Source organism: Flavobacteriales bacterium (assembly GCA_016716605.1).
Taxonomy (GTDB): Bacteria; Bacteroidota; Bacteroidia; order Flavobacteriales_F; family PHOS-HE28; genus PHOS-HE28.
The window spans coordinates 2,215,001-2,272,671 of sequence record JADJWA010000001.1 but is presented as its reverse complement, the minus strand read 5'-3'; the positions used below and the strand labels follow the sequence as shown (position 1 = coordinate 2,272,671).

The window sequence follows — 57,671 nt, the reverse complement described above, 5'->3', positions numbered from 1 at the left end:
GCCGGAGCAAAGGGACCGGCATCACCTGGGGCATCAGCTTGATCGAAGCACCGGAATTGATCGGCACCATCGGCTTCTACCGGCTCCGTCCCGAGCACTACACGGCGGAAGTGGGCTACCTGCTCAGCCCTGATCAGTGGCGCAAGGGGTTGATGACGGAAGCCTTGACCGCCGTGACCGCGCATGGATTCGGTATGGGATTCTGGCGGATCGAAGCCATCACGGATCCGGCCAACGGGGCCTCCCGTGGCTTGCTGGAGCGCAGCGGATACCGGTACGAGGGAACCTTGCGCGGCAATCTCCACTGGCAAGGCAAGCAGCTCGACTCCGCTATGTACGCCCGTTTGGCCTCGGACTGATGGGTCCGTCGGCTAGTTGAAGGCTTCCAAGGAAAGCATCGCAGCCCTCGCCGAGTAACCGTGAGCCACTGAGCGCATCGGTTAGCTTGGCGCCCAAACCACTATTTGCGAATGCGCGCTCTTTCCGCTCTTCTCCTCGCTTCCATGCCCACGGTCGCCCTCTTCAGCCAATGCCCCGCCGGGCAGATGGAGATCACCATTGAGGTGCTCACCGACGATTGGGGCAACGAGACCTACTGGCAGCTGGTGCCCTTCGGCAACGCGTGCAATCAGGCTCCGATCTTCATCGGCGGCAATACCACGGCGCTGGGCTGCGCCAGCGGCGGCACCCAGACCTCGCCCGCCGGAGGCTACGCCAGCAACAGCACTTTCACCGAGGGCCCATGGTGCCTCGATGAAGGCGTGCAGTACAACATCATCAGCATCGATAGCTACGGCGATGGCCAGGCCACTTTCCGGGTGCGGGCCAATGGCGCGGTAATCGGTGAGTTCGATGAGGATGGCGGCTTCCACATCTTCACCTTCCTGGTCCAGGAGCCGCTAGCACTCGACATGGGCGTCACCGCGCTCACCACGCCGCTGTACAACCGCATCGGGCTCGAGACGCGCTTCAGCGGCGTGCTGCGCAACTTCGGATCGGCCACCGTCACGGACTTCACGCTGAATGCCGCGCTCGATGGCAATGTGGTCTTCACACAGCCCTACAGCGGCATGAGCATCGGCTCTGGCAACAGCTACGAGTTCCTCACCACGGACGCCTGGATGCCCGCGAGCCCGGGGGGCACCGTGCTCACCGTGTGGGCCAGCGACCTGAATGGCAGCGCCGATGAGGACCCATCGAACGACATGGCCACGGCTGATCTCTGGGTGAATGATGTGATCCCCGACCTGGTTCCGGCGATCATCGCCAATGGCAGCGAGATCACCATCGTGGCCGACGACGACGAGGACCTGCTCACCCCGCGCGACATCGCCTGGCACCCCGATCCCGCGCGCAACGAGATCTGGGCGATCAACAAGGATGTGCCCGGAACCGGTGGCAGCACCGTGCGCTTCTTCAACCCCGGCGAACCGAATCAGGCCCACCTCTGGCAACGAGATCCAAGCGCGGGCCATTTCATGAGCCTGCCCACCGGCATCGCCATGGGCGACAACGGCAACTTCGCCACCAGCCCGGGCATCTTCGACGCCAACCAGAACGGCGGCGATCCTTTCACCGGACCTACGTTGTGGAGCGCAGACCCCAACATCTACGCCTTCCCCGGTGAAGGCCCGCTGGGCAGCCACCTCGATATGCTGCACGTGAATCCGCGCAGCCAGGGCATCGCGCACGACCGCTGGAACCGCTATTGGGTGGTGGACGGCCACAACGGCGATGTGGTGATGAACGACTTCCGCGAGGACCACGGTCCGGGCAACACCTGGCACGGCGATGCCGTGATCCGGCGCTACGGCGGCGTCACCATCGTGCGCGACCCGAATGACCACATCGTGAGCCATTGCGAATTGGACAAGCGAACCGGCTGGCTCTACGTAGTGGACCATGGCAACCAGCGGATCCTGCGCCTCGATACGCGCAGCGGGAGCGTGAATGGCCCCGCATCCTTCGGTCCTTGGGAGAGCTACGTGGAGTACACTCAGATGAGCGGCCACATCTGGGAGACCATCATCACCACCGGTCTGGTCCAGCCAGCGGGCATCGCCATCAGCGGCGACCACCTGCTGGTGAGCGACCATGCCAACGGCGACATCGTGATCTTCGACATCAGTGAAGGCGGCAGCTTCGCAGAGCTGGGACGGATCCAGACAGGCGCAGCTGGCATCATGGGAATCGAGGTGGGCCCCGATGGCCGAATCTGGTTCGTGAACGCCACCACGCATGCGCTCGGCGTCATCGGCGTCGATGAGAACGTGGGCATCGCGGTGGCGCCGGCCGCGCAGCTCCGCGCCTACCCCAACCCGGCCAACGACCGCATCTTCATCACAGAAGCGCAGCGCTTGTCGCCAGCAACACCGATCAGCCTGCGCGATGCCGCCGGCCGCATCGCCATGCAAAGCACCGCTGGGGCTGCCGTGAATGGCATCGATGTATCGGCCTTGGCCCCTGGCGCCTATGCCCTGGAACTGGCCGGTGGCGCCACCCGGATCGTGATCGCCCGCTGACCTTCCTAATTTCGCCCTCGTTCGCCGAAGCAACCATGTGCAGGCGCAAAGCATGAAGACGATACTCCACCTCGCCGTCGCCTTGGCCATCACCGGCACCGTGCGCGCGCAAGATGACGCCAAGCCTGCCCAAGCCGAGCAGCAAACCGCGGTAACACCCGTGCTCCCTCCGAAGTCCACCCCGCAGATGATGGCCAAGGAACTGGGCCTCTCCGATGCGCAAGTGGAGGACCTCAACCGCATCGACCGCGAATACGGCGAGCGCTACAAGGAATTGAACCGGCAGAACCTCGAACAGCAGGCCAAGCGCGCCAGGACCATCGAGCTGCGCGACCAGAAGCAGGCCGAGATCCAGAAGGCGATGACCGCCGAGCAATGGGCGCTTTGGCAGCAGATGAAGCAGGCCCAGCGCGATGCCTCTCTGAAGGCCCGCGAGGAGCGCAAGGCGAAGCCGGTGCATCAGGAGTGATCGGATTCCCTTATCGCCGCCGCCTGCGCCCATCGAAGCGCACAGGCAGGATGTACTGAACGGCGTGCGGCTTGCGCAGCACAGTGCCGGGCTCCCAACGCGGCATTCCACGCACCACGCGAACGGCTTCCTCATCGCAGCCATACCCAAGGCCGCGCTTCACCTCCGGGTCATGCAGGGCGCCCGTGCTGTCAATTAGGAATGTGATATAGACGCTGCCCGAAATGCTGGCCGCCAATGCCGCTTCGGGCATGCGCACGTTGCGGTCGAGGTACTTGTACAGGGCCTGTTCTCCGTTCGGGAAGGACGGTAATCGTTCCATGCGCCTGCCAATGATCAGACTGTCTGCATCAGCTTGAGCCAGTCCGGCATTCGAGCACAGCAGGAAAAGCATCAACGGCAACAGCATCCTCATGGCTCAAACCGGAGTTTCACCTGCATGCGCGTACTCACCTTGTGGTAGCCCAGGCGTCCAGGCTCCCAAGGGGAGGAGGCTTGCGCTGCGCATTCGATGCGGCGATTGAGACCGGTGCAGCCTCCCTTCACCACCTGCGGATCAGCGATGGCGCCGTCGCGCTCAACCGTGTAGCGCAGCACCAGCATTCCGCGAGCGGGGCATTGCCTGAACGTGGTATCCGCAGGGCAGCCTTCCATGCGCACGATCCGCTCCGACCACCGCTCGATGCCTTCGGGGCAGCGCGGCTGGATATCCAGTTCGCGCGGCGAATAAAGTCCCATGCTATCGGGCACCGTGCCCAGCCGCTGCGTGCTGCGTCCCACCGGGATCTGGATGCCGATGCCGAATTGCGCTGTGGCCTCCATGGCGATGAGCAGCAGGAGCAGGACCGTGAAGCGCATGACCAAAGTTAGCCCCGCCGCGAAGGCCGCGGCTACATTCGCCGCAATCGCACTGACCGCGCACCACCGATGAGCAACGTGTACTACCCCGACTACCTGCAGCTCGACAAGATCCTCAACGCGCAGGAGCTGGAGAGCGTGAAGCACGGCGCGCCCGCGCACGACGAGATGCTCTTCATCATCATCCACCAGAACTACGAGCTCTGGTTCAAGCAGGTGCTGCACGAGGTGGGCAGCGTGATGGATCTCTTCGCCGACGGGCATGTGGACGATGATGGCGGCGAGCTGAGCATCGCCGTGCACCGCCTGGGCCGCGTGCACAGCATCCTGCAAGTGCTGGTGAAGCAGATCGACATCCTGGAGACCATGACGCCGCTCGACTTCCTCGACTTCCGCGACATGCTGCGGCCCGCGAGCGGATTCCAGAGCATGCAATTCAAGATCCTCGAGGCGAAGCTCGGCCTGCGCATGGAGCAGCGCTTCGGCAAGCAGTACTACACCAGCCAATTGCGCCCCGAGCACAAGGCGGAGATCGAAGCGCTCGAAGGCCAGCCCACTTTCTTCGACCTGGTGAACGCCTGGCTGGAGCGCATGCCCTTCCTCGATGCGCGCTTCTGGCCAGCAGGCGAAACACCCTTCTGGGAGCAGCACAAGGCCATCTACTCCGCATCGCTCGTGAAAGGCGAAGAGAGCAACCTCGCGCTGTGGGACAGCCTCTTCGTCACCGGCGAGGGGCGGCGCCTCTCCCCGGCCGCCTCGCGCAGCGCGGTCTTCATCATGCTCTACCGCGATGAGCCGATCCTGCAGATGCCCTTCCGCCTGCTGGAGCGCTTGCTCGACATCGACGAGGCGCTGGCCACCTGGCGCTACCGCCACCTCAGCATGGTGCACCGCACCATCGGGCTGCGCGTAGGCACCGGCGGCAGCACCGGCAAGAGCTACCTCGCCGGCGCGCTCAACAGCCACCACATCTTCCAGGAGATCGCCGATCTCAGCAGCTTCCTGTTCGAGCGGAAGCACATCCCGAAGCTGCCTGCTGCACTGCGCGATGCGATGCGCTTTCAAGCGTGATAAGCTCGCCAAGTGGTACCTATGACGCCATTAAGCCGCAGGCGGCAGTATGCAGAGCATGATGCGAAGGCATGTTGCCGCACCCGGAGCGGCGTGCGATGAACGACTGGGGAAACGGACGGACGCAGCCTCTTCGAGTCGTTGTTGAAGGGGTGATAGCCTGAGGCAGTTCGGAGGCTAGATCCTTCGCAACATGTTACGGGAGGCTCACCGCCCCGTGTGGCCACGACTCCATGCGAGGGCGCAGACCATAGCGGCCAGCATGGGTCAGGGGGCGCAACAGCGGAATTAGTAGTAGGCTCCGGGTGGATCGAAATGCTACATTCGATTCACCAAAGCCCGCAGCCTATGAGCGCTTACCGCATCTACCTCGCCCCCTTCTTGACTACCCTAGCGAGCCTAGCCTTTGCGCAACCATTCGTGCCACCGGGCATGAGTCTTTGGGAATATTCGGCATGGTTCCAGAATCAAGAGGCCTACAATGTGGGCATTGATGAGGAAGGCAGCGAACGAGCGCAGTTCGATAAGTTCATGAGTACTTGGGGACCGCGGCTATTCCCTACGGGCAATTTCAATCAAGTCGGCCTTGCTTCGCAGGAACACATCGCATACCTCAGCGCAAGGTTTGGCAATGATGGTATCTATGCGTCAAGTTGGACATCGATTGGCCCAAACGAGTCACCGCTGGGTCCCGCTGGGGAGGTACTAGCACGGTCCACTGGAACGGGACAGATTCATGCCATTGCTTTTCATCCAGAGTTCGCGTCGAATGGTATCATGTACTGCGCGTCGAGCTACGGTGGCCTCTTCCGAAGCGCCGATCACGGGTCTTCATGGAGCGCCATCGCGGACGAGCGTGAGTTCACTCCTGTTTCGGCAATCGTTGTCTCACAAATTGACCCGAACGTTGTGTTCATCAGCACGGGCGGCTCTGATAATGTGCTTGCCTATTGCACAGGGGTTTGGAGAAGCACTGATGGCGGTGATACATGGGAGAGCATTTCCGGCGGTCTGGATATCGACATGACCAACCGCCAGCATATTCTGAACATGGCGGTTGACCCGGCCAATCAGGACCTTGCCATAGCAGCAACCACCGAAGGTTTGTATCGCACCACGAATGCGATGGCCCCTGCGAACCAAGTTCAATGGACAGAGGTTTTTGACTCGCCTACTGGAAATTTCTGGAAAGGGCTGTTCTTCAAGGAGGGAACCACGGTCGTGTATGCAGCGGATGCAAATGTCTATCGTTCGACTGATCAGGGACTGACTTGGACGGCAATTACTGGTCCGACGACCGGGCTCGAGCCAAGCACGCTCTCTCCGGCTGGTACACGAATTAATCTGGCGCCGGAGAAAGGCGCCTCCTCCACCAAGGTCTACGCGATGCTGCAGCAAGGCTATTCGACCCGGAGCCGGGCCTATGTTTACGATGAGACCACCGAGACCTGGAGCGGCGGAACCATCATTGCAAGCGGCGGCACATCAGTAGGATGGATTCCGATCGCCACAACCACAGTGGCTGGTCAGGACCAGTTCATCACGTATGGTGGGTTGCGCCTCTATAAGTCCACCAACGGCGGAACAACCGTGAGCCTTTTCGGTGACGGCCTTTTGCAGAATCCAGATACCTACGAACGTATTCATGATGACCAGCAAGTCGCAGCGTTCACTCCTGATGGAGCTGAACTTTGGATCGGCAATCATGGTGGCATACACCGTTGCACGAATCCCTTTGGTGCCACTCCGCTTTGGGAGAATCGCAATATTGGTCTTGGGGTTGGGTTGGTTACAGCGCTGGCAAGCGATCCAACTCATCCGAGTTCAATTATCTCAGGCGAGTTTGACAACGGAGTACGGCGATTGCTCCCTTCCGCTCCAACAGAAAACAGGTGGAGGCATCTTGTCTTCGGCGACGGCGGTTCAGTTGCAATCGACCCGACTGGAAGGCACCATTACGGCACGGATGAGCGATATCTGCCAGTGGTGAAGCTTTTTGATGGGGCGATTGACCCGAACTGTATTACAGGCGGATGGCTAACCAACACATGCCCGAAATTGTTGCACGCCGAAGGCTGGTACACGGCTGGAGCGAGACGGCCCATGGAGTTTGATGAACACGATGCCAAACTTGTCCTTGGTTACAGTGATATTTGGAAAGAAGTGAATTCGGAAGCTCCTGCCACCGCGCAAATGGACCAGTTCTCAAGGCATTCCCATTGGCAGAATGTGGATTTCTCAACTAACGAATTCGCCTGCGACCAAAGGGCCTGGGTCGATCTCGCGATTGCCCCCGGTAACGAAGAAGGAGTCTATGGCTTGACTGTATCTTATGTCTGTAGTGCAGGGGTTCAAGAATCAAGGCTGCTCCGCAGAGCGGCGCCAATCGTCATCAACTCAACAGGCCAGCCTGCGTTGGAACTCGTTGATCTCCCCTTCCCTAATATGGCCGCAACTCAAGTGACCATTGATCCGCTGAATGCCCATCGCATTTGGGTCACGATCAGCGGCTATTCGGCTGACAAGAAGGTGTTTCACTCTAGTGACCGGGGCGATACGTGGACGAATTGGGATCCGTTGGGCAGCCTACCGAACCTCCCTGTAAACGACATCGTCTACCAAAATGGCACGGAAGACGGGCTCTACATCGCGACGGATGCGGGTGTGTACTACCGGAACGGTTCGGAAGCTGAGGTAGCATGGGAGCCATTCTATGCTGCCCTGCCTAACGTGCGCGTAAACGACCTCGACATCAACTACTGCGCGGGCAAACTCCGCGCGGGAACATGGGGCCGCGGCCTCTGGGAATCCGACCTCGCCGAGCAGCCGACCGTTGCGCGCGTCATTACCGAGAATACCACCTGGAGCATCCACAAGAACCTCACGCAGGATGTGCGCGTGATGCCCGGCGCCACGCTCACCATCACCAACACCGTCAACTTCGCACCCAACACGGCGCTGATAATAGAGCCCGGCGCCAGCGTGATCGTGGATGGCGGACTGCTGCACAACAGCTGCGGTAAGGAATGGAAAGGCGTGCAAGTGCTGGGCAATTCCAACCTGGCGCAGAACCCCACCAACCAGGGCTACTTCGAGTTGCGCAACGGCGGGGTCGTCGACAATGCGGCCATCGGCATCCTGGTGGGCGACCTGAACGACCTGACGAAAGGTGGCGGCGTGGTGAAGATCAAGGGCACCCAGGCCCAGCCCGGCGGTGTTGTGCGCGATTGCCGACCCGCCGTCCAGTTCCGGCCCTACGGGCAGATCAGCAACATGCAATTCGAGACGCGCAACCGCAGCCAGTTCGTGCATGCCGTCTTCGAGTTCACCGAGGGCGCATTGCAAGCTGAACTGGGCACCGAGGAACTGATCAAGCTCGATGGCGTGCGCGGCATCGCCTTCCAGGCCTGCACCTTCCGTAACACCATCGCCAATGTGCCGGAGACCCACTTGCTCGGCCACGGCCTGCACACCTACGGCTCGCGCTTCGTGGTCACCGATGCGTGCCCCACGCCGGGCACGCCCTGCACCGCCGCCGAGCGTGTGCCCACCAGCTTCACCGGCCTCGACCACGGCGTGCATGCCCTGGGCGCGCCCACCAACAGCATGTTCACGTTAGAGAACAGCAGTTTCTCCAACACGATCTGCGGCGTGTATGCCAGTGGCATCACCGGTTTCACCGTGCGCAACAACGACTTCGAGATTACGGACAGAGCCATCGCCTTCACACATCCAACTGAAGAGTTCTGGTTCGGCATGCCACGCGGCATTTACACCTATGAGTCCTTTGGCTTCAAGCTCCACGACAACGTAGTGCATTCCGAGCAAGCGAATCCGGTATTGCCCGCCGAGGCCATCGTAGTAGGCTACAGCCGCGACCACAACGACAAGATCTGGAAGAACACGGCCACCAACCTCAGCACCGGCTTCGTGGGCGAGGGCGTATGCGCCAGCACCGAACCCGGAGGCTACAGCGCCTCGGCCTGCAGAAGTATTGCAACACGAACAGCAACGTGGACAAGAACCTGTACAGTAGGAAGGTCGAGGGGCAGGCCGACGCAGCGTTCCACACTATCCGCACCATCCAAGCCTCTGCCGGTCGTGGAGCGGACAATACTCTCGATGGTTGGAGCGGCGAGACGGAGAAGTGGGATTTCTACGTGGATACGGACCACCCCATCACCTACTACTACCGCACGGGCACGGGCCTCTTCCCCGAGCACGTCTCCGACCTCTTGCTGCCCGCAGGCATCCCCTATGGCATGAGCAGCGAATGCACCCCGCACCTGATCAGCGTGGACCCCGGTGTAGTGGGTGTGGCTGGCATGCTGGTGAACGCGCGTACGGACTACGGTGAGACGCGCTACCTCTATGAGCAGCTGATCGACGGCGGAAACACCGATGCCGTCGTGGAGGAGATCGTGAGCGCGTGGCCGCAGGATGTCTGGGAACTGCGCACCTACCTGCTGAGCAAGAGCCCCTATCTGAGCACCGAGGCCCTGATGGAACTGGTGAATAAGCAAGTGCCCGAGGCCATCAAGGCCGAGATCTGCATCGCCAACCCCGATGCCACCAAGAAAGAGGGCTTCCTCCGCTGGGCCGAATACGATGCGCTCTACCCGCTGCCGCCGCACCGGATCGCCAGCATCGCCGCCAGTTGGGAAACACACACCTACCGCACCACCTTGGAAGCGCAGATGGGTGAGCACCACGCGCGCATGACCGAGGCCGTCAACGAGCTACTCGACCTCTATGCCACACGCGACAGCACTGGCGTGGAGAACGATAGCCTGCGCTGGGTGTGGGCGCAAGTGCCCACAGTGGCGGCGCGCTACGCGGAGGCCTTGTTGCGTGTGCAGGCCGAGGACTTCAGTGGTGCTCAAGCGTTGATGGATGATCTGGAGGACGACCATAAGCTCTCTATCGCCGAGGAGGCCGAGCGCGCCCGCATGACCACACTCGTCGCCGACCTGCTCAACCTGGAACAGCAAGCCCGTGACCTTAGGCAACTAGATCCGGCTGAGGTCGCGGCGTGGGAATCGCTGATCCAGGACCAGTACGATCGGCCCGCAACTTGGATCAGCAATACGCTCTGCTTCCATTACGGCATCTGCCGCCCGCCGCTCACGGGTGGGGAAAGCGAGCCCAAGCGCTTGATTCGAGACACGAAGGATGATGGTGCTAAGGCACAGCGCTCCTTCAAGCTGCAGCCGAATCCGGCGAGCACTTACGTGTCACTGAATTATTCACTCTTGCCCAGTGATACGGAAGGCGGCCTGCGCGTGCTGGATCCGATCGGTCGAGTGATAGCTACCGACAAGCTCCAAAGCGCCCAAGGCCAAGCGCTGCTCGATACACGGCAATGGGCGAGAGGCGCCTACACTGTGCAATGCACAGTAGCCGGGGCACTCGTGCATACGGAGAAGCTCATCATCCAATAAGCAGCGCCATGCGTACCGCACAGGTGCTCGGCGTTGCCGCCATGCTGCTTACGCAGCGCATTGCCGGGCAACAGCCGTTCGCCTTAGATACGGGCTTCCGTGCTGAATTCGATACGTGGTACGTCGCCTCTGCATTGCCATTAGAAGATGGCCGAGTAATCATCTCCGGTCAGGTCAAATTCGATGGCGACATCTACTTCAGAAGCGGTGTGCGGCTGGAATCGGATGGCACCCGCGACGAAACCTACCCCGATGTGGCGTACATGGGAGGGAAGCTCACGCGCTGGAACGATCGAATCTACTCCGGCAATGGACCAGGCGTGCGCAGGCAACTCTTGGATGGCACGCTTGATCCTGATTTCATCCTGATGAATAATGGCCCCTACTTCACCTCCCTCCAGGGCGGCGACTACCATGTATTCCCTGACGGCCGCGTGGTGATGAGCGGCCTGCACATGCTCAACGACCCCGTGCGCGGCTTCGTGGGCGACTACAACTTCATTTGGTTCAGCAACCAAGGCTACCTGGATACCACGCGCACGCACCGCACCGGCAACGGGGCGCTGTATGATTTCATCGAACTGCCTGATGGCAAGTTCATCGCCGACTACAATGGCACCGTGTACGATGGCCGACCCACCAGCGGCATACAGCGCATGCACGCCGATGGCAGCTTGGATACCACCTTCTGGACAGGGATGAACTGGGGCGCAGCCAATGATCTCCTCGCATTACCGGACGGGCGGGTTTACGCTGGGGGCTACTTCCGCTTCGCGGGATTCCCCGATGACACATTGCGTGTAGCGCGTTTCTTAACCGATGGCAGCAGGGATCAGGCCTTCCAAGCCCCTCAATTCAGCTTGGGGGCATTGCCCAATGCAGGTGATTTGGGGCCACTCATCCGGAAATTGTACATGCTGCCCGGTGGCGCGCTGGTCGTCATGGGCCAATTCCAGTTCGTGGATGGGCAACCAAGGCGCGGCATCTGCGCGCTTGATAGCACTGGCGCATTGCTGCCTGTATTCGAGAACGCTGGCATCAGCCCATACGTGTACCAAGGCTTTACTCAGGCAAGCGTAGAGGGTATGGCCCCCAGCGCCGATGGTGATCATTGGTACATCTGGGGCGCTTACCACCAGTACAGCGACGGTACCACCAACGACACCGCGCAGCGCTTCGTTACGCGGCTGCATGGGGGTGATGTGAACATTGGCCCTCAAGAAACTATCGATCCTGCAAGCGCTGCGCGTTTATCCGAACCCAGCGAGCATGCACGCGACCATTGAACTTGATGCACGGTTCGCAGGCGAGCAGTTGTTGTTACGAGACGCACTCGGTAGCGTGCTCATGCGAAGAACCTTCTCCGGCACTTCTGCCTCCTTGGATCTTAACACCCTTGCGAATGGCCTGTACATCTTGGAGGTCCATCTTGATGGCCGCGTTCTTCATCAGCGCTTGGTGGTGCAGCGCTAGCGCCGCGCACTGGAAAGCATGCAAGGCCGTGATCTGCATCGCCAACCCGGAGGCCACCCATCAGGAGGTCTTCATCAGCTGGGCGGAATACGATGCCATGTACCCGCTGCCTTCACATCTGACCTAGAGCATCTTGGCCAATTGGGATACGCGCAAGTACCACAGCACCTTGGAAGCGTAAATGGATGAAGATTACGCCATGCCTTGGTTAAGTAATGCACGCAAGCCGCTGGCACCCGTTCATGCCATGCGCTTCAACGCCTAACGCGCATACCGCTCCATCCTGCCCACCTGCAAGGGCATGCCGTGCGCGCTCTTGCGCCAGATGGCCATGCGCCCGTCGATCACGAACGCCTCATCCATCCATTGCAGCGTGAAGCCGGCCTTGCCGCCATCGCGCAGCTCACCAAAGGGGATGGCGCAGGCGCTCTGATCGAACCACACCACGCGGCCCAGGCTGTCGGCGTAATAGGTGTTCGCATCGTCAACGAAGCTCAGGACGTATTGCAGTCCATCGGGATCGCGCGGTGACTCGGGCGGCAGGCCCTCGCGCAATCGGCGCGCTTCATCCCAGCCGTGGCGGATGGCCTCGAGCCGCGCGTGCTTCGGCGGGTGGCGGCGCGTGCCGTGCGGATCGCCGATCGCGCTCTGGGCGGAGAGTGCTTCAGCAAGCGCGGCGCCCATTCCGAAGAGCACGAAGCCCGAGTAGCGGTCGCAGGCCAGCTCATCGCCGGGACGGAGCGATGCGGGATCGATGGTGTGGCCCAGCAGGTGGTGCGCCACCTCGTGCGCGAGGATGCTGATCGCGCTCCAATCGCTGCGCGCGCTGTCGAGCACGGTGGCCATGAATTGCGGATTGTAGGCGATCACGCGCTGCTTGTCCTTCACGTAGGCGATGGCCGTGCGCGTCTCGCTGCTGGCCCGCACCACGAAGTTGGGCACCAGTCCGCTGTGGCGCACGATGCGGTACACGGCCTCGCGCGCAGCGGCTTCATCGAGCGCTGGCTGCTGCGCCACGCCTGCATGAACGAACAAGGCCAGCAGCAGGGAAGTGCCGATGCGCATCGCGGCGATCATTCGTAGCCCACGGCGGCCAGTTTGCCCAGCACCGCATCAAGCGCGCGCTGGAACTGCTCCTCGGCGGTGATGTCGCTGTTGTCGATCTCGATGGCGTCGGCGGCCTTGCGCAAGGGATCGGCGGCGCGGGTGGTGTCGTCCAGGTCGCGCTGGGCGATGTTGGCCTGCACGGCGGCGAGATCGACTTCCTGCCCTTTCTGCTTCAACTCATGATAACGGCGCAGTGCGCGCACCTCGGGCCGCGCGGTCATGAAGAGCTTCACCTCGGCATCGGGGAACACCACCGTGCCGATGTCGCGGCCGTCCATCACCACGCCCTTCGCGCGGCCCATGTCCTGCTGCAGGCGCACCAGCTTGGCGCGGACCTCGGGCACCGGGCTCACCAGGGTGACGTGCTGGCTCACGGCCATGCTGCGGATCTCACGCTCCACGTTGCGCCCATTGAGCCAGGTGGCGCTGTGGCCGCTCAGGGGATCGTGCTCGAAGCGGATGCGGATGCCATCGAGCGCGGCCAGCAGCGCGGGGCGATCCAGCACGCCGCCCGGTGCAAGGCCCTGCTCCATCACATGCAGCGCCACCGCGCGGTACATGGCGCCGCTATCGATATAGGTATAGCCCAGGTGCGCGGCCAGCTGCTTGGCCAGCGTGCTCTTGCCGCACGACGAGAAGCCGTCTATCGCGATGGTGATGGGGTTCACGGGGGCGAAGATCGCCTTGCGCAACCGTGATCGCAGCGATCACCCTTCCGCCTTCTTGAAATCCGAGAAGCGCACCGCGATGGTGATGGTGTTGCGGATGCCCGCGAGATGCAGCTGGTTGAAGCCGTAGCTGATGTGCACCTTGCTCACGCGCAGCCCGAGGCCGAAGCTGAGGCCCACGGCGCCGGTGCGGCTGGCCAAGGCCATCTCGTACCGCGTGCGGAAATTGTAGCCGAGCCGGATCATGAAGTTCTTGCTCAGCAATATCTCGGCGCTGGGCACCGCATGCAGCAGGGCCTTCTCCGCATTGGTGGTCTTCTTCACCACCACTTCGCCGGTGGTGGGATCGATCTGGCGGTCGCGCGCGGCATCGGGGTAGGTGAGGTCCCAGCGCTGAAGGTTCTCCAGCATCAGTCCCAAGCGGAAAGGGGCGTGCTTGAATTTGTAGGTGATCCCGAGCATCACCTGGGTGGCGAGCTTCTCGCGCTCGCTGGTGAAGCTGCTGGTCTGGTAGCCGATGTTGCGCACCACTGCGGAGAGCGTGACGCCCTTCGAGGGCTTGTGGTAGGTGCCGCCAAGGTCGAGGGCGATGCCGCTGCTGGTGTAGGTATCGAGGCTGCTGGTGATGAACTTCACGTTGGCCCCGATGCTGAAGAGGCTGTCGATGGCCCTACCGGCACCCACTTGGAATGCATACTCGCCGGCGCGGAACTGGCCGAGCTCGTTGCCCGTGGCGTCGGTACGGTTGAAGGTGCCATAGTCCACGTATTGCACCGCGCCGCTGAAGGTGGTGCGCAGGCTGTCGAAATGGTGCGCGTAGCTCGCGTAGCCCACATTGATCCCTTCGAAGTAGGGCAGCCAGCTGAGCGACACCTGCCGCCCCATCTCCGGATTGAGCAGCGCGGGATTGAAGAGGCCGAGGTTGATGTCGTTGTCCTTCACGGCGATGTAGTTGCCGCCGAGCGCCGAGGCCCGTGCCGATGCCGGGATGTCGAGCACGCGGAACACGCTCTGCCCGCCCAATTGGGCGCTGAGCAGGCCAGGAAGGAGAAGGAACGGAAGGAGAAGGTTCTTGCGCATCCGGGTGGGCAACGAAGATAGGCCCACGGTATTGCCTGCGGCAGCCGCAGCGCCCCGTTCAACACCCTCCTGTTGGTACTTGCACCGTGCAGCTTCCCGAGCGCGGGAAGGGGGCCGGGTACTTTTGGTGGCGAGCCAGCGCGATGCTCGCGCGGCGCACTTGAGCGCATGCTGAACCAACTTGCCCTGCTGATCAATGTGATCGGCATCCTGATCATCGAGGTCCTCACCGGAGGCCCGCTCACCATCAACCAGAACATACCCGCCACGCTGGCGCCGGGCGCCGAGGCGAAGGTCACCGTGACCATCGAGAAGGGCGAGATCTCAGGCTTCGCGAAGCTGCAGATTGACCTGCCCGAGGGCCTCACCGCCACGGCCATCGAGACCAAGGGCGCCTCCTTCACCTTCGCCGATGGCAAGGCCAAGTTCATCTGGATGTCGCTGCCCGCGAGCCCCAGCTTCAAGGTGACCTATACCCTCGCCGCAGTGGCCGGCGCGTCCGGCGTTCAGCGCATCGGTGGCCGCTTCAGCTATATCGAGGGCAATGAACGCAAGGTGCAGGAGCTCTCTCCTTCAACGGTCGATCTCGGCGCGCCCGGAGCCGTTGCCATCTCGGAGCCGGTGATCGAGCAGGCCCTTCCGGAGGATGCCTCCGCCAACGACATCGTGAGCGCCGCGGGCGCAGCCCCGATTGGCAAGGTGCCCGTTGCGGTGATCGACAACGCCAGCGGGATCGCACCCATGCAAGGGGCCGGCGGCGTGAGCGGCGCGCGCACCATCACCCCGGTCACCGAGAAGGAGATGATTGTGGAAGTGGTAGTGAACAAAGGCAGCATCCGCGGCTTCGGCAAACTGCAGGAGGTCGTCCCGGACGGCTTCACGGCCATTGAGAAGAACAGCGCCGAAGCCATCTTCACCACGCAGGGCCGCATCGCCAAGTTCGTATGGCTCAACCTGCCCGCCAGCAGCGAATTGAAGGTGGTGTACAAGCTGCGCGCGAACGAGCGTCCCGATGGCGAGTACACCATCGACGGCGACTTCGGCTACCTGCTGAACGATGAGACCCAGAAGGCCGTGCTGGGAAGCAGCAAATTCTTCGTGGGTGCGCGCGCCTTCGAGACCTTGGCGCAGGACCCCAGCACCATGGGCCAGCAGCCCGTTGAAGACCCAGCCCTGGCGCTGAAGCTGAAGCAAGAGGCCGAACTAAAGGCGAAGGCTGAAGCCGAGGCCTCCGCCAAGGCCAGCGCCGCCGAAGCCGAGCGCGCGCGCAAGCAAGCGGCGCAAGAGGCCGAAGCCCAGCGCGTGACCCCGCGCGTGCCCGCACCGGAGAAGGGCGTCACCTACAAGGTGCAGATCACCGCTGCGCACCGCGAAGTGGGCAAATCGTACTTCAAGGCCCGCCACCAATACAGCGGCGACTTCAGCATCGAGCGCCACCAAGGGTGGATCAAGTACGTGACCGGCAGCTATGCCGAATACAAGGACGCCCGCGACCAGCGCGTGAGCTATGTGCAGGCCGGCCACAACTTCCCCGGCCCCTTCGTCACCGCGTACAACAACGGCGACCGCATCACCGTGCAGGAAGCGCTCGCCATCAGCAACCAGCGCTGGGTGCAATAACCCTTGGCCATGCGCCGCGAACTGCAGGTCCTCTCCCCTCGTTCCCGCTTCGTCGCGCTGGTCCTGCTGCTCCCGGCAACCGCATTCAGCCAGTTCGATTCCACTGCGGTGCCTGCTGGGGCCGATAGCACCACGGCACCCGTCGCCACCGACCCTTTGCCACCAGCCGTCGCTGCCACGCCAGCGCCCGCTGCTCCGGCTGCTGTTCCCGAACCCTGGCTACGGCCCACCATCGGCTTCGGCGCCGGCATGCTCAGCTTCTATGGCGATGTGGGCAATCAGCACCAGGGCGGCGATCCGATGGTGACCCGCCTCGGCTACGAAGTGCGCGCCTCGGCACCGCTCACCCGCTGGCTCGAGGCCGACCTCTACGCCATACACGGCCGCTTGGGCGTGAACGAGCGCGACTACACGCGCAACCACAACTTCGATTCGCGCATCACCGTGGGCGGCCTCCGCCTACGCTACAACTTCCAGCCGCTGGTGAACCGCGCGCGCGTGGTGGAGCCCTTCCTCACCGTGGGCTTCGAGAGCGTGGAGTTCCTCACCAAGACCGACCTCTACGACGCGCAGGGCCGCCGCTACAACTACTGGAGCGATGGCACCATCCGCGACATCGCCGAGGATGCGCCCAACGCCGCGAGCGCCGTGGAGATCCAGCGCGACTACACCTACGAGAGCGATGTGCGCGAACTGGACCGCGACGGCTTCGGCAAGTACCGCGAGCAGGCCTTCGCCATCCCCGTGGGCGTGGGCGCGCGCATGGACATCGGCCACGGCATCGACCTGCGCATCGGCGCCACCATGCACTTCACCACCACCGACCTCATCGACGGCATCACCGCCAAGAGCCTCGACGAGCGCGCGGGCAGCTCCGGCAACGACCGCTTCCTCTACAGCGGCTTCAGCATCGGCTACACCATCCCGATGTCGCGCAAACCCAAGAAGACGCGCTTCCAGACCCCGCTCAACAGCGATCAGCTCGATGCCATCGTGCTCACCGACGATGAGGACGGCGACGGCGTGAAGGACTTCGCCGACGCATGCCCCGGCACCCCGCCCGGGGTGAAGGTGGACGCCAAGGGCTGCGCGCTCGATGGCGATGGCGATGGCGTGCCCGACGACCGCGACGATGAGCTCAACTCAGCGCCCGGCGCCCTGGTCGATGGCCGCGGCGTGACCATCACCGACGAGGCCCTGCTCAAATCGTGGCTCGCGTGGAAGGATAGCGGCAATGTGAACATGGTGGCCTCGCGCGTGGAGAGCGTGGGCGGCAGCAAGCCCGCCAAGCCGCCCGTGAAGCGCGTCTATGTGGTGAAGGTGGGCACCCACACCGAGGGCATCAGCGAAGAGCTGATCCAGAAGATCCTCAGCATCCCCGACGTGCGCACCATCGAGCGCGGCGATACCACCTTCTATGTGGTGGGCAGCTTCGATGCGATCCCCGAAGCGCTGCGCCGCGAACTGGAACTCAAGGGCATGGGCATCACCAGCGAAGTGATGGCCGAAGAGGGCGGCCAGCTCATCGACGTGAGCGCCGAGAGCGCTGCTGAGCGCGCCAAGATGACCGGCATGGGCGCCGGCGACGACAGCCGCGACGTGATCATCCGCGTGCAGCTCGGTGCCTTCCGCAACAAGCTCTCGAAGAACATCTTCTCCAAGATCAAGGACCTGGTGGTGATCCAGGGCGACGATGGACTCACCCGCTACTACACCGGCTCATTCAAGCAGGTGAACCCCGCCGCCAACCACCGCGTGCAGATGCTCCTCGACGGCTTCGAGGGCGCCTTCCTCGTGGCCTTCCGCGAAGGCAGGCGCGTGAGCATGAAGGAAGCCGGCGCGCGCGTCACCGGTACGGAGGACCTGCGCACCACCGCGACTACCGGCAGTGTGGCACGGGATAAGATCCGCTACCGCATCCAAGTGGCCACCTTCGCCGGCAACGTGCCCATGGACGCCATGGATAAGCTGCTCGGCCTCGGCGACGTGGAGCCCGTGAGCGGCGAGAACACAGTGCGCTATTACTACGGCAGCTTCGTGGAGCGCCAGGAGGCCGCTGATGCGCTCGAGGCCATCAAGCTGAAAGGATTCACCGATGCCTTCGTCGTGGGCTCCGTGAACGGCAACATCGTGCCGGCGGAGGATGCCGATAGCTTGATCGGGAAGTAGCGGCGACCCGGGAGTTGATCGCGCAGCTCGTATGCCGCCTTGGAGCCGCTTCCCCTGGAAGGCATGCTCAGTGACAAGCACGCACCGTCGTGCTCAACTGCATGCCTGAACTTGGCGCCGCAGGGTCCGCCCACCAAGCTGGATAATCGACCATTAAGCCGAAGAACCATTTGGCTTCGCTTCCTGCGCTTCTCGATCGCTTCTCCCGTCAGCACCGCTTCTTGGTTCCTCGCATCTGATCCTGGGGGAGCTTGCAGAACGACGAGTGCGGATTTGCAGCGGAAAGCCGGACCCCGGCTGCATTTGAGGCGGGGCACGCCCAAACCTTTCAGCAGCTGATCGTGACCGGTCATAGGCTCTGATCGATCTTCTTCACCATCGTCAAGATCGTCGCGATCGCCACCGTCTCCCCCGTCTCATCGAACACATCCACTAGGAACTTCACCCCGGGGCGTGGCCCGGGGCAGGCTTTCCCCTTCGCCACATCCTCCTGCGTCCGCTTCTCCTGGTCCACCTTCTCCTTCACCGTGAAGCGCACCTGGATGGTCGAGCCAAGGTAGACCGGCTTGAGGAAGCGGCATTCCTCGATGCCGTAATTGAGCACCGGTGTCAAGTTGCTTTTCTCTTGACCACGAAGACCCAGACCGGTGTCAACTTGTTCTGAGCTAGTGTGGCAGTTTCCTGCCTCATCAATTGGAGGCTCGGATTCTTGGCGTCGGTGTAGATGACATCTCCACCAAAGCGTTCCGACTCAACAAGGTCGAGTTGCTTAAACTCCTTCGCAAGTTTTCTGGCGTACCTCCTATCTCCGGTCACAATAGCATAGCCATAGGATGTACTTCCATCTTCCTTCACCTTCCTGACGAACATCAGTCCGTCTTCTTGCGCAATGCGCAGAGAATCACCCTTCGCGATCGCATCGCATGAGGTCCAGAACGCCTCGACTTCGTCCTTTCGCTTCAAACACCAATCGAAGCGGCGTGCGTAGCTGCTCATGCATGCGGTATCCAAGCAGCTGGTCTGTGCAATAAGCGACTTGAGGGTCGGACCTTGGGCCGAGACCAACGAGCTGAACAAGAGAAATGCTAGGGCAAGGTGGAGGCGCATGCTTAGTTCTGATTCAGTTTCTTCACCATCGTCAAGATCGTCGCGATCGCCACCGTCTCCCCGGTCTCATCGAACACATCCACCAGGAACTTCACGATCCCCTTCGCCACATCCTCCGGCGTGCGTTTCTCCTGATCCACCTTCTTCCCGAAAGATCGGGACGAAAACGCCTTCACCGTGAAGCGCACTTGCCAACTAAATTGGTGCCGATGACCCTCACCTTCATTTTCCTCGCACTAACAGCCTTTTACTTGTTCCGGAACTATGCGCAAGATAAAGGCCGCCACACCGCCGCCAAAGTCGTGCATGCAGTTGTGCTGGTCCTGATCATCGTCATGCATACCTATTCCGTTAAGCAGGCAGGATACTTGATCCAGCACTTCTCCGAGTTCAAGGCAAGTCATTCGGCTCCCGTGGGCATTGTTCCCGGCGATCTCAATTTTATCACCTTGATGCTCCACGAGATACTGTCAGTCATCGTCCTCTTTGTCGCTTTCAGCACCGCTCGCCGTATTAAACGTGCTGTGATACTGTTCCGAGCACTACTGGTGATCAGTGTCCCGGTCAAGGTGATCAGCTACTACCGAGGGTTCATGGAGGCATCACCCGACTTGCCGAACTGGATCGCGCTGGGAACCGGGGTAATCGTTATTACACTGATCTACGGCGGTATCGCGGTGCTCTATGGCACGCGTTTCATGCGTGCATTCTTCAACTCGCCAGAAGGGATCACTGCTCCAGATGATTCATGGAAGGAACTAGCGTAGCAGGCCCATACTGAAGCGCTTCGTTAGCTCTGATCCAACTTCTTGACCATTGTGAGAATGGTTGCGATTGCAACAGTCTCGCCCGTCTCATCAAAGACATCAACCAGGAATTTCACAATGCCTTTGGCAACGTCTTCAGGTGTTCTCTTTTCCTGATCGACTTTCTCTTTGACCGTAAAGCGCACCTGGATCGTCATGCCCGGATACACCGGCTTCACGAACCTGCACTCGTCCAATCCATAGTTCAGCAGCACCGGTCCTTTGGGCGGATCAACGTCCCTTCGCTTCGCTCGGGATGTGCCCGCCGCACGGCTGAGCACCATAGCCGGATGCGGAACGTAAAGACCCTGCCCCGAGTCCCGACCCGGGGCTGAGCGGGTCGCTGTGGTATTCATCGTACTGTAATGCCGTTGCGGTCCAGTTCCACCAGCCCTCCATCCTTCAGTGCCTCGCAGATGAGGTCGAGATAGTTCATGAAGATGAAGATCAGCTCGGAGTTGCGGATGTTGCCGGTGGTCACATAGAGGAGCCGCATGGGCTCGCCCTTCACCTCATAGGCGGCGATAAAGTCGGCATCCTTTGTAACGACTACAGCGCCCTCGCGGTCTGCTTGTTCGATGATCGCGTCGTCCGAACTCAGGTGGCCCGCTCGAAGTTCGGACGCATGCACCGCATGATGGCCTCGCTGCTTGAGCGCCGTGGCCAATTGGTGCGGTAGCTGGCTATCGACCAGCCAGTTCACTGCGCCGCGCGATGGATGGATTTCACTTCGGTGACCTTCGCTGCGAAAGCGAGGCATGCCAGGAAGTCATCGGGCTCCAGTTCGGGATGGTCGCGAATGATCTCCTCGGTACTCATACCACTGGCCATCAGTTCCAGCACGTTCTGCACCGGCCAGCGCATGCCGCGCACCACCGCCTTGCCATGGCAGATGTGCGGATCGGTGGTGATGCGTGAAAGGATATCCGGCGAAGTGCTCATGAGTTCAAAGGTAAGCGGGTGTCGTGGTGATGTACATGGCCCCCGTTACCCGACGCGCTTGGGCTGGCACGGTGGACCACCGATCACGATATCGGCCTGCGGAAAGTCGAAGCCGACCTCCCGGCTGGAAATGTCACTTTCCTCTGCGGCAAGCCTGCTTCACGGCATAGCACTCGCTGCCCAAGTTGTGGCGGTAGCTGGCGGCCGCCGAGCCTGCCCCGGCCCCAGAGCCGGGGTTCATCTCGAAGCCGATGGTCTTGTAGCCAGCGGCCTCGAAGCCCAAGGCCAAGCCACCGCAGCCCGCGAACAGGTCCAGCACCACGGCCTCCTCGGTGTGGCGCGGCACCAACAACGTATTGATCTCCTCGATGTATCCCATCACACGCTGCCGATCTTCTTGGCGATCGGCGAGGTGACAAAGTAAGCTCCGTTGCGATCCATCAACGTTGATCACCTTCCTTTGAGAAGATGAAATTCTGGGCCGGCGTCACCGACAACGAATGGTTCCCCTTCCTCGCTGCGCGCGGCTTGGATGAAGTGAACTTCTGGCGGCCATCGCCGGGGCCTTACTTCACGGGCCTGCCAGCGGGCACGCCGTTCCTGTTCAAACTGAAGGCTCCGAACAACCACATCGCGGGTGGCGGCTTCTTCGTGCAGTACTCATCGCTTCCGTTGGAAATGGCGTGGGATGCGTTCGGGGAGAAGAACGGTATGCCCACGTTCCGCGACTTCGACCGGAAGATCCGCGAATACCGGAAGCTGCCCAAGGGACCACTGGAGATGGGTTGCAATGTGCTGGTGCAGCCGTTCTTCTTTCCGAGGGAACGGTGGATAGAATTGCCGACGTGGCCCAAGTCGGTGGTGCAGGGCAAGACCTTCGATACCGAGACCACCGAAGGCGCGTGGCTCTGGAATGAAGTGCAATTGCGCTTGCAGGACACAGCCGTCCAAGACCTCGTGGCCGAACCGGCAGCGGAATACGGCGGACCGCGCTACGGCGAACTCTTCCTCACGCGCAGCCGCTTGGGGCAGGGCGCCTTCCGGGTGCTGGTGAGTGAGGCCTACTCCAAGCGTTGCGCCATCACGGGCGAATCGACCTTCCCGGTGCTGGAGGCGGCACACATACGGCCGTACGAGTTGGAAGGGCCGCACCGCATCTCCAGACGCCATCCCAAGGTCGCTTTTGGAAGCGAGCGAGAGGGATTTCGCGGCCAGGCAAGGCGCGAAGTCCTGAGCGTAGCCGCTGGCTACGTGATGGACGAGCAACGCAGCATGGTCGTGAAAGGCCCTCGCGCAGCCCGAAGGGTGACCTTGGGTTGGCGTCCGCGGCATGTTGCTGCGCTCCGACTTCCACAAGCTCTTCGATGCCGGGCTGGTGACCGTGACGCCCGAACTGCGGGTGCGGGTGAGCGACCGCATCCAGGAGCAGTACTTCAACGGCAAGGCCAGAGGGCATCTCAGCACTGCTTTTGGAAGCGAACGAGCGGGATTTCGCGACCAGACGAGGCGCGAGATCCGAGCATAGCCGGTGGCTATGTGAGGTTCGAGCAACGAAGTATGGGCGTGAAAGACCCTCGTGCAGCCCAAAGGGTAGTGCTGAGTTGCCCTCGCGCTACCGCTTGCACGACCAGCCGCTGGCCGTGATCCCCAAACTGGACAGCCAGCGGCCCGACCCCGAGTTCCTGCGCTGGCACCTTACGGAACGCTTTGTTGGATAACAGAACTTACCACCCATGATCAGCGACCAATTGCGCGATGAACTGCTGGCCTTCCGTAAGGAGCGCGACTGGGAGCAGTTCCACAACCTGCGGACCCTCTCCACGAGCATTGCCCTGGAAGCCCCCGAGTTGATTGAGCACATCTGCCGTACGGCGGACCAAGGATGCCGACCTGCCCACACTGGTCGTCGAGCACCGCCAATGCAGCGTGGGCATAAGGATCATTTATAAAAAGCGACTACATTCACTACGGCAAGTGAACAATAACAGCACCAACAGAATGCAAATACGACACATCCTCCTCGTGCCCCTCGTCGCGGTCGAAGCGCTGACAATGGCACAAACACCGATGCTGATCAAGGACATTGCTCCGGGACCGGTGAGTTCTGGCCCTTCGGCCTTTTTAACACCGGGCACGACACAGCTAATCTTCAGCGCGAACAACGGCATTACCGGTAACGATGCGTGGATGAGCGATGGCACGGAGGTTGGCACGACGTTGTATGCGGACATCCCCGGAAGCGGCCCAGGACCCGACCATTTCGTTACCGCAACTGGCAGCCCCAATGGCCTGTTCTATGCGGCTACCAGCGACCTTCAGGGCCGGGAACTGTGGATGGCGACAGGATTGTTGAAGGATATCATCCCTGGCGCCGTGAGTTCCAACCCGGACAAATTGATGCGGTTAGGAAGTGGGCCATTGATCTTCCGTGTCGATGATGGTGTGAATGGCGAGGAACTCTGGAAAAGCGACGGCACACCTCCGGGCACCCAGCTGCTAATGGATATCAATCCAGGCCCGGGAGGGAGCAGCTTGTCCAATGATGACCGGGACTATGCGGTGAACACCTCTACCGAAAGGCTCTATTTCAGGGCATCGGAACCAGTGAATGGTGACGAGCTCTGGGTCACCGATGGCACGGAAGCCGGTACCATATTGGTGAAGGACATCCGGCCTGGACCGGATGGGTCCGGACCCCATGGCCTGACCATGGTCAATGGTTTGCTCTTCTTTCTGGCCGACGATGGCGCGGGAGGGAACGGATTGTGGAAAACCGATGGTACAGAATCCGGGACCGTATTCGTTTCACCAGTGGACAACGGCGATGAACTCGTGAATATGAACGGCACGCTCTTCTTCGTTGCCGAGGAGATCGGTGGCGCAGGGGTCGAACTATGGTCCAGCGACGGGACCGGACCGGGTACTATGATGGTGAAGGATATCTGGCCTGGAAGCGCAAGTTCGACACCTCATTTGCTCACCACTTCAATGATGGATGGGATCCTCTATTTCATCGCCGATGACGGGACCTCGGGACCGGAGTTGTGGAAGAGCGATGGCACGGAAGCAGGCACCACTCTTGTGAAGGATATCAATCCTGGTCCCATTGGAAGTTCCACCACTGCCATGGAGGCTACAGACTTTGTCTTGTTCTTCGACGCGGACGACGGGACCCATGGGCTTGAACTCTGGCGTAGCGAGGGCACCTCAGCTACCACCGTGCTGACGTTGGATATTTATCCGGGAATGCAGGGGTCAGCGCCCCATGAGCTTTGTCGAGGAGCTTATTCGCTCTTCTTCGCAGCAGATGATGGCATCCACGGTGTTGAACCCTGGGTCGTATACGAGATCCAATTGCTACCAGTTGGCCTTGCAACTACTGAATTGGCCCAAGGGACACAGGTGTACCCAAACCCAGCGGACGATGTTTTGTACCTCAACGCACCGACGAATGGGTCACTTCGGATTACGCTGCATGATAGCCGAGGAGAGCGAGTGAAGTCCTTTGACATTCGAGGGCTGAGGTGCGAAGTGAGCGTTCAAGACCTGGCTCCGGGCATATACACTGTTCGTTGCGAACCGCCCTATCAAGCGGAACCGGTTCGCTTCATCGTTCAGCACTGAACGTGCAGCATAATTGAGATGGAACGCGAGCGCGTTGGGTTCTGGTATGATCAAGGTGGCGCCGTGGCGGTTGCCGTGGCTGTAAGCCGGATCACCGACCAACTGCGCGATGAACTGCTGGCCTTCCGCAAGGAGCGCGATTGGGAGCAGTTCCACAACCTGCGGACCTTGAGCACCAGCATTGCCCTCGAAGCTGCCGAGCGCGGGGTGCCACAGCCAACCTCGTTCCGGCGGCATCGTCCCGACGCGTCGGGACGACCCTGCGGGCGAGCGTCCTCGTTCGGCCATCCGGCTCCCGCTATGGCGGGATGAAACAGTTGCTCCTCGATCGGAGACTTCGCTCCAGTATCCTCACTCGTCGCGCCTTGGCTGGCCGAACGATCACCGCTCGTGCCATCCGTTCGAGGTTGGCCGAGGCACCCTTGGAGCACACCCAATGGGCGAAGGATGCCGACCTGCCCACACTGGCCAGCGAGCACCGCGATGCACTGGCCGAAGAGATGGCCGACATTGCCACCCTGCGACTTTACCCTGAGCCTGTCGAAGGGTACCTCGCACACGACCTGCGCGTGGACCTCGAAACCGCCGTGCGCCAGAAGCTGGTGAAGAACGCCGCCAAGTACCCCGTGGAGAAGGCGAAGGGCGTGGCGACGAAGTATGATCGGTTGTGAAGCAGCGTTGGTCGGTGGCCTTGGGAGCAATGCACACTCGTGAATCACGCAAGCACGGGTGATGGTGGTCACCTTTTGCCCGGTTTAGAGAGTGGTGCACCCTTCAATATGTTAGCGGCACCAGATTGCCTAGTAGTGTGTGCAGGTCATTCAGCTGGATTCCACCTTTCGCATCGAACAGGTGAATGAACCGGATGGAGCAGCCGTGCGGCACCTGCACTCTTGCTCCATGCGTGTAGTCTTTCATGGGCAGGCTCCGAAACGGATCACCCGGGTAAAGGAGTACGCTTGTGTCTGAACCGAATTGGAGGTTGTAGGCATACATCTGTTTCAGGTCAGAATCGGCTGGCTTGTCGTCCTTGGGCAGTTTCCACTTCGTATCGATGATGCACTTGATCTGTTCGCCTTCCGCAATGATGATGTCCGGCCGGATGTGTTGGCCGTTCCAGAACTCCCGGCTGTTCTGGCCTTTGATGGAAAGTTCCGGGCGGTTGCTGGCAGCCCGTTTTAGCAGCTTCAGCACCACCACCTCAAACAGCTTGTTCATGTCGAACAGCAGGCTCAGGATGTGCTCACGGCCACCCTTGATGTCCGGGGCATAGTTCAACAGGAGCAGCTTTGCCAGCTGGAGGGCATCGGTGTAACCTCTCGTCTTGCGGTCCACGAACAGTCGCTCAAAAGTCTGCCCATTGATGGGGCGGTCGGCCACATCCTCGAAGGCCCATAGCATATCCTGCGCAAGACCCATGGTGATGGGATCGTGGGTCACATTCTCCACTACGTCCAAGCCCTTTTTCAGGATGGCGTGCAGCAGGTGGTCCGTGTCGTAGGCCTGGTGGATCACGTGGAAGCGCTCCTTGTGCACTACCGTGTTGCGCAGATGGCGTGGCAGGTCCAGTCGGCCTTTGAGCGCGTTGCTCACACCAGCCTTCTGGCGGTAGCGTTTAACCAGGCCCTGGTGCACCAACCGCCGGACCTCCTCCACATAAAGCCGAAGGAAATACTCCAATACCGAGGTATGCCGCAGTGCCAGCTGGGCGTGGCCCGCCTCATGCAACGGTAGGCCATGCGCAACCTTGAGCATGGCAATGAGGGCCTGCTGCCATTTCGCTTTGTCGTCGTCCCCATCGGGCTTGGGTAGCACCTCGATGGTAAGGCCGGGCACGGCGATCACGCCGACATGCTGGCTGAACTTGACCTTTCGATGCTCCACTGTAAAGAAGCGGTTGCCATGTGCCTCGTTGTATCGCACCAAGGCAATGAAATGCTTCTCCGTGAAGCATACCTCTTCGGTGCCGTAGGTCTCGTCGACCTTCAACCGGCTGTGCTCGAAAACGGTGATGACCTTATTTCCCATCACAGATATCGAGGAACGCCTTTAGGGGCACCAGCGTTGCATCGGTGGGGTCGGTGAAGGCATAGCGTGGCTTGGGCTCGATATCCTCCCCAGCCTTGAAGCCTTTGGCGAACCATACTTGGTTCTCCTTGCCGTTGAGTTCTTGCACAAAGGCTGGTCCGAGCACCATTCCAACCTTCACCGGGTCGCCATAGAAATACTCCTTCAACAGGGGGATGATGTTGTTCTTGAACACCTGTCGCAGTTTCTGCTCCTTGTCCGCATCTGCCCAGTTCATGAAATAGCTGTGCCCGATGTGGTGGTCGCGGTCCAGTAACATCTCGATGCGGGCGTTGATGACCTGCAGGAGAACGTCGAGCGCTACTTCACCAACGTTCAGCCCCGTGAGCTTGGTGTGATCAGCTGGACATTCCTCGAAGCTGAAGCGGCGCCGTAATGCAGTATCGAGTGCCTCCACGCTGCGATCAGCGGTATTCATGGTACCGATGATGTGCAGGTTGGGCGGCACACTGAAGGGCCTCTTCGAATAAGGCAGCAGGACAGAAAGCGCGTGCGGCATGCCCGCGCGTTTGTCCTCTTCGATCAATGAGATGAGCTCGCCGAAGATGGCCGAGACATTGCCACGGTTTATCTCGTCAATGAAGATGGCGTAGTCGTTAGCAGGGTCCTTCTCCGCGCGACTACAGAGTTGCTTGAACACGCCAGGTACTATGTCATAGGCGAACTCCTCACCCTTGAGTCCTGGTTTGATCCCCTCGATGAAATCCTCATAGCTGAAGCTTTGGTGGAAGGTGATGAACTCGTAACGTTTGATCTGATGGGCTCCCGGCGCGTCGCTTTGCTTGGTATGCTTTAGTTGTACTCGTAATTCCGGAACGAGCGCATCCGCTTCCGCGGGCAGTACTTCCCAAATGGAATCCTCCTTCTTATTGAAGACCAGCGGCTCTTGGCGGTTGGTGTACTTCACCAATTCACACTCAGTCACCGTGTGCATCTGCAGGGTACCCCACACCGTTGCGCGTACGTTCGCGCTATTGCTCAGTGCGGCCTTGGTCCTGAGCAGCTCATGGTCCATGATCGCACTGGTCTTCGATGGACCGAGATCCAAGAGCACCATCGCGACCACCTCCCACCAAGTAAGAGGTTGCACCATTTCGGTGAGACGCTGTTCCCGGGTCAGCGCTTCAACATGGGTCGTATAACGCCCGAAGTACTCCGCCTTCAGTTTGTATGTCTTGCCCGTGCCCGGAGGGCCATAGAGGATCTTGTTCAGCGGATCTCTCATTGTCCTGTTGTTGGGTATCGCTATCTGAAGAATGGCATCATATTGCTCCTTGGTGGCTGTGAACGTCGTGCCTTGATTGCCACCTTTGAAGTCCGCCATTGACGTCAGATCCTTAATGGCAGTCCAACCCACTGGGCGTTGGCTCAATTCATGTTCAACCCGGATCCTCGCACGTTTCTGTTTCAAGACCTGAGCTTGGTCTAGGACGAATACACGGTCCGCCTCATCCATGGCCATTTCGACTACGTCCGAAGTGATCGTAGCAAGCGCGTAGCACCCCGCCTGTGGACCAGTTACCCAGATGATCGCTTTGTCACCAGGTCGGATTTTACCTTGATGCGCCGTTACAGTCCAACTTTTTGCCGCTCCTGCCCGGAGCGCGCCAGCGGCATCGTAATACTTCGGATTACCCTGGAAAACCCAGTAGTTCGGCTCGCGAACCACTGGTGATCCGGTCGCTCCATCAATACCGATCAGTTCCGTCAGACGGGCCACGTAGTCCGGATATTTCGTGATATCCGTCAGCGTCTTCATCACGATAGGTCCCTCCACTTCAGGCCATGAACCGGTATGTTTCCAGTTCACTGGCCGACAGTTCTTGTAAGCGGCTCGGCCCTCGTCGTAATAGTGTTCACTATCAACGATACCGTACCCGAGATACTCCTCACGACCGCGCTTTGCAATGATGACATCGCCCACTGCAATCGTGTTCACGAGGTCAAAGACGGCGTTCGCATCATTCTTCTTTGAGCCAGTGGTTCCATCGAGTTTACGGAGCTCATCCGCCACTTCCGCGACCGATGCAAACTGCGCAAAGTCGCCCAACTCGTCCCATCCCAGTGCCATGATGCCCTTCTCTTGGAACTCATTCCAATAGGTCGCATTCGGGCCGGGAGCAAAGAGCCAGTAATGCACTGGGCGCTCGCCTTCGATAGGTTCGGGTCGTTCGGCTACGAAGTAGATGAAGTCCTGCACCAGCAGGTGATGCTCCGTATCGGCGTGACAGCTATCATCGCGGATGGAACGATGCGTCTCGACGATGTCCGGTCGTGCGAGGAGCAAGGCGCGCACTTCTTCACACAGCTCGTAGTAGGCATCGATGCTTGTGTACTTGTCGCCCGGCTTGGCCAATGGCGCATGACCTGTTCGCTGGATGAACCCGGACACCGTGCTCGCCTTGTACAGGTAGAATTTCTCAGGCAGCACCATGCCGAGCCAAAGCGACATGGCGCGGACATCCTGATAGGTGCTGAGCTCTTTGTCGGGACGGGCTGCCATCAAGCTCCTTTTCGCATGTTCTGCGAATCCGCGCATTCGGTCCGCCAATGGAGCTTCTCCATGAATGAGCTGCCGCAGAGCCAACCGGCAGTCCGCAGAGTCCCTTTTGGCCCATTCCAGCAGCATCCGCTTGGGCAGGAAATTCTGGCCGCTCCATAAGTTCTGATGCCGGTGACTGAAGCTGCGGTCGATCATCGTCGCCAGATCCGGCGCGTCCAGGTCCCAGTTGTCCTGTACCGTCTTGGCGATCTGCCATTTGTAGATCTCATCATATTCACTTCCCTTGACAAAAGCGCCATATTGATCAAAGAGCTTTGACAGTCGATCGGATGACCCGTTGGAAGGTTCTGACCGATAGTCTTGGACTATTTGATCGACATTCTGCTCATAAGGCACTGTATCTCCAAAAAGCGTAGCGAACTCCGCACGTATTGGGCGCAACTTGAATGCGCCCATGCATTCGGCAATAGACTTGGAAGGATCACTCATGCGCAACTCTTCCGCCTTGCGGATCTCTGTCAAATTGCGCTCGTTACCTGAAGGTGGTCCATTACCAAGAGCGGAGGCCGCATTACGAAGCTTCATACCCCACCAGTTCTCATTGCGGAACGTCAGCTTGGCCAGCAGAATACGGAGCTCCGACAAGCTTGCAGTGATAGCCCCGCTTTCCTTCCGGTTATAGACCCAAACCGCCAAACATTCTTCTTGAAATAGCCGGGGTGCTGTACTTCGGTTCAGCTTCATGGTCTTCCTGTGCTACTCAGCTTCTGTACTGGTTTGCAAATTGTCTTGATCACTTCTTCTAACTAAGCTCGGCATGCCCAAAACTTCAAGAAGCAAGTGACCTAACTCTGATGGAACTTCTTCACCATCGTCAAAATCATCATGCCCGCAGCCTCGGGACACAGCCATCAGGAACTTTACCTCCAGCGCTCCTCTTAGACGATTGCCTTGATCAGCGATTCAGGCCAGGCTATGAAATCGCCGTACTGGCCCTTGCGCATTTGACCGCCTTTGTCCTTTCCGAGCGAGGTGAGTTCCCAACTGTCATTCGAACGGACAATCCAGCGCAGTGCTTCCAACTTTGAGGTCAGTTCTTTGCTGGAGATCCCCATTTCCTTCGAGAGCGCCGTTACAGAGTGGTACTTGCCATTCGCACTCGGAGCAGATGGCGGTGGTGCTTGTCGCACTTGGGCTTCAACCTTCTTGGGTTCAACCTTCTGCACGGAAATGGTGCGATGCTCGCTTCCGCGTTTGATCCTATCAACCTCTGCGGCGACCTGCTTGTACAGTTCCTCGTCCTTCTCCCTCGAGATGTAGATGCCCATCTCAACGTTGTTCTGCTGTGAGAACATGTACAAGTTCATCGAGGTAAGGATGGCTTCCTTCTCATTGAAGTAGCATTTGGCGTGTAGGTCCTTGTGGAAGAGGAGCTTGATCCCGGGCATGGATTGGAGCCAGCCACTGTCATCTGGGTTGATGTCACTCACCTTGCCGTAGATGATGATGATGTCGATGGAGAACTTGTGTCGGTCTTCCAGCGACAACTTCAGCTGGTTGTTCAACTGCAAGTACGGGCTGATCAAGTACAACTTGTCGGTTGCGTTGTTGATCAACTTCTTCAGGTAGTAGGAAACACCTTGCGTGTCGAGAAACTCTGCCATGGTTCCGTTTGGTTGTCGTGTTTAGCAAACCTAGTGCTCAGTCGCGTGAGGGATTGTACCGGAAAGCCCGGAGGCCGGTAATCCGGCCGAGGACTTGGAGGGGAAAGCCCGACGGCGCTGCATTTGAGCGCCGGCACGCCCACACCTCCTAACTCTGATCGATCTTCTTCACCATCGTCAAGATCGTCGCGATCGCCACCGTCTCCCCGGTCTCATCAAACACATCCACCAAGAACTTCACGATCCCCTTGGCCACATCCTCCGGCGTACGCTTCTCCTGGTCCACCTTCTCCTTCACCGTGAAGCGCACCTGGATCGTCATGCCCGGGTACACCGGCTTCACGAAGCGGCACTCATCCAGCCCATAGTTCAGCAGCACCGGTCCTTTGGGCGGATCAACGAAGAGGCCGGCGGCGCGGCTGAGGATGAAGTAGCCGTGCGCCACGCGCCCCGTGAAGATGGTGCCTTCGAGGCTGTTGGCGTCCATGTGCGCGTAGAACTTGTCGCCGCTGAGGTGGGCGAAGTCCTCGATGTCCTGCAAGGTGACGGGGTGGATGTCGGTGATCACGGTATCGCCCACCTGCAGTTCCTCGAAGTGCATGCGGAAGGTGTGCTTCTTCGTGATGTTCATCCGCGCGCCCTGCTGGTATTGCTGGGTGATGGCGGTGATCATGCTGGGGTGGCCCTGGATGGCGGTGCGCTGCAGGTAGTGCATCACGCCGCGCTTGCCGCCCATCTCCTCGCCGCCGCCCGCGCGACCCGGGCCGCCGTGTACCAGCGTGGCCAGCGGGCTGCCGTGGCCGGTGTTCTCCTTCGCCATCTCGCGGTTCAGGATGAGCATGCGGCCGTGGTGGCTGGCGGCGCCCCACACGAATTGCTGCGCCACCTTCTCATCGCACGTAGCGATGCTGGCGCAGAGGCTGCCCTTGCCGAGCTTGGTGAGGGCCACGGCATCGTCGATGTCGGTGTAGGGCATCAATGTGCTCACCGGACCGAAGGCTTCCACGTTGTGGCTCTGCTGGTTCTTCCAAGGGTCGGCGTTGAGCAGCAGGATGGGGCTCATGAAGGCGCCCTTGGCGGCGTCGGCGCCCTTCACGTCCACGCTGTCGGCGCTGCCGTAGACGATCTGCGAGCCTTTGAGCAGTTCGTCCAGCGCGCGCTTCACCTCGTTGCGTTGTCCTATGCTTGCAAGGGCGCCCATTGTTATGCGCACTTGGCTGCCGCCAGGCACGCCACCGTCCACCTGCCTGTTCGGCAGGCTGGCACGCGGATCACCGATCACGGTGCCGCCCAGGCGCTTGCCGATGGCGATCTGCACATCCTCCAGCACGTTGGCGGGCACCAGGATGCGCCGCGCGCCGGTGCAGCGCTGGCCGCACTTCAGCGTCATTTCCTTGCCCACTTCCTTGATGAAGAGGTCGAACTCCTCGGTGCCCGGTGTGGCGTCGGGCCCGAGCACGATGGCGTTGAGGCTGTCGGCCTCCAGGTTGAAGGGCACGCTCTCGTCCACGATGCGCGGGTGCTTCTTCAGCATGCGGCCCGTGGTGGCGCTGCCGGTGAAGGTCACTACGTCCTGGCTCATCACATGGTCGAGCAAGCCTTCGCCGCTACCGACGATGAGTTGGATCGCGCCTTCGGGTACGATGCCGCTGGCGACGATGTCCTTCACCATCGCCTCGGTGAGGTAGCTGGTGACGGTGGCGGGTTTCACCACGGCGGGCACGCCGGCCATCCAGTTCGTGGCCACCTTTTCCAGCATGCCCCAGATGGGGAAGTTGAACGCGTTGATGTGTACGGCCACGCCCTCCTTGGGCACCATGATGTGGTGACCGATGAAGGTGCCGCCCTTGCTGGTCTTCACGGTGTCGCCGTCCACGTAGAAGGGCATGTTGCCCAGCACGCGGCGCAAACTCGCATTGGCGAAGAGGTTGCCGATGCCGCCCTCGATGTCCACCCAGCTATCGGCCTTGGTGGCGCCGGTGCGGTAGGAGATCTCGTAGTACTTGTCCTTGCGGTCGAAGAGGTATTGGGCGAGGGCCTTCAGCATGCGGCCGCGCTCGGGGAAGCTCATCTTGCGCAGGGGAGGTCCGCCGACGGTGCGGGCGTAGTGGAGCATGTGGCCGAAGTCGAGGCCGCCGGAGGAGGTGGTGGCGATGAGCTCGCCGGTGGAGGCGTCGAGGAGTTCCGCTTGCTTGCCGGAGCCGGCGATCCATTGGCCGCTGGCGTAGTTCTCTAATTGCATGTGGCCAAAGTAACTGCCTGCACGCTCACCGTATGGCCAACAATGGCCGCGGATGGACCACGCCCAAGTGGACGGAGAAGAGAATGGCCTATCAGCCTGTAGTGCGGTAGCTTCGCTCACCTATGAAGCGCTCCCTCTTCGCCGCCCTTGCCACCAGCTTCGTGTGCGCCGTGTCCCAAGCCGCCATCTTCCACATCTCCCCCATCATCGGCTCCATGCAGAACGATGGCTCGTTCGCATCGCCGTGGTCAACGCTGGCGGAGGTGCTCGATGCCAACCTGATCGAGACGCGCAGCTACCTGCCACTGCCCTACATGGAGGGTGTGAGCCAGTTGAACCCCAAGAACGTAGGCGCACCGGTACAGCCAGGTGATACGCTCCTGCTCTACGATGGCTTGCACGGCGTGGCGTTCTTCCGAGGTGGCTTCAACGCGGAGCCCATCACCATCATGGCGGCACCTGGTCAGGTGCCGATACTTTCTCGCTTCCAGCTGCAGGCCGGTGCGCGGTGGCGACTGATCGGCTTGCACATCAGCCCGGAGCCTTATGGTACTTACCACGCTACGCACCTCATCCACTTCGAAACGCACAACTGGCACGGCCCGGTGCGCGAGATCGAGGTGCGCGATTGCAACGTGTACACCTCTGCCAATACATCCGCGTGGAGCGCCGAGGATTGGGTGACCCGCGCCAGCAGCGGCATCCGGTACTTCGGCCACCACGGCCTGATCCAGAACAACACCTTCACCAACGTCGACTTCGGCGTCATGGTCACCGGCGACAGCACGGAGGCCATCGGCAACAGCATCATCAACTTCAGCGGCGATGGCATGCGGGCCATCGGCAACGATCTGCTCTTCGAGGGCAACTTGATCAAGAACTGCTACGCCGTCGATGCCAACCACGACGACGGCATTCAGTCCTTCGCTACGCCAGACGCGCCGCTCACCCGTGTGGTGCTGCGCGGCAATACCATCATCAACTACGATGATCCGAACCAGCCGCTGCTGGGGCCGCTGCAAGGCATCGGCTGCTTCGACGGGCCGTTCAGCGATTGGGTGGTGGAGAACAACGTGGTGATCGTGAACCACTGGCACGGCATCTCGCTTTATGGTGCCATCAACTGCACTGTGGCCAACAACACCGTGATCGACCCCACGCCCAGCGCAACGCCAGGCCCCTCGTGGATTCGCATCAACGACGATACCGACATCGGCCAGGCCAGCAGTGGTTGCGTGGTGGCCAACAACATCGCCAACACCTATGCCGTGACCGGCACCACACTGGTGAGCAACCTCACGTTGTCCGGTGCGAATTACGACCTGCACTTCGTGGATGCTGCGGGCTACGACCTGCACCTGGTCCCGAGCAGCACCGCCATCGACGCAGCGGACGATAACTACGCGCCGCTTGTGGATCACGATGGACTGCCACGTCCGTTCGGGGCGCAGAGCGACATAGGGGCATATGAGTTCAGCGGGACCACGTCTATTGCTTCAGCGAACAGCACCTCTTTCAGCGTGTACCCGAACCCTGTTGCGGATCGGCTCTATGTGTCGCTTCCGAATGGCGCCTCAGCAACAACGCTTGAAGTGCTCGATCAACTCGGTCGTACGGTGATGATCCGGCGGATAGTTGATCGCGACTGGCTCGATGTGTACGCACTGCCAAGCGGCATGTACATCGTGCGGGTAAACGACTTGATCGCCCTGTTCACCAGGGAGTGACCGACCGCTGGTGTAGTTGTTTTCGACAACCCCAAGCGAATGGCCAACTTGGCCGCAGTGATCGCGCAGGCGCCCTCCCCTTTCGTACTGCTTCGGTTGCGCTGGATGCAATTGCGCCGGGCCATGCCAACGTACGGTGTGGTGCTGCTCGCGCTTTCGGTCTGTGCTGCCGTATGGTTGCTGCGCAAAGCGGCGCTGCATGACCCTACCCTCGCACCCTACATCGCCGGTGGCGCCGTGCTGATGGCCTGGGGCATGCACCAGCGTCGCGCCGATCTGCACTTCCTGCACCGGCATGTGCCAAAAGCGCGGCTTGCGTTGACACTGGAGTACGGCGCCTTGGTGCTGCCCGTGTTGCTGGCTTTGTTGTTGGCCGGTGCATGGAACTTCGCAGCGCTTGTGCTTGTCGCATGCGTTCTGCCATGGCTGCCCGTGGTGCCTGCATCTGGCGTTCGCGGCGGCTGGCTGCGGAAGTGGATAGCCCCGCGCTTGTTCGAATGGCGCAGCCTGGTGCAAAGCACCTATCCATGGAGCCCGTTGCTGTGGATCGCCGCGTTGGCCTTCTGCTGGTTGCCGGTGCTACCGATGTTCTTGCTGGGAGCTCTTGCAATGTTGGCTTGCGGCGCACAGGAGCAATGCGAACCGCGCAGCATGTTGTTGGTGACGGCCGCCGATGCGCGCGAGATGTTGCGCATCAAAGTGCTCGGGGCGATGCGGATCATGCTCTTGCTGGAGCTTCCGGTGCTCACCGGCGCCATGTTCTTCCAACCGGAGTGGTGGTGGATCCACTTGCTCTTCGGACTGGGCATGCTGGTGCTCGTGGCCTATGCCGTGGTGCTCAAGTACGCGAACTACCGCCCGAACGAGCGGCTGGATGCCAACGGTGCCAACGTGGGCATCGCGGCCGTCTTCGCCATCCTGCCCGGGCTATCGCTCGTGCCGCTCATCATGCTGCTGGGCGAAGTGCGCAAGGCCCGCGAGAACCTGAACACCTATTTCCATGATCACCATCGCTGACCTGCATTGCGCCTACGGCGACAAGCCGGTGCTGAACATCCCGGCGTACGAGATGGCGCCCGGTGTACACGGCATCGTGGGCCTGAACGGTGCGGGCAAGACCACCTTGTTGAACGCGCTCTATGGCTTCGGTCGCAATGCGACCGCCAAGGTGCAATGGAAGGGCGCGGACATGGGCCATTGGAACACGGCCTTCCAGGAAGCGGAGAGCTACTTCCATCCGGGCATCACCGGTGGTGAATACTTACAGCTCTTCATGCGCGGTGGCAGCACGAAGGACCTACCGGGGCTCAACGAATTGCTGGAACTGCCTTTGGATGAACTCATCACCACCTACTCCACCGGCATGCGGCGCAAGCTGGCCATCCTCGGTGTGCTGCACCTGGACCGCGAGGTGCTGCTATTGGACGAGCCGATGAACGGCCTGGACCTGGCCTCGGTGCGTGTGGTGGAGGCCATTGTGCGCAAGCTGGCGGAAAGCGGGCGCACCATCCTCATCACCTCGCATGTGCTCGGGCCTTTGATCACCCTGTGCGATCGCATCCACCTGTTGCAGCACGGCCGCTTCACGCGCGTGTTCGAGCGCGATGCCACGGATGGCTTGGAAGAAGCACTCTTCGCTGAGCTCGACAAACGAACGAGCGCTGCGATGGAACGTTGGCAGTGAGCCGAGTCAGAGTGGCTTCAGTCCACCAAGACCTTCCCGCTCCACGTCCCTCCTCGGCCATCGTCGATGCGCCAGAGGTGCAGGCCAGCACCGCAGGCGATGCGATTAATGTTGCCGCTCAAACGCTCTTGCATCACTGCACTGCCTTGCGCATCGCACAGTGTGAGCGTCTCCCCTCCTCGCGCACCCTGAATCTCAATCACCCCGGGCAAGCCGGAGAACACCTTGGTCTGGGTGGCTGCTGCGAGCTCATCAACGCCGAGGACAATGTTGAAGGTGAGCGTCACGGTATCGCTGTTCCCGCAGGGATCATTGTAGGTGTGCGTGATGATGTAGGTGTCGCTCTCGCTGAAGACGAAAGTGGGAGATGCCTCGGTGGAGCTCTGCCCATCGCTGCACACCCAGAGGTGCTCGCCCTCGCCGTTGTGGATCAAGGTGATCCAGTTCCAGCCGCTGCTGAATCCATCGAGCAACGCGCTGGTGCTCCCTTCGAAATCCAGGTTCCACGTGGGCAGTTCGCCCAGCACCACCGTGCTGGCGATGTCGCGCAGGATGGCCGCCGTAGCGGCATCGATTGACCCATTGAAAGCGGACCCGACGCAGCTCTCCTCGAAGAGCGTGCAGTAGAATACGCAGGCAGCGAGGTAGGTGCCGGCCGGTGACGGGTGGCTGCCATCGGCATCGTAGAGGTTGATGCCCGGCTGCGTGTCGCGCACCACTTTCCATGCAGCGCCCACCGGCGCGGCGTATGAATCATTCCATTCCGCCAGCGCAACATAGTTGGTGCGCAATCCCTGCTGCATGCCATCGTAAGTGCACATGAAGGGGAAGCTGGCGCAGTTCTGCGCGTCGCCGTTCTGCCGCCCCCACGTCATGTAGAACACCGGCCAGGTGCACTCGTAATTGTCCTTGATGCGATCGATCAACGCCGTGGCGCCGAGTTCCGTGGTGGTGGCATCGAAGGGCAGCGCGCCGAGCTGGCTCTGCTCCTGCAGCACCACGAAATCCCAGTCCTGCGATTCAATGGCCTCGAGCGTGGGCGCGTAGGTGCTGTGCTGGAACAGGGTGTATCCGCCCGGCGCGGAGCTGGCCACCGTCATCGTATCATCCAACGAGAGCGCCAATTGCCGCAAGGTGTTCGGCAGGTCGTTCACATAGGTGTAGCTGTTGCCGATGAAGAGCACGGAGGTCTGCTGGGCATGCATCGGACCAACGAGAAGGACGGAAAGAAGGAGTTTGTATCGCACGGGGTGAAGCTAGTGGGACCTGGGAAGCGGCGAGGCGCGTTGAGCACCGGAACCCACGGCCCATCCCACGGACGTCAGAACTTCACGAAACGACGCTCGACCTCAACACCGTTCGGCCCCCTCGCCTTGACGAGGTACACGCCGCTCGGCACGTCACCCACGTCCATGACCAGTTGACTCGTTGCGTTCAACGGCATTTCACGGAGCACGCGCCCCAGCGCATCGCAAAGCTGAATGTGATGCACGGTGCCCGGAAAGGTCAACATGATGCACTCCGTCGCGGGGTTCGGGAAGAGCGACCATCCCTCCTCTCCTATCTCGTCCAATGCGGTCGTGCAAGTCTCGAAGGCGCCTGCATCAAGCGTGGCGTGCTGGCAGCGCAAGGTGCCATTCACCGGATGCACGTACTCGTACCACGCCACGAGCGGGTAGCCACTCGCGGCCACCCCAGCAGGGTATGCGATGGCATGCGCGGGTGAAGAGGCCGTGATGTGATAGTCGTAGTTCGCCGCATCGGCGAAACCCAACGAGGCGATGCTCGTGGTGCGCAGGTTGGAAAGCGTATCGATGCTCGTGGGCCATGCGCTCACGAAGCTGCCGCCACCCGCCAGGATGTTGCCGTACACTTTGAAGTAGACCGCAGCCGGCATCTGGAAGAAGCTGCCGTTGGCCTTCTCGTTCACGAGCGTATTGTTCACCGCGTAGAATTCGTGCGGACCGGGGTTGCTCAGCCCTTCCATGCCGAAGCCGACCATGTTGCTGTTCTGGCTCTGTAGCCCTTGCTGGATCACGTTGCCGATGAGGTAAGCCTGCCCGCCGTTGGGAAGGTCAATCTCGCGACTGGCGGTGCCATCGGCCTCGTTGCTGAAGCGGTTGTACTCGATCACGTTCACCCACGCGCGGCTCTTCAGCTCATGCCCCACATCGGCGTGGTGGCTGTAGTTGTATCGGAAGATGAGCGAATCCACATGACCGATGTAGAGGTTGTGGCTGTATCCATCGCCGAAGCCATGATGACCGAACTCGCTGTATTCGATGCGCACCGAACTGGGGTGATATTCACCGCAGAGGATGCCGTTCTCGTTGTGGTGGAACCAGCAATGGCGTACGGTGAGGTTCAATCCTTCCAGCCGAATGCCCGCGCCGTTGTGGTCGGGCACCTGGCACTCGCTGAACTCGATCCACTCCACCGTGCAGTTGTCGCCTTGTATCACCCAGATCGCTTTGCCGCCCCAACTCAGGCCATTGCTCTCCAGATGCGCGAAGCCACCGACACCGCGCAGCACCAGATCATCGGCTTGCCAGCGCGCCACATCACTTGGGTAAATGCCCGCTTCGATGTTCACCGTGTCGCCGTCGCTCACCAGCGCGCTCACCTGGCTCGGCATGGTGTAAGACTGGCCGGGACCGATGGTCCAGGTTGCAGCTAGAGCCTGCGCTGCGATACCACAACTGGCCATCAAGCACAAGAAGTCTCTCATGATGCCGAAGATAGACGTGCCATCAGACTCTCCGCCTCTGCGTCTCTGCGGCTATCCCTAACGTCTCCGCACCGCATAGATCCACTCATCCTCCACCCGGCCGTTCTTGATCAAGGTGCCTTCAAGCTTCGCTTCCAGCTTGAAGCCTGCCTTCTCCAAGGTGCGCTGCGATGCGATGTTGGTCCCGAAGGTGGTGCCGAAGATCCGCGTTACCTCCGGGAACTCCGCGAAGCCGAGCACCACCATCTGCTTGATGGCCTCGGCCATGATGCCATGGCCACGGTGCTCGCGCCCGAGCCAGAAGCCAATCTCCATGTTGCGCTGCCACAGATCCTGACGAGGGTGCAGGCCAATGGCTCCGCACACCTCGCCGTTGATGTCGATCGCTCGTCGGAAAGGAAGGCGTTGCTCGCACTCCGTAATGAATGCGCGGCCATGCTCCTCGGTGTACGGGTGCGGGAAGGCATCGCTCAGGAAAGCCGCGATGGAAGCATCGTTGGCCTGCTTGACGAGCGCCACCAGGTCAACGCTCCGGAATGGCCTCAGCACGAAAGCGGGCATGGCGCCAAACTAGCGCCATGCCCGCATTTCCCGGTCTGCGCCTTGCTAGCGCAGGTGCAGGTACATCGCGGGATCCTTGGGACAGTGCATTGGGCAGGGTGCAGACCCGACCAGGATGTCCTCCACGCCGCCCACCATGCTGGCCGCGTCGTCAGAGATCCTGACCGGCGCCAGCTCAAAGCTCCGGCCAGCATCGGTGGTTCGCCGGTCAACCAAGCCGATTCCACCGGCATCCGTTACGGCGAGCAGGCCGCGCAGCACATCCGACATCACATCCAAGGACCACGGCTCACGCCCGGCGGTGGCGCACTCCTTCACGGCCCGCTCGGAGTCGGTCTCGTCGAGCAGGTACATATCCGCATCGGAACCACTGAGGCCTTTGAACATCCGGAACTGCAAAGTGCCGCTCGCATCGGGCAGGTGCTCGCCGGTTTCCTTGATCGGAGCGGCCAGCGCGGAGAATCCGCCGCCCTCCCTGGCAGAAAGGTAGAAGCGCGCGCCCCAGGCATCGGTGGCGCCGAGCATCGCTTCCATGTCATCGGTATCGAAGCAAGCCACCCACTTCACCGCGATGGGCTCTGGGCACTCCGGGCATTCCGGACAGGGGTACTTCGGCGCGAAGAAATAGAAGAGCGCTGCACCGCATGCTGCAGCGAGGAGAGCACAACCGTAGAGCCAGGCGGCACTGTACATTTTCGTTTTGGAGGTCATGGCAAGTCGGGTTTGGTACCGGAAAGCTAGGAGCGCGGGCCAGAACAGCAAGAAAACCGCTGCCTATCTTGCCTCCATGCCGCTACCACGGGCATGGAGGAGCGCCGTTATCACCGGCATTTCACTGGCGTTCCTGGCAACAACCCAGGCCCGGGCGCAGGACCGCACCCACCTGCGGGCATGCGTGGACAGCTGCACCGAGGCCCTCTCAGCCGGTGCGTATGCGCAAGCAGGTGAGCAGGCCGATGAAGCGCTGCGCATCGCCGAGGCGCTGAATGACAGCTCGGCCATCGCGGAGGTGCTGGTGAAGCGCAGCCATGTCTTCATGATGCAAGGCGATTTCAACCGTTCGCTCAAGGAGCTTCAGCGGGCCATGCGCGCCTATGACGCCGTGAACGACCAGGCCGGCCTCGCCGTGGCCTACAACTCGATCGGCTCCATCCACTTCTATGACAAGAGCTACGATCGCGCGAAGCAGTATTACCTGCGCAGCCTGGCCATCCACCAACGGCTGGGCAACCGGTCCGAAGAAGCCACGGTGACCGGGAACCTCGGATCGGCGATGGAGGAGACCCAGCGATTCGACAGCGCGCTGTATTACCACAGGCGCCATCTGGCCATGCGCATGCTCGCCGGCCAGCGCGCCTGGATCCCGGTCTGCTATTCGAACCTCGGGGCGTGCCACGACAAGGCGGGCAATGCCGACAGTGCGCAGCATTACCTGGAAGCCAGCCTGGCGCTGTTCCCGAGCGATGACGGGCAGAACCATGCTCGGAACTACGCCATGACCATGCTCGGCGTTGCGCGCCTCCATGCCGGGAAGACCCGGGCGGCCATCAACGACTGCCTCAAGGCCTTGGACCTGGCACTTGAACTGGTTGACCTTCCCATGCAGGAGCAGTGCTACAGCTGCCTGCACCAGGCCTATGAAACGCTGGGCGACGCGCCCAGGGCCCTGCAGATGCACAAGCGCTACATCGCCATCCGCGACAGCATCAGCGGCGTCGATCGGGCCAAGGAGCTCATGCGCCTGGAACTCACCTATCAGTTCGACCAGGCCATGCTCGCCGATAGCCTGAAGCGCCTTGAAGAGAAGCGCCTGGCCGACATCGCCGCAGAGCAACGCTTGAGCCATGAGCGCGACCAGAAGCGGATCTTCCTCTTCGGGTCCATCGGCGTGCTGCTGCTTGCGGGCGGGCTATGGAGCCGGTTGCGCTACATGCGGCGTTCGCGCAGCATCATCCAGAAGGAGCGCGACCGCAGCGAGGGCCTGCTGCTCAACATCCTGCCCAAGCCGATCGCCGATGAGCTGAAGGCCAATGGCCGCGCAGCTGCGCGCGATGTGGAGGACGTCACGATCCTGTTCACCGATTTCCACGACTTCACGCGCATGAGCGAGCGCCTCAGCGCGCACGAGCTCGTAGCCGAGATCGATGCCTGCTTCCGCGCCTTCGATGGCATAGCGGCAAAGCGCGGCCTCGAGAAGATCAAGACCATCGGCGATGCCTACATGTGCGCCGGCGGCCTTCCCGAGCCACGCCGTTACAGTGCGCGCGATACGGTGCTGGCCGCGCTTGATATGCAGGACTGGCTGAAGGCGCGCGCCCAAGAGCAAACGAGCAAGGGACTTCCCTGCTTCACCATGCGCGCGGGCATCCACACCGGCCCCGTGGTGGCCGGCATCGTGGGCGACAGCAAGTTCCAGTACGACATCTGGGGCGATACGGTGAACACCGCGGCGCACATGGAATCGGCCGGCGCCGTGGGCGAAGTGAACATCAGCGAGGCCACCTTCAAGCACCTCAAGGATGAACCGGGCCTCTCATTCTCGCCGCGAGGCCGCGTGGCGGTCAAGAGCAAGGGCGAAATGGCGATGTTCTTCGCGCGCCGAAGGGACGGAAGTGACCGCACTGGAGAATTGCCCGGATCGCCTGCGCCTCTTTGACGCATTCAATGCTTGATCACCCGTTCGCAACGGCCGTCGCCAAGCCGAATCGCGTAAGCACCGGAAGAGAGCGCTCCCACATCGAAGACGAAGCGGTCGCCCATGCGCGAGGGCACCAAGCCGGCATTCCGCCCCAATGCATCAAGCAATTCCACCTGCGCATCCGCTGCTGCGTCAAGGACCGAGACCGTCAAGCGGTCGGTCATGGGATTGGGCCATGCGCGCAGGCCATCATTACCCGGCGCGGCTTCAGCAGCGTTGGTCGCATCGTCAGGGCGCACCCATCGGATCCGCGCATCCTGCCGGTCGTTGGTGATCAGGTAGAAACTGCCATCGGGCCTGATCGCGATGTCACGGATCCGCCACAGCGCATCGAATGCGCCGCCTTGCAGGTACTCCTGCGTGAGCACGGTGTCCAGCTCGGGGTTGAAACCGAAGAGCATGAGGCCCCGGTGCCAGAGGATGCAGGTGATCAGCTTGTCCTGCATCTCGGGAATGGCGTCGCTGGTGTAGAACTCACAGCCCGATGGCGGATGGGTGTAGGTGGCGATGGGCCGCGTGTAGGTGTACGTTGGCGAGTTACAGGTGTCGGGCACCAGCATGCAAACGGTGCCATCGTAGAAAGGATAGCCGTGGTCCTGGTTGATCTGAAGAAGATTGATCTCGTTGCCCTCCCACGTCTGGCCATGCTCCGTATTCACTACCGCGCCATTGGGCAGCATGGCGAGCCCTTGCGGATTGCGATGCCCCCAGGTCCAGGTGTGATCCGCGCGCGGGTTATCGGGCGGCACACTGCCATCCGTTGCGAAGCGCAGGGTCTTGCCAACGGGTGAGAACAGCGTGTCGGGACCATTGAGCCAATAGTCCGCGGTGGTCACCAGCACATTGCCGGTGGTGTCGAAGAGCACTCGCCCACCAGCATGCTCGCCTGCATGGTAGTACGTGAAGAGCACCTCTTCCTCCACGATGGTGTCGTTGAAGGCATCGTAGGTGAAGCGCGAGACCTCGCACTGAAGGTTCCCGCCATAGTACTGTGCCGTATCGAACACGGCCATGATGATCGGCGTGTTCGGGAAATCGGGATGAAGGGCCATGCCCAAGCCGTTGCCGTACCCGCGATCGTGCAGCGTATCCAATACATCCGTCACCGGATCCCAGCGAGTGATCAAGGGGCCATCGGTCATCCACAAACGGTCATCCGGCCCCCAGAGGATCTCCCAGGGGATGTTCACGCGGCTGCTGTCCACCACTTCGTCGATGAGGAGCGTAGTGCTGCCAAGGGTGTAGGTGAGCTGAGCGCTGGAGGACGTCCCAGGTAAGAGCGTGATGACGATGAGCAGGTGCTTCCGAATGTCCATTTTCATGTACCGATCAGCATGGTGACGTGCACAGAATCGGAGCCGGTGTCTCGGAATCACGCCGGGGCAGCGTTCCCACTGACCGAGTGCTTGCAGAGCGCTATCGTTTGGTCACCGAGATCAGCGGACCCAGCTGCCCATCCAATTGCCGTAGGGCTTGCGCGGGCATGTAGGCCTTGCTCACGAAGCCATCGAGGTAGAGCGCGTCCACGCAGCCCTGTGCCAGGAAGAAGGCCGCGAAGTCATGGAAGTTCACCGCTTCCTTCGAGATCGCGAAGACCAGATGGCCGTCCTTGCGGATACCCACGCCATTGCGCAGATGCACGTTGGTGGACCCCTTGGTGAATTGCTTGTTCATCGCGCCATCGATCACGAGCATGGGCCCCGATTGCGTGGCGCAACGCACCTCGGCCAGCACCGGGAACTTCTCCGTGGTGCTGATGAAAGCCGTATGGTCAGGCCGCACAGCAAATACCCCGTTCGGCTGCATGTAGAAATTCCCGGTAGTCTCCGTGCGCCGGTTCAGCGGCTTCAGCTTCTTACCGCCCTCCACATACAATCCCATGGGCGAGCGATCGCCCAGGAACATGCCGGCGTTCATCGCAACGAGCACTTCGCGACCCTCGCCTTCCAATTCCTTCACGAGCGGTGCCAATTTGCGGTAGAGGCTATCGCGGCCGTCCTTCAAGTGCATGTTGATCTCGGCCTTCGCTGGATCCACCACGGTGAACGCGAAACGCGTGTCCTGAGCCAACGCGGGCAATCGGAACAGGACGCACAGGCACAGGGCGATGATCGAGTGAACGTGCATGATGGTCAAGGAATCAGAACCAAGCGATCAGCTTCAGGTTGTAGCGCCGCGGCGTGAGGAAATCGGGGATGGAGTACTGCCGGCCGGTGACATCGGTGATCCAGGTATGGTTGGCCACGTTATCGATGTTGAGCAGGTTGAAGACCTCGGCGGTGAGCCAGAGGTCCTTGATATGCCTGCGCCAGCCGCTGCGGTTCTGCCCTTCGGCACCAAGGAATTGCTTGCTGAAGCCGATATCAACGCGTCGGTAAAGGCTCGTGCGCAGCGTATCGGCGTAGCGGTTGTTGTTCGGCGGACCGAAGGGCAGGCCCGTGCCGAAGGCGAGGTTCACGTGCACTTTGGCCGTGGGCCAGCGCGGGAATTCATCCTGGAAGAAGAAGGCCACGTTCACCCGCTGATCGGTGGGGCGCGGGATGAAGCCGGGCTCCACGCGCGAGCTGTCCACCGCCACGTTGTCGCGCGTGTAGCCGGGGAAGATGGTGTCGCCCGCGGCGTTGAAGCGCCAATAGAAGAAGTCGTCCTTCAGGTCCTCGCTCGCGCTGAGCACGCCGATGCTCATCCAACTGTCGATCCCGTCGATGAACTGTCCAGCGAGCTTCACATCCAATCCGGTGGCGTAGCCCTTGGCGTTGTTGGTGCCGTAGTAGCGGATGCGGATGTTGTCCACCTCGTAGGGGATGAGGTCGTCCATCGCCTTGTAGTAGGCTTCGGCGGTGAAGCGGAAGGGGCGCTCCCAGATCTCGAACCAGCGATCCATGCCCAGCAATGCGTGGATGCTGCGCTGCGCGCGGATGTCGGGATTCAGCGTGCCATCGAGCATGCGCATCTCGCGGTAGAAGGGCGGCTGGTAGTAGAGGCCGCCGGCCAACCAGAAGCTGTAGTCGCGGTCCACGATCGAGTCGGGGCGGATCACCTTCTTCCAGCCGGGATGCCAGACCAGCCGCACGCGCGGACTGGCCACCACTTGCCCGTTGAAGCTCCAATGCTGCGCCCGCGCTCCGGCCACCAGGCTCAACCAGCGGTCGGTGCTGTCCTTGCTCTCCCAGCGCCAGGTGCTCTGCAGATAGGCGCTGCTGCGCACGCTCTGCACGTCGAGGTCGGCGCGCAAGGTGTTCTGAAGGTAGAGGTCCTCGCCCGTGTTCAGCGGCACGCTGAAGTCGGCGCTATCAAGCAGGTACCATTCGTTAAGCCGGTCGCTGATGGTCTCCACGCGCGAGTCGAGGCCCCATTGCAGGTAGCTCTTCGGACGTTGCAGGTAGCCTTTGTGCGCTATCGTATAGACTGAGGCATCGAGCTGGTTGCGCGCATGATCGAGGTAGGTGCCGATGCCGAGGTCGCGCACCACTTCACCGAACTGCTCGCTGCCGAGGTCGCGCTCCAATTCACCCAAGCGGTACTGGCCTTGAATGGTGAAGCGCTCGCTCTCTGAGGTGGAATAGGCGCTGGTGATGAACTTCAGCAAGAGGTCCTTGTTCGCCTGCACATTCAGGTTGAGCGCACCGAAGTAGGTCTCGAACTGCGTGCGCTCCTGCCCATCGAAATACACGGTGAAGCGCAAGGCCTGATTGAAGGGGCCGAACTCCGTCTCCCGGTCGTCGGGCACCACATTGTACTGGTTGCGCGAGTATAGGCCGAGGAAGCCGAGCTCCACATTGGGCGTGAGGTCGTAGGTCCAGTAGGTCTGCGCATCGGTGTACACCGGACGGTAATCGCCCTTCACATCGCCGCCGCCGAGCAACAGCTGGTTGGTGCGATACCGGATGCCGGTGACATGGCGCAGGCGCATCTTCAGCATGGCATCCTCCACGTGCACTGCGCCACCGAGCAAGCTGGCCATGGCACTGCCGCCAAAGGCACGCGGACGGCGGTACTTGATGTCGAGCACGCTGCTCATCTTGTCACCGTAGCGCGCCTCGAAGCCGCCCGCGCTGAAGGTGATGCGCTCGATCATGTCGGGATTCGGGAAGCTGAGGCCCTCCTGCTGCCCGGCGCGCACCAGGAAAGGGCGGTACACCTCGATGTCGTTCACATACACCAGGTTCTCATCGAAGTTGCCGCCGCGCACGCTGTAGCCGCTGCTCAGCTCATTGCGCATCACCACGCCGAGTTGTCCGCCCAGCAAGGCCTCCACGCCGCCCAAGGGCGAAGGGTTGAAGCGCGCCAGCTTCGGGTCGATGCGATCAACGCCTGTCTCGCGGATGATGCGCACGGCCTCCACATCAATCGGCTTCAACGTGATGAAGCGCAGTTTGGCATTCAGCACGCGCACTTCGCCGGGCTCCAGGATCACCTCTTCCGTGTAGGACTGCGCGCCGGAGTAGCTGAACTGCACCTTCAGCGCGCGACCAGCGGGCAGATCAAGACGATAATCTCCGAGTTCGTTGCACGAGGTCCCGAGGCTGGTACCGATCACGCTCACGTTCGCCAGCGGAAGCGTCACCCCGTTCGCGTCGCTCACGGTGCCGCGCAACGTGGCCGTTGCTTGCGCGAATAGCCATTGAACCGAGATCAGCAGGAATAACGAGAGGAATACGCGCATCGATGGATTGCCTGCCGTTGGCAGGGCGGCAAAGTAACGGGGATGCGCCGGGTGTGGTATGCGGGGGCGAACCAATGCGGCTCACCGTTGTTCCAGCAGCATGCTGAACCTGTTCAAGCAGAAGACACCGCGCGAGAAACTCGAAACCGAGTACCGACGATTACTGGCCGAAGCGCATCGGCTCAGCACCATCAACCGCGCGGCCAGCGACCAGAAGCGCGCCGAGGCCGAGTCGATAATTGAGCAGATAGAGCGTTTGGCGATGGAGGCGGGAGCCTGAAGCGGCGGCTACCTTCGCCGCCCCATGTCCACGACCACTGCCAACCCCGACACCGCCCCCGCTGGCGTCGATACTGCGAAGAAGCTCGGCCTCCTGCCCGAGGAGTTCGACAAGATCATGGCGATCCTGGGCCGTGTGCCCAACTTCACGGAGCTGAGCATCTACAGCGCCATGTGGAGCGAGCATTGCTCGTACAAGAACTCCATCAAGCAGCTGAAGACCCTTCCGCGCAGCGGCCCGAAACTGCTGGCCGAGGCCGGGCAGGAGAACGCCGGCCTCGTGGACATCGGCGACGGCTGGGCCTGCGCCTTCAAGATCGAGAGCCACAACCACCCGAGCGCCATTGAGCCCTACCAAGGCGCCGCAACAGGCGTGGGCGGGATCAACAGGGACATCTTCACCATGGGCGCGCGTCCCATCGCGCAGCTCAACAGCTTGCGCTTCGGTGATATCAGCAAGGAGAAGAGCAGCCGCTGGCACATGCGCGGCGTGGTGAAGGGCATCGGCGACTACGGCAATGCGTTCGGCGTGCCGGTGCTCGGCGGCGAGGTGTACTTCGATCCATGCTACACCACCAATCCGTTGGTGAATGCCATGAGCGTGGGCATCGTTCGCACCGATAAGGTGATCAGCGCCACCAGCCACGGCAAGGGCAATCCGGTCTTCATCGTGGGCAGCAGCACCGGCAAGGATGGGATCCACGGCGCCAGCTTCGCCAGCAAGGACATCACCGACACCAGCATGGATGACCTGCCGGCCGTACAGGTGGGCGACCCCTTCATGGAGAAGCTGTTGCTCGAAGCCTCGCTCGAGCTCGCGCAGACCGATGCGATCATCGGCATGCAGGACATGGGCGCGGCAGGCATCACGTGCAGCACCAGCGAGATGAGCGCGAAGGGCGAGAGCGGCATGGACATCAACCTGGACAAGGTGCCGACGCGCCAACAAGGCATGCACGCATGGGAGATCCTCCTCAGCGAGAGCCAGGAGCGCATGCTTGTTGTGGTGAAGAAGGGAAGAGAGAAGGAGGTGAAGGCGATCTTCGACAAGTGGGACCTGAATTGCGTGGAGATCGGCACCGTGACCGAAGGCAACACTTTGCGCTACTTCATGCACGGAGAGCTCATTGCCGAAGTGCCTGCGGAGAGCCTCGTGCTCGGCGGCGGAGCACCGGTGTATGAGCGTGAGCAGAAGGAGCCGGCTTACATCGCCGAGAACAAGAAGTTCAAACTCGACGATGCGGATGAGCCGATGGACCTTAAGGCCGTGGCCTACGAGCTGCTGGCCAGCCCAAACATCGCGAGCAAGCGCTGGATCAGCGAGCAATACGACACGATGGTGCGCACGAATAACATGAGCACCAATGCGCCGAGCGATGCCGGCCTCGTGCTGGTGAAGGAGACCGGCAAAGGCCTGGCGGTCACTGTGGATTGCAACGGCCGCTACGTGCATGCCGATCCGCACAAAGGCGCCATGATCGCCGTGAGCGAGGCGGCGCGCAACATCGCCTGCACGGGCGGCGAGCCCTGCGGCGTAACCAACTGCTTGAATTTCGGCAACCCGTACGACCCCGAGGTGTATTGGCAGTTCGCTCAGGCCATCAAAGGCATGGGCGATGCTTGCCGCGCCTTCGAGGCACCGGTGACCGGCGGCAACGTGAGCTTCTACAACCACACGGTCACGGAGAAGAAGAACATCCCGGTGTTCCCCACGCCCACGATCGGCATGGTGGGCATCGTGCCCGATGTGAGCAAGCGCATGACGCTCGACTTCAAGCAGAAGGGCGACTTGATCTTCCTGCTCGGCAAAGTGGTGGACGATATCGCGAGCAGCGAGTACCTCACGCGCATCCATGGAATCGAGCGCTCACCGGCGCCCTACTTCGACATCGAGGAGGAGAAGCGCCTGCACACCATGCTGCTCATGCTCATCCGCAAGGGCCTCATCAACGCCGCGCACGATGTGAGCGATGGCGGCATCTGGACCGCCTTGGTGGAGATGGCCATGCCGCGCAACTTCGGCTTCGATGTGGTCACCGACAGCGAAGTGCGCGAGGACAGCTTCCTCTTCGGCGAAGCGCAGGGCCGTGCCATCGTGGCCGTGGATCAGGACAACGAGGACGAATTCCTCGACCTCATGCTCCAGAGCCGCGTGCCCAACATCCTGCTCGGCCATGTGACGCAGGGCAAGCTCGTGGTGGACGATGCGCCCTTCGGCACCATCGCTGACGCGAAGAAGGCCTACGAAGAGGCCATTCCGCGCATCATGCGTGAACCTTGATCGGGCTTCGTTGTTGTCCACGGTCACTGCGAGCGGAGCGAAGCAGTCCCAGAAATCACTGTCCGAGATTCACAGGTTCACACCATGCCTCAACCCTCTTTCTCAGGCTCACTCCCCGCTATCGGCACCCATGCCCCGCAGCTCCGGTATGTCAAGGTCGATAAGACCGAAGGCTCGCTTGCGGATCACAAGGGCCATGTGGTTGTGCTCTTGATGTTCCCCAGCGTGGATACCACCACTTGTGCTTTGGAGACGCGCACCTTCAACAAGCTGGCTGCCGGCCTGGGTGCGCGCGTCCTTGCGATTACCGCCGACTTGCATTACGCGATGAAGCGCTTCTGCGCCGCCGAAGGAATCGAGAACGTGGAAGCGGGCAGCGACTTCCGGTACCGCGACGCCGATGCCTGGGGCACGCGCATCGCCGAAGGCGGCATGGGGGGCTTGCTCGGGCGCGTCACCTTCGTCATTGACAAGGAAGGCGTGGTGCGATACTGCGAAGTGGCCCCAGAGCTGGGCGCTGAACCGGACTATGAAGCTGCGTTGAACGCTGCGAAGGCACTGCTCTAGGCGGACCTGCTCATGCGCCGCTCGGTGTAATTCCCCAGCAGTGCGAAGAATAAGGCAAGCACGGAAAGGCCGATCGTCCATTGCGGCCACGCGCCGTCCGGCATCTTAAAGCGGGCTACGCTGTCCAGCAAGCGATCCATCCACGGCAGCGAATTGCTCGTTCCACCGAGACCTGATAAGCTCACGGCGCACAGGACGAACAGACCGGCGGCGATCGTGATGGTGACCCATGCGCGCTTGCTGATGAGGGGCGGAACGACGACCGGCTCCGCGATGCGCGTAACAGCTACGCGCGCCATAATCCGATCCGTGAGGTCGCGCTCGGGCTTTGCGTACCCGGCTGCTTGGAACAGCCTCCGCAAATCGTTGTCGTTCATCTCAGGCATCGTTCAAAAGTAGCGCGCGCGCTTCAGGTCCAAGCTGTCGCTCCATAACCTCCGCCAATTTCTTGCGGGCGCGATGGAGCTTCACTTTCACATTCGACGCCCCAAATCCCGTCACGGTTACGATCTCCTCCACGCTCAGGTCCTCCAGATAGAAGTAGCTCAGGATCGAGGCATCATCAGCGGGCAGGAGATTCAACGCGAGGTCCAGTTGGCGCCGCAATTCACCTTGGCTTGAACCGGGATTGCCTTCAGCCGCAGGGTGCTGGGTGAGCTCGTCCACGGTCTCGCCGTCGGTCCTGCGGCGCCTGCCGTGGCTGATCGCCGTCCTGTGAGCGATGCTGAAGAGCCATGTGCTGAACTTCGATGCCCCAGAGAAGCCGCGGAGATGCTGATACGCCTTCACGAAACTGTCCTGCGTTGCCTCTTCGGCATCTTCAGCATTGCGCAGCACACGGTGGCACACGGTGTACACCATATGCTGGTAATGGCGCACCAGCTCCGCATAGGCACGGCTGTCGCCTTCCAGGATGCGTGCGATGAGGGGGGCGTGATCCACGGGCGGTGATGTGACGAGCCGTGGGCCCGGCACGGTTACAAAAGCACGAGCGATACCCGGTTCCCACAAGCGCAGAAGGATGAACGGAGGCCCGCAAGGGACCGCTGGTGGATGCAGCGCACGCGGGTTGCGTGTAACCTGTCCTCTTCGTGCCGCGTCCGATGAGCAACAACACGAACAATCATGGACAGCCCTGCATCTGAGATCCTGGTTCCCTTCTTCGGACTCATCATCCCGTTCGGAACCGCCTTCGGCATCCTTTACATCCACTACACCACGCGCCACCGCGAGCGCATGAGCATGATCGACAAGGGCATGGACCCGCTCATCGCCAAACCCGCACCCGACGGCCGACGGGCCATGCGCAATGGGCTGCTCATGGTGGGCATCGGTTTGGGGCTTCTGGCGGGGTGGATCATCCAGCACACCATGCTTGGCCCTGAGAGCGACAATCCGCTGCCGTTCTTCATCGGCATTGCCGTTTGCGGAGGGGCGGCCCTCATAGCCTACTACCAGTTCTACGGCCGCAAGCACGAGGGGTAAGCAAGCCTGCGGTAACGGAGGGGGGCTGGTCCAGACGGGCCGGCCCTTCTACTTTGGCGGCCATTTCAGCGCCAAGGTGAAGAAGCTTCGATCTGCCGTCCGGGTATCCGGTGCCCTCGGGTTCTGGTCCCTGATGATCACCGTGTCATGGGTCGCGCTCTTGGGCCTGCTCGATCCGCCGGTCACCTATGTGATGATTGAACAGAGCATCGAGCTGGATACCTTCCATCGGGCCAATCGTTCGCTCGAGGAGATGGCACGCGCGATGCCATTGGCCGTGATCAGCAGCGAGGACCAGCGTTTCATGACGCACAGCGGCTTCTCCACGGAGCAGATCAAACGCTCGCTCGGCATGAAGGAGCCGGGGTTCTCCTGGCGGGAATTCGCACTGCGGCTTTGGGAGAAGGAACCCGGGAGAAAAGTGAAAGGCGCCAGCACCATCAGCCAGCAAACGGCCAAGAATGTGTTCCTCTGGCCGGGCCGCAGCAAATTGCGCAAGGTCCTGGAGGCTTGGTTCACGGTGCTAATCGAAGCATTATGGACCAAGGAGCGCATCCTCGAGGTGTACCTCAACGTGGCCGAGATGGGCCAGGGCGTATTCGGCGCAGAGGCAGCTGCGCAGAATTGCTTCCGCACCACCTCAAAGAAGCTCACCTCCGCGCAAGCCGCGCTGATAACCACTACCCTCCCGGCCCCGAGGCGATTCAACTGCAAAGCGCCATCCAGCCACCTGACCAGCCGGCAGCAATGGGTGCTCCGCCAGATGAGGAACGTGGGCGACGTGCTCGACCCAAAAGTGCTCGCGCGACGCAAAGCGAAACTTGAAGCTGAAGAAGCGCGGGAGACCGCACGCAAGGCAAAGCGAAGGAAGTGAGGGGCAAGGCTTGAATTGGTCCTGCAATTCCACCGCCGTCGTGTAGGCGAACGGAAGCCCTTCCTCTGTGAAGCGCCGGAGGATCGCCAGGTTCACCCGCGAATGCGCCTCAAAGATGTGGGCGTCCTCCGGGATGAAATAGATGAAGAGGATGTTCAGCGCGTATTCCTTGAAGGCATTGAAGGAGATGAAGCGCCTTTCCTCGAGGATGTCCTGATGCGCCATCACGATCTCCTTCAGCACTTCCATGGCGCGCTCCATCATGGCAGGCGCTGTTTCGTAGATCAGGCCCAGTTCAACCAGAGCACGTCGCGAGGATTCATCCGAGACATTCTCAATCGTGCTCTCGGTGAACTTCTTGTTGGGGATCACCACGATTGGCCCAACGAGCGCCTGTATGTGCGTGCTCCAAATCCCGATCTCCTGCACGAGGCCATCGCGCCCATCCACGCGCACACAATCGCCCAACTTGATGGGCATGTCCGCATAGTTCGTGATGCCGCCGAACACGTTGGCAACGGTCTCTTGCGCAGCAAGGGCCATGGACAATCCGCCGATCCCGATGCCAGCGAGCAGGGCCGCCACATCATAGCCCGCATTGTTCAAGGCCACAACGGAACCCAGGCCCCAGATCAGCACGCGCACCACTGCCCTTATGCCAGGCAGGAGCCGAGAGGACCGATCCTGTCCTTCGTACCGCCCTGTCATCAACACATCAAGCACCGAGAGCATGATGCGCACGATGACCCAAGTCGCTGCCATGGCAACCGTAACGTGTGAAACGCGCGCACCCCAGAGCATTGACTTTGGACCGATCACCAACTGCTGGAATCCTGCGATGAAGCCCTGCACCGTGATGAATGCAACAACTGGTGCCCGTAACTGCTCCACGAGCAGGTCATCAAGCGGCGTGCTGGTCCGCTTGGCCAAGGGCTTCGGGAAGGCTCCAGCCGATCGGTAAATGAGCTGTCAAAGGATCCAGCCGCCGCCGGCGAACGCCGCCGCGCGGGTCCAATCCTGCAACGACCCGCCTATCCAAGCGGTTTGAATCGATTCCAGCAGCATTGCGCTTCCTTTGGCGGTCGGCCAAAACTACCGCCACCCAGATGGAGAAGCACGCAAGCATCATGGTCACCGGTGCCGGATCGGGGATCGGGCTGGAAACGGTCCGGGCATTGTTGGCGCTCGCTTCGTTCGATGTTGTAGCCGTTGCACGCCACGGCAAGCGCCGATTGGAACAGGAGCTCCAAGCCCATCCAGGGCGCCTTCATGTACTTGAACTGGACCTGCTCTCCGAGGATGCGGCCGAACGGATTGCGGCCAGTATGGGTGACAAGCGACTCATCGGTCTTGTGCACAACGCGGCTACGCTGATCCAAGCCGGGAAAGGGGGATACGACCGTGGCTCCCTCATGGACCTGCTGGCGCTGAATGTGTCGCTGCCCCTGCTGCTTACCCAAGCGCTGAAAGGAAACCTCGCTGGCGATCCCCCGGCTCATGTGGTCTGCATCGGAAGCATGGGAGGCTTTCAGGACAGCGTGAAATTCCCGGGACTGGCCGCCTACAGCTCCAGCAAGGCTGCCTTGGCCTGCTTCGCGCAATGCGCCGCCGTTGAATTCGCGCCACTCGGCATACGCAGCAACTGCTTGGCGCTTGGTTCCGTGGACACCGCCATGCTCCGGGCCGCGTTCCCGGACCATCGCGCAAGCACGTCGGCCGCGGAAATGGGCAGGTACGTAGCCGAATTCACCTTGCAGGGCCACAAGCTGTACAACGGCAAGGTGCTGCCCGTGGCCGTGAGCACCCCTTGAGGTCCTCGCAAGAATATTTTCACATGGATGTTGCACGTGAGAAGTATCCCCCTACATTTGCGGCCGCTTTCGGGGGGCGTTCTTTTCGAGCAGATGGATTGAGGTGAGGCGAGGAAAGAAATTTTCCACATCGCTTGCAGGTTGAACGGCTCCGTTTACATTTGCAGCCCCTCTCGCGGAACGTCGCGAAGGAGCCGAGGAATCGGCGGATTGGATTGACTGGCAATGGGCTGAGGCCCAGGACCATAGAGTTCTTTGACAGATTGTCTATTCTGAGAACAGCAGGTGTCCTTGTGTCCGCTGCAAAGCGGACCACATGAGAGACCTCGTCAACGAACCAGATCAAACACACATTTACAATGGAGAGTTTGATCCTGGCTCAGGATGAACGCTAGCGGCAGGCTTAACACATGCAAGTCGAGGGGCAGCGGGGTGTAGCAATACATCGCCGGCGACCGGCGCACGGGTGCGTAACACGTATGGAATCTGCCCTTTACTGGGGAATAGCCCGGAGAAATCCGGATTAATGCCCCATAACAAGCGAGGTGGCATCACCTTGCTTTGAAAGCTCCGGCGGTAAAGGATGACCATGCGCCCGATTAGCTAGTTGGTGAGGTAACGGCTCACCAAGGCTACGATCGGTAGGGGGCCTGAGAGGGTTATCCCCCACACTGGTACTGAGACACGGACCAGACTCCTACGGGAGGCAGCAGTGAGGAATATTGCGCAATGGAGGCAACTCTGACGCAGCCATGCCGCGTGCAGGAAGAAGGCGCTACGCGTTGTAAACTGCTTTTATCCGGGAAGAAACCCCTCTACGTGTCCTGGGTTGACGGTACCGGAGGAATAAGCACCGGCTAACTTCGTGCCAGCAGCCGCGGTAATACGAAGGGTGCAAGCGTTATCCGGATTCATTGGGTTTAAAGGGTGCGTAGGCGGAGCGCTAAGTCAGTGGTGAAATCCTGCAGCTCAACTGTAGACTTGCCATTGATACTGGCGTTCTTGAGTGCGCTTGAAGTGGGCGGAATGTGCCGTGTAGCGGTGAAATGCTTAGATATGGCACAGAACACCAATTGCGAAGGCAGCTCACTAAGGCGATACTGACGCTGAGGCACGAAAGCGTGGGGATCGAACAGGATTAGATACCCTGGTAGTCCACGCCGTAAACGATGATCACTCGAGATTGGCGATACACGGTCAGTCTCCTAGCGAAAGCGTTAAGTGATCCACCTGGGGAGTACGATCGCAAGATTGAAACTCAAAGGAATTGACGGGGGCCCGCACAAGCGGTGGAGCATGTGGTTTAATTCGATGATACGCGAGGAACCTTACCAGGGCTCGAACGCACGACGACAGGGGTGGAAACATCCTCTTCTTCGGACGGCGTGCGAGGTGCTGCATGGCTGTCGTCAGCTCGTGCCGTGAGGTGTCGGGTTAAGTCCCATAACGAGCGCAACCCCTATCTTTAGTTGCCAGCGGATAATGCCGGGGACTCTAGAGAAACTGCCCGCGTAAGCGGTGAGGAAGGTGGGGACGACGTCAAGTCATCACGGCCCTTACGTCCTGGGCTACACACGTGCTACAATGGCGAGTACAGAGGGAAGCTACCGGGCGACCGGATGCGGATCCTCAAAACTCGTCTCAGTTCGGATCGGAGTCTGCAACCCGACTCCGTGAAGCTGGAATCGCTAGTAATCGCATATCAGCCATGATGCGGTGAATACGTTCCCGGGCCTTGTACACACCGCCCGTCAAGCCATGGAAGCCGGGGGTGCCTGAAGTCGGTGACCGCAAGGAGCTGCCTAGGGCAAAACCGGTGACTGGGGCTAAGTCGTAACAAGGTAGCCGTACCGGAAGGTGCGGCTGGAACATCTCCTTTTTAGAGTAAGTGACAGGTCTCTGCTGAGCGTGCGCAAGCATGTTCTTCGATGCCTGCTGTCTCTCAGATAGACGATTTTTTTGAACGGTACACCGTTACCTTCTCTCTAGTCCTGTAGCTCAGTTGGTTAGAGCGCTACACTGATAATGTAGAGGTCCGCAGTTCAAATCTGCGCAGGACTACCATGGGACAGGGAACGGGGAATTAGCTCAGCTGGCTAGAGCGCCTGCTTTGCAAGCAGGAGGTCATCGGTTCGACTCCGATATTCTCCACCAGGCTCCGGCTTCCACCGGGGCGGCCCTCCCAAGGGCACCGTTCTTTGACATGTTGTTGGACAGACCAAAACAGACCGAGAAATCGGTCCACCGAGCAATTTGATCTAGTACGATCGAGAAGTTACTAAGGGCGTACGGCGGATGCCTTGGCTCTCAGAGGCGATGAAGGACGCGATAGGCTGCGATAAGCCACGGGGAGGGGCATAATACCCTGTGATCCGTGGATTTCCGAATGGGGCAACCCATCCCGGTGAAGCCGGGATACCCTGCGAAGGGTGCCAACCCAGGGAACTGAAACATCTAAGTACCTGGAGGAAAAGAAAACAAGTAGTGATCCCCCCAGTAGTGGCGAGCGAAAAGGGGACAGCCCAAACCGGAAGCGTTTCGGCGCGGCCGGGGTTGTAGGACCACGATGTGGACTCAGCATGTGTAGTGGAACCCTTTGGAAAGTGGGACCATAGAGGGTGATAGTCCCGTACACGAAATGCATGCTGTACCTAGTGGTATCCTGAGTAAGGCGGGACACGTGAGATCCTGTCTGAATCCGCCAGAACCATCTGGCAAGGCTAAATACTACTGAGAGACCGATAGCGAACCAGTACTGCGAAGGAAAGGTGAAAAGCACCGCGAACAGCGGAGTGAAATAGTCCCTGAAACCGTACGCCTACAAGCGGTCGGAGTCCCTTCGGGGATGACGGCGTG

The 57,671-nt window shown here is 60.8% G+C and carries 49 protein-coding genes, 2 tRNA genes, 2 rRNA genes and 3 pseudogenes (2 of these 56 running past the window's edge); 31 read left to right on the top strand and 25 right to left on the bottom strand.

Going from position 1 to position 57,671, the window contains the following annotated elements:
- From IPM12_09100 to IPM12_09090, 3 genes are all read left to right on the top strand, one after another.
- Positions 1-359: the 3' portion of a GNAT family N-acetyltransferase gene (locus tag IPM12_09100; GenBank protein ID MBK9147954.1), read on the top strand. 190 nt of this gene lie to the left of the window's left edge; only the last 359 of its 549 coding nucleotides appear in the window; its start codon lies off the left edge, out of view; the stop codon is at positions 357-359.
- A gap of 144 nt (positions 360-503) precedes the next feature.
- Positions 504-2,522, top strand: coding sequence for a T9SS type A sorting domain-containing protein (locus IPM12_09095; protein MBK9147953.1), 2,019 nt, complete (start codon positions 504-506; stop codon positions 2,520-2,522).
- Positions 2,523-2,574: 52 nt separating this feature from the next.
- Positions 2,575-2,991: a hypothetical protein gene (locus tag IPM12_09090; GenBank protein MBK9147952.1), complete on the top strand. Its 417-nt coding sequence runs from the start codon at positions 2,575-2,577 to the stop codon at positions 2,989-2,991.
- 10 nt (positions 2,992-3,001) lie between these two features.
- Here IPM12_09090 and IPM12_09085 read toward each other — a convergent pair whose 3' ends face one another.
- Together IPM12_09085 and IPM12_09080 are read right to left on the bottom strand one after the other, a co-directional pair.
- Positions 3,002-3,406, bottom strand: a complete 405-nt coding sequence (locus IPM12_09085) for an energy transducer TonB (protein ID MBK9147951.1) — start codon at positions 3,404-3,406, stop codon at positions 3,002-3,004.
- Entirely contained in the window at positions 3,403-3,849 is a 447-nt protein-coding gene (locus tag IPM12_09080; protein ID MBK9147950.1) for a hypothetical protein, read from the bottom strand. Before IPM12_09080 ends, IPM12_09085 begins: the two co-directional genes overlap by 4 nt.
- Positions 3,850-3,918: 69 nt before the next feature.
- Here IPM12_09080 and IPM12_09075 point away from each other — a divergent pair, with 69 nt between their 5' ends.
- The 6 genes from IPM12_09075 to IPM12_09050 all read left to right on the top strand — a co-directional run bounded on the left by IPM12_09075 (position 3,919) and on the right by IPM12_09050 (position 11,961).
- Entirely contained in the window at positions 3,919-4,920 is a 1,002-nt protein-coding gene (locus IPM12_09075; GenBank protein MBK9147949.1) for a tryptophan 2,3-dioxygenase, read from the top strand.
- A gap of 432 nt (positions 4,921-5,352) precedes the next feature.
- Positions 5,353-9,186 (top strand): right-handed parallel beta-helix repeat-containing protein, encoded by a 3,834-nt coding sequence (locus IPM12_09070; protein MBK9147948.1) that lies wholly within the window; start codon positions 5,353-5,355, stop codon positions 9,184-9,186.
- Entirely contained in the window at positions 9,081-10,361 is a 1,281-nt protein-coding gene (locus IPM12_09065) for a hypothetical protein (protein ID MBK9147947.1), read from the top strand. Before IPM12_09070 ends, IPM12_09065 begins: the two co-directional genes overlap by 106 nt.
- An 8-nt stretch (positions 10,362-10,369) precedes the next feature.
- Positions 10,370-11,647 carry a delta-60 repeat domain-containing protein gene (locus IPM12_09060; GenBank protein MBK9147946.1) on the top strand — a complete coding sequence of 426 codons (1,278 nt, stop codon included), beginning with the start codon at positions 10,370-10,372 and terminating at the stop codon, positions 11,645-11,647.
- Positions 11,631-11,834, top strand: a complete 204-nt coding sequence (locus IPM12_09055; GenBank protein ID MBK9147945.1) for a T9SS type A sorting domain-containing protein — start codon at positions 11,631-11,633, stop codon at positions 11,832-11,834. Before IPM12_09060 ends, IPM12_09055 begins: the two co-directional genes overlap by 17 nt.
- Positions 11,794-11,961 carry a hypothetical protein gene (locus IPM12_09050; protein MBK9147944.1) on the top strand — a complete coding sequence of 56 codons (168 nt, stop codon included), beginning with the start codon at positions 11,794-11,796 and terminating at the stop codon, positions 11,959-11,961. The genes IPM12_09055 and IPM12_09050 overlap by 41 nt, the downstream gene beginning before the upstream one ends.
- 134 nt (positions 11,962-12,095) lie before the next feature.
- On the opposite strand, the gene IPM12_09045 is transcribed toward IPM12_09050, so the two are convergent.
- From IPM12_09045 to porQ, 3 genes are read right to left on the bottom strand one after another with little or no spacing between them, the layout of a single operon-like run.
- A complete protein-coding gene (locus IPM12_09045) occupies positions 12,096-12,899 on the bottom strand; it encodes a hypothetical protein (GenBank protein MBK9147943.1) in 804 nt (267 codons plus the stop codon).
- Positions 12,900-12,907: 8 nt separating this feature from the next.
- Positions 12,908-13,609, bottom strand: coding sequence for a (d)CMP kinase (locus tag IPM12_09040; GenBank protein ID MBK9147942.1), 702 nt, complete (start codon positions 13,607-13,609; stop codon positions 12,908-12,910).
- A 39-nt stretch (positions 13,610-13,648) separates the two neighbouring features.
- The gene (gene porQ / locus IPM12_09035) at positions 13,649-14,689 is read right to left on the bottom strand and encodes a type IX secretion system protein PorQ (GenBank protein ID MBK9147941.1); all 1,041 of its coding nucleotides are present in this window, start codon (positions 14,687-14,689) and stop codon (positions 13,649-13,651) included.
- 168 nt (positions 14,690-14,857) lie between these two features.
- On the opposite strand from porQ, the gene IPM12_09030 reads away from it, so the two are divergent.
- Both IPM12_09030 and IPM12_09025 read left to right on the top strand, forming a co-directional pair.
- The gene (locus tag IPM12_09030) at positions 14,858-16,309 is read left to right on the top strand and encodes a hypothetical protein (protein ID MBK9147940.1); all 1,452 of its coding nucleotides are present in this window, start codon (positions 14,858-14,860) and stop codon (positions 16,307-16,309) included.
- 1,005 nt (positions 16,310-17,314) lie between these two features.
- A pseudogene (locus IPM12_09025) lies at positions 17,315-17,431 on the top strand (OmpA family protein).
- Positions 17,432-18,827: 1,396 nt separating this feature from the next.
- Here the strand turns inward: IPM12_09025 and IPM12_09020 are convergent.
- From IPM12_09020 to IPM12_09010, 3 genes are all read right to left on the bottom strand, one after another.
- Positions 18,828-19,172 (bottom strand): hypothetical protein, encoded by a 345-nt coding sequence (locus tag IPM12_09020; GenBank protein ID MBK9147939.1) that lies wholly within the window; start codon positions 19,170-19,172, stop codon positions 18,828-18,830.
- Positions 19,088-19,474, bottom strand: coding sequence for a hypothetical protein (locus IPM12_09015; GenBank protein MBK9147938.1), 387 nt, complete (start codon positions 19,472-19,474; stop codon positions 19,088-19,090). The genes IPM12_09020 and IPM12_09015 overlap by 85 nt, the downstream gene beginning before the upstream one ends.
- A gap of 113 nt (positions 19,475-19,587) precedes the next feature.
- Entirely contained in the window at positions 19,588-19,725 is a 138-nt protein-coding gene (locus tag IPM12_09010; GenBank protein ID MBK9147937.1) for a hypothetical protein, read from the bottom strand.
- 69 nt (positions 19,726-19,794) lie between these two features.
- Here IPM12_09010 and IPM12_09005 point away from each other — a divergent pair, with 69 nt between their 5' ends.
- Complete coding sequence (locus IPM12_09005) at positions 19,795-20,352, top strand: hypothetical protein (GenBank protein MBK9147936.1); 558 nt, start codon at positions 19,795-19,797, stop codon at positions 20,350-20,352.
- A 23-nt stretch (positions 20,353-20,375) separates the two neighbouring features.
- Here the strand turns inward: IPM12_09005 and IPM12_09000 are convergent.
- The 4 genes and pseudogenes from IPM12_09000 to IPM12_08985 all read right to left on the bottom strand — a co-directional run bounded on the left by IPM12_09000 (position 20,376) and on the right by IPM12_08985 (position 21,712).
- Positions 20,376-20,627: pseudogene (locus IPM12_09000) on the bottom strand (phenylacetic acid degradation bifunctional protein PaaZ).
- 116 nt (positions 20,628-20,743) lie between these two features.
- Positions 20,744-21,094 (bottom strand): DUF5615 family PIN-like protein, encoded by a 351-nt coding sequence (locus tag IPM12_08995; protein MBK9147935.1) that lies wholly within the window; start codon positions 21,092-21,094, stop codon positions 20,744-20,746.
- Positions 21,091-21,333, bottom strand: coding sequence for a DUF433 domain-containing protein (locus tag IPM12_08990; GenBank protein MBK9147934.1), 243 nt, complete (start codon positions 21,331-21,333; stop codon positions 21,091-21,093). Before IPM12_08990 ends, IPM12_08995 begins: the two co-directional genes overlap by 4 nt.
- A 238-nt stretch (positions 21,334-21,571) precedes the next feature.
- Positions 21,572-21,712, bottom strand: a pseudogene (locus IPM12_08985) (DNA cytosine methyltransferase).
- Between the two features lie 89 nt (positions 21,713-21,801).
- Between IPM12_08985 and IPM12_08980 the strand changes: the two are divergent.
- From IPM12_08980 to IPM12_08960, 5 genes are all read left to right on the top strand, one after another.
- Entirely contained in the window at positions 21,802-22,977 is a 1,176-nt protein-coding gene (locus IPM12_08980) for a hypothetical protein (protein MBK9147933.1), read from the top strand.
- An 89-nt stretch (positions 22,978-23,066) separates the two neighbouring features.
- Positions 23,067-23,282 (top strand): hypothetical protein, encoded by a 216-nt coding sequence (locus IPM12_08975; protein MBK9147932.1) that lies wholly within the window; start codon positions 23,067-23,069, stop codon positions 23,280-23,282.
- 25 nt (positions 23,283-23,307) lie between these two features.
- Positions 23,308-24,957 (top strand): T9SS type A sorting domain-containing protein, encoded by a 1,650-nt coding sequence (locus IPM12_08970; GenBank protein MBK9147931.1) that lies wholly within the window; start codon positions 23,308-23,310, stop codon positions 24,955-24,957.
- A gap of 18 nt (positions 24,958-24,975) precedes the next feature.
- A complete protein-coding gene (locus IPM12_08965) occupies positions 24,976-25,269 on the top strand; it encodes a hypothetical protein (GenBank protein MBK9147930.1) in 294 nt (97 codons plus the stop codon).
- Positions 25,266-25,628, top strand: coding sequence for a nucleotide pyrophosphohydrolase (locus tag IPM12_08960; protein MBK9147929.1), 363 nt, complete (start codon positions 25,266-25,268; stop codon positions 25,626-25,628). Before IPM12_08965 ends, IPM12_08960 begins: the two co-directional genes overlap by 4 nt.
- 103 nt (positions 25,629-25,731) lie before the next feature.
- Here the strand turns inward: IPM12_08960 and IPM12_08955 are convergent, their stop codons facing one another.
- From IPM12_08955 to paaZ, 4 genes are all read right to left on the bottom strand, one after another.
- Complete coding sequence (locus tag IPM12_08955; GenBank protein MBK9147928.1) at positions 25,732-26,985, bottom strand: restriction endonuclease; 1,254 nt, start codon at positions 26,983-26,985, stop codon at positions 25,732-25,734.
- Complete coding sequence (locus tag IPM12_08950; protein MBK9147927.1) at positions 26,975-30,292, bottom strand: EVE domain-containing protein; 3,318 nt, start codon at positions 30,290-30,292, stop codon at positions 26,975-26,977. Before IPM12_08950 ends, IPM12_08955 begins: the two co-directional genes overlap by 11 nt.
- Before the next feature lie 194 nt (positions 30,293-30,486).
- Positions 30,487-31,212 (bottom strand): phospholipase D family protein, encoded by a 726-nt coding sequence (locus IPM12_08945; GenBank protein ID MBK9147926.1) that lies wholly within the window; start codon positions 31,210-31,212, stop codon positions 30,487-30,489.
- Between the two features lie 148 nt (positions 31,213-31,360).
- Positions 31,361-33,454, bottom strand: coding sequence for a phenylacetic acid degradation bifunctional protein PaaZ (paaZ, locus tag IPM12_08940; GenBank protein MBK9147925.1), 2,094 nt, complete (start codon positions 33,452-33,454; stop codon positions 31,361-31,363).
- Between the two features lie 122 nt (positions 33,455-33,576).
- On the opposite strand from paaZ, the gene IPM12_08935 reads away from it, so the two are divergent.
- The 3 genes from IPM12_08935 to IPM12_08925 are packed head-to-tail and all read left to right on the top strand — an operon-like array spanning position 33,577 to position 36,865.
- Positions 33,577-35,181, top strand: coding sequence for a T9SS type A sorting domain-containing protein (locus IPM12_08935; protein ID MBK9147924.1), 1,605 nt, complete (start codon positions 33,577-33,579; stop codon positions 35,179-35,181).
- Positions 35,182-35,220: 39 nt separating this feature from the next.
- A complete protein-coding gene (locus IPM12_08930; protein ID MBK9147923.1) occupies positions 35,221-36,198 on the top strand; it encodes a hypothetical protein in 978 nt (325 codons plus the stop codon).
- The gene (locus tag IPM12_08925; GenBank protein ID MBK9147922.1) at positions 36,182-36,865 is read left to right on the top strand and encodes an ATP-binding cassette domain-containing protein; all 684 of its coding nucleotides are present in this window, start codon (positions 36,182-36,184) and stop codon (positions 36,863-36,865) included. Before IPM12_08930 ends, IPM12_08925 begins: the two co-directional genes overlap by 17 nt.
- Positions 36,866-36,882: 17 nt before the next feature.
- Here IPM12_08925 and IPM12_08920 read toward each other — a convergent pair whose 3' ends face one another.
- The 4 genes from IPM12_08920 to IPM12_08905 form a co-directional block, all read right to left on the bottom strand.
- Entirely contained in the window at positions 36,883-38,112 is a 1,230-nt protein-coding gene (locus IPM12_08920) for a hypothetical protein (GenBank protein ID MBK9147921.1), read from the bottom strand.
- 74 nt (positions 38,113-38,186) lie between these two features.
- Positions 38,187-39,593 carry a right-handed parallel beta-helix repeat-containing protein gene (locus IPM12_08915; protein MBK9147920.1) on the bottom strand — a complete coding sequence of 469 codons (1,407 nt, stop codon included), beginning with the start codon at positions 39,591-39,593 and terminating at the stop codon, positions 38,187-38,189.
- A gap of 57 nt (positions 39,594-39,650) precedes the next feature.
- Positions 39,651-40,154 (bottom strand): GNAT family N-acetyltransferase, encoded by a 504-nt coding sequence (locus IPM12_08910; protein ID MBK9147919.1) that lies wholly within the window; start codon positions 40,152-40,154, stop codon positions 39,651-39,653.
- 45 nt (positions 40,155-40,199) lie between these two features.
- A complete protein-coding gene (locus tag IPM12_08905; GenBank protein MBK9147918.1) occupies positions 40,200-40,865 on the bottom strand; it encodes a hypothetical protein in 666 nt (221 codons plus the stop codon).
- Positions 40,866-40,941: 76 nt separating this feature from the next.
- On the opposite strand from IPM12_08905, the gene IPM12_08900 reads away from it, so the two are divergent.
- Positions 40,942-42,810 (top strand): tetratricopeptide repeat protein, encoded by a 1,869-nt coding sequence (locus IPM12_08900; GenBank protein ID MBK9147917.1) that lies wholly within the window; start codon positions 40,942-40,944, stop codon positions 42,808-42,810.
- Positions 42,811-42,815: 5 nt separating this feature from the next.
- Here IPM12_08900 and IPM12_08895 read toward each other — a convergent pair whose 3' ends face one another.
- The 3 genes from IPM12_08895 to IPM12_08885 all read right to left on the bottom strand — a co-directional run bounded on the left by IPM12_08895 (position 42,816) and on the right by IPM12_08885 (position 47,518).
- Positions 42,816-44,174 (bottom strand): PQQ-dependent sugar dehydrogenase, encoded by a 1,359-nt coding sequence (locus IPM12_08895; GenBank protein ID MBK9147916.1) that lies wholly within the window; start codon positions 44,172-44,174, stop codon positions 42,816-42,818.
- Between the two features lie 94 nt (positions 44,175-44,268).
- Positions 44,269-44,979, bottom strand: coding sequence for a phosphodiester glycosidase family protein (locus IPM12_08890; GenBank protein MBK9147915.1), 711 nt, complete (start codon positions 44,977-44,979; stop codon positions 44,269-44,271).
- Between the two features lie 13 nt (positions 44,980-44,992).
- A complete protein-coding gene (locus IPM12_08885; GenBank protein MBK9147914.1) occupies positions 44,993-47,518 on the bottom strand; it encodes a carboxypeptidase regulatory-like domain-containing protein in 2,526 nt (841 codons plus the stop codon).
- Between the two features lie 100 nt (positions 47,519-47,618).
- On the opposite strand from IPM12_08885, the gene IPM12_08880 reads away from it, so the two are divergent.
- From IPM12_08880 to tpx, 3 genes are all read left to right on the top strand, one after another.
- Positions 47,619-47,798, top strand: a complete 180-nt coding sequence (locus tag IPM12_08880) for a Lacal_2735 family protein (protein ID MBK9147913.1) — start codon at positions 47,619-47,621, stop codon at positions 47,796-47,798.
- 24 nt (positions 47,799-47,822) lie between these two features.
- A complete protein-coding gene (gene purL, locus IPM12_08875; protein MBK9147912.1) occupies positions 47,823-50,078 on the top strand; it encodes a phosphoribosylformylglycinamidine synthase subunit PurL in 2,256 nt (751 codons plus the stop codon).
- 84 nt (positions 50,079-50,162) lie between these two features.
- Positions 50,163-50,645 carry a thiol peroxidase gene (gene tpx, locus IPM12_08870; protein MBK9147911.1) on the top strand — a complete coding sequence of 161 codons (483 nt, stop codon included), beginning with the start codon at positions 50,163-50,165 and terminating at the stop codon, positions 50,643-50,645.
- Here tpx and IPM12_08865 read toward each other — a convergent pair.
- Together IPM12_08865 and IPM12_08860 are read right to left on the bottom strand one after the other, a co-directional pair.
- The gene (locus tag IPM12_08865; GenBank protein ID MBK9147910.1) at positions 50,642-51,031 is read right to left on the bottom strand and encodes a hypothetical protein; all 390 of its coding nucleotides are present in this window, start codon (positions 51,029-51,031) and stop codon (positions 50,642-50,644) included. The genes tpx and IPM12_08865 overlap by 4 nt on opposite strands.
- Positions 51,024-51,587, bottom strand: coding sequence for a sigma-70 family RNA polymerase sigma factor (locus IPM12_08860; protein MBK9147909.1), 564 nt, complete (start codon positions 51,585-51,587; stop codon positions 51,024-51,026). The genes IPM12_08865 and IPM12_08860 overlap by 8 nt, the downstream gene beginning before the upstream one ends.
- A 183-nt stretch (positions 51,588-51,770) precedes the next feature.
- Here IPM12_08860 and IPM12_08855 point away from each other — a divergent pair, with 183 nt between their 5' ends.
- From IPM12_08855 to IPM12_08825, 7 genes are all read left to right on the top strand, one after another.
- Entirely contained in the window at positions 51,771-52,130 is a 360-nt protein-coding gene (locus IPM12_08855; GenBank protein MBK9147908.1) for a hypothetical protein, read from the top strand.
- A gap of 76 nt (positions 52,131-52,206) precedes the next feature.
- The gene (gene mtgA / locus IPM12_08850; GenBank protein ID MBK9147907.1) at positions 52,207-53,004 is read left to right on the top strand and encodes a monofunctional biosynthetic peptidoglycan transglycosylase; all 798 of its coding nucleotides are present in this window, start codon (positions 52,207-52,209) and stop codon (positions 53,002-53,004) included.
- A gap of 1,106 nt (positions 53,005-54,110) precedes the next feature.
- Positions 54,111-54,815, top strand: coding sequence for an SDR family oxidoreductase (locus IPM12_08845; GenBank protein MBK9147906.1), 705 nt, complete (start codon positions 54,111-54,113; stop codon positions 54,813-54,815).
- 356 nt (positions 54,816-55,171) lie between these two features.
- Positions 55,172-56,694: ribosomal RNA gene (locus IPM12_08840) — 16S ribosomal RNA — on the top strand.
- 108 nt (positions 56,695-56,802) lie between these two features.
- Positions 56,803-56,879, top strand: a tRNA-Ile gene (locus IPM12_08835).
- 13 nt (positions 56,880-56,892) lie between these two features.
- Positions 56,893-56,969 (top strand) — tRNA-Ala (locus IPM12_08830).
- A gap of 114 nt (positions 56,970-57,083) precedes the next feature.
- Positions 57,084-57,671 (top strand): 23S ribosomal RNA (locus IPM12_08825); it runs 2,293 nt beyond the window's last position.
- Together the 16S and 23S rRNA genes with 2 tRNA genes alongside form the textbook arrangement of a ribosomal RNA operon.

Excerpts from the sequence above, each read along its gene's own strand:
- IPM12_09095 (MBK9147953.1), top strand. The coding sequence starts at position 504 with ATGCCCACGGTCGCCCTCTTCAGCCAATGCCCCGCCGGGCAGATGGAG.
- IPM12_09090 (MBK9147952.1), top strand. The coding sequence starts at position 2,575 with ATGAAGACGATACTCCACCTCGCCGTCGCCTTGGCCATCACCGGCACC.
- IPM12_09085 (MBK9147951.1), bottom strand. The coding sequence starts at position 3,406 with ATGAGGATGCTGTTGCCGTTGATGCTTTTCCTGCTGTGCTCGAATGCC.
- IPM12_09080 (MBK9147950.1), bottom strand. The coding sequence starts at position 3,849 with ATGCGCTTCACGGTCCTGCTCCTGCTGCTCATCGCCATGGAGGCCACA.
- IPM12_09075 (MBK9147949.1), top strand. The coding sequence starts at position 3,919 with ATGAGCAACGTGTACTACCCCGACTACCTGCAGCTCGACAAGATCCTC.
- IPM12_09070 (MBK9147948.1), top strand. The coding sequence starts at position 5,353 with ATGAGTCTTTGGGAATATTCGGCATGGTTCCAGAATCAAGAGGCCTAC.
- IPM12_09060 (MBK9147946.1), top strand. The coding sequence starts at position 10,370 with ATGCGTACCGCACAGGTGCTCGGCGTTGCCGCCATGCTGCTTACGCAG.
- IPM12_09055 (MBK9147945.1), top strand. The coding sequence starts at position 11,631 with ATGCACGCGACCATTGAACTTGATGCACGGTTCGCAGGCGAGCAGTTG.
- IPM12_09050 (MBK9147944.1), top strand. The coding sequence starts at position 11,794 with ATGGCCGCGTTCTTCATCAGCGCTTGGTGGTGCAGCGCTAGCGCCGCG.
- IPM12_09045 (MBK9147943.1), bottom strand. The coding sequence starts at position 12,899 with ATGCGCATCGGCACTTCCCTGCTGCTGGCCTTGTTCGTTCATGCAGGC.
- porQ (MBK9147941.1), bottom strand. The coding sequence starts at position 14,689 with ATGCGCAAGAACCTTCTCCTTCCGTTCCTTCTCCTTCCTGGCCTGCTC.
- IPM12_09030 (MBK9147940.1), top strand. The coding sequence starts at position 14,858 with ATGCTGAACCAACTTGCCCTGCTGATCAATGTGATCGGCATCCTGATC.
- IPM12_09015 (MBK9147938.1), bottom strand. The coding sequence starts at position 19,474 with ATGAGCAGCTACGCACGCCGCTTCGATTGGTGTTTGAAGCGAAAGGAC.
- IPM12_09005 (MBK9147936.1), top strand. The coding sequence starts at position 19,795 with ATGACCCTCACCTTCATTTTCCTCGCACTAACAGCCTTTTACTTGTTC.
- IPM12_08990 (MBK9147934.1), bottom strand. The coding sequence starts at position 21,333 with ATGAGCACTTCGCCGGATATCCTTTCACGCATCACCACCGATCCGCAC.
- IPM12_08980 (MBK9147933.1), top strand. The coding sequence starts at position 21,802 with ATGAAATTCTGGGCCGGCGTCACCGACAACGAATGGTTCCCCTTCCTC.
- IPM12_08975 (MBK9147932.1), top strand. The coding sequence starts at position 23,067 with ATGATCAGCGACCAATTGCGCGATGAACTGCTGGCCTTCCGTAAGGAG.
- IPM12_08965 (MBK9147930.1), top strand. The coding sequence starts at position 24,976 with ATGGAACGCGAGCGCGTTGGGTTCTGGTATGATCAAGGTGGCGCCGTG.
- IPM12_08960 (MBK9147929.1), top strand. The coding sequence starts at position 25,266 with ATGAAACAGTTGCTCCTCGATCGGAGACTTCGCTCCAGTATCCTCACT.
- IPM12_08955 (MBK9147928.1), bottom strand. The coding sequence starts at position 26,985 with ATGGGAAATAAGGTCATCACCGTTTTCGAGCACAGCCGGTTGAAGGTC.
- IPM12_08950 (MBK9147927.1), bottom strand. The coding sequence starts at position 30,292 with ATGAAGCTGAACCGAAGTACAGCACCCCGGCTATTTCAAGAAGAATGT.
- IPM12_08945 (MBK9147926.1), bottom strand. The coding sequence starts at position 31,212 with ATGGCAGAGTTTCTCGACACGCAAGGTGTTTCCTACTACCTGAAGAAG.
- paaZ (MBK9147925.1), bottom strand. The coding sequence starts at position 33,454 with ATGCAATTAGAGAACTACGCCAGCGGCCAATGGATCGCCGGCTCCGGC.
- IPM12_08935 (MBK9147924.1), top strand. The coding sequence starts at position 33,577 with ATGAAGCGCTCCCTCTTCGCCGCCCTTGCCACCAGCTTCGTGTGCGCC.
- IPM12_08930 (MBK9147923.1), top strand. The coding sequence starts at position 35,221 with ATGGCCAACTTGGCCGCAGTGATCGCGCAGGCGCCCTCCCCTTTCGTA.
- IPM12_08925 (MBK9147922.1), top strand. The coding sequence starts at position 36,182 with ATGATCACCATCGCTGACCTGCATTGCGCCTACGGCGACAAGCCGGTG.
- IPM12_08915 (MBK9147920.1), bottom strand. The coding sequence starts at position 39,593 with ATGAGAGACTTCTTGTGCTTGATGGCCAGTTGTGGTATCGCAGCGCAG.
- IPM12_08910 (MBK9147919.1), bottom strand. The coding sequence starts at position 40,154 with ATGCCCGCTTTCGTGCTGAGGCCATTCCGGAGCGTTGACCTGGTGGCG.
- IPM12_08905 (MBK9147918.1), bottom strand. The coding sequence starts at position 40,865 with ATGACCTCCAAAACGAAAATGTACAGTGCCGCCTGGCTCTACGGTTGT.
- IPM12_08900 (MBK9147917.1), top strand. The coding sequence starts at position 40,942 with ATGCCGCTACCACGGGCATGGAGGAGCGCCGTTATCACCGGCATTTCA.
- IPM12_08895 (MBK9147916.1), bottom strand. The coding sequence starts at position 44,174 with ATGAAAATGGACATTCGGAAGCACCTGCTCATCGTCATCACGCTCTTA.
- IPM12_08890 (MBK9147915.1), bottom strand. The coding sequence starts at position 44,979 with ATGCACGTTCACTCGATCATCGCCCTGTGCCTGTGCGTCCTGTTCCGA.
- IPM12_08885 (MBK9147914.1), bottom strand. The coding sequence starts at position 47,518 with ATGCGCGTATTCCTCTCGTTATTCCTGCTGATCTCGGTTCAATGGCTA.
- IPM12_08880 (MBK9147913.1), top strand. The coding sequence starts at position 47,619 with ATGCTGAACCTGTTCAAGCAGAAGACACCGCGCGAGAAACTCGAAACC.
- purL (MBK9147912.1), top strand. The coding sequence starts at position 47,823 with ATGTCCACGACCACTGCCAACCCCGACACCGCCCCCGCTGGCGTCGAT.
- tpx (MBK9147911.1), top strand. The coding sequence starts at position 50,163 with ATGCCTCAACCCTCTTTCTCAGGCTCACTCCCCGCTATCGGCACCCAT.
- IPM12_08865 (MBK9147910.1), bottom strand. The coding sequence starts at position 51,031 with ATGCCTGAGATGAACGACAACGATTTGCGGAGGCTGTTCCAAGCAGCC.
- IPM12_08855 (MBK9147908.1), top strand. The coding sequence starts at position 51,771 with ATGGACAGCCCTGCATCTGAGATCCTGGTTCCCTTCTTCGGACTCATC.
- IPM12_08845 (MBK9147906.1), top strand. The coding sequence starts at position 54,111 with ATGGAGAAGCACGCAAGCATCATGGTCACCGGTGCCGGATCGGGGATC.